Below are 53,759 nucleotides of genomic sequence, written 5' to 3'. Positions count from 1 at the left end.
CTGAAGTTAAAGCGGCGCCAAAAGCTGAAGTTAAAGCGGCGCCAAATTTTGAAGTTAAGGCTACACCAAAAACTGAAGTTGAGGCTACACCAAAAGCTGAAGTTGAGGCTACACCAAAAGCTGAAGTTACCGTTATATCTAAAAAATAACGAACATTTATATTAACGCTATAAATTCAAACTGATTTAAAGATATATCCTCATATGATAACCATTATTTTTCATCAGCTTAAGCTGTAATTTACACTTTATGCTGCACAGCAGCAAAAAAATCATTGACGACCCTGTTGTGAGCACTTATACTAGTTTTGAACCAAATTGCTGCACCGCAGTATAATATAAAACTAAATAGGAACTACCATTATGTTTACACAATTAACTGAACAATTTACTACTGCAATGAAATCATTAAATAATACAGACCAGTTCACTGCAGCAATGAAGCCATTTAATACCCTTGTAGAACTTAATACTAAAACGGTTGAGCAATTAATCAATCAGCAATCAGCATTAATGACTACGATCATGAACGACAGCGCAGCTCAAACTAAAGCATTGTCAGCTCAGAAAGATTTAGCCGCAGCGATTGAGTCACAAAAAGCTTTCACTGAAGCGCTTCAAGCAAAAGTTACTGCTTCAGCTAAAGAGACTTATGATGTTGTCACTAAAACATCTGAAGAAGTGGCCAACTTAGTTAAAGATTCTATGGCGAACGCGACTAGTGCGGCTAAAGATTCTATGGCAAAAGCGACCAGTACAGCTAAAGACACTGTGGCAAAAACGACTACCGCTGCTAAATAATTTATGACTAGGAAATAAGTTAATTTGTGCTTATTGATGAAAAACCAGTATCTTGATACTGGTTTTTTTTTGTCGATAAAAAGTAAAAGATAAATAGTACCCGCTTCATTAATTAGGTGAACTATTGTATATGGAGGAAAAAATAGCTATGAAAGCTTTATTTTAATCAATAATTTTTCTAATGATTACAATAAAATAGATAACCAAGTAGATAACCAAGTAGATAGTTACATTAACCAGTATAAAAATCATAAAGTTAGCAAGCTTAATATAAACCTTAAGCAGGTTATACCAACAAGTCCTAGCGTAATTAAACCCTCATCAAACAATCACGCGCTAACAATATTACTTCATCTCATATTACTCACACACAGAAAATACCATAAAGGTCACGATGATCACACTCAACTAACTCTAGCTTGTATTCACATATCTTTGCAGAGCTACACGGAAAATTGACAACAGCGGCAAGCTTACAAAAAAATGTACTCTACCTTTCATAAGACATCCCCTAATATGACCCAATGGGTCATGACACACGAATTAAGTTCGCTAGTACTGATTTACAGACAAAAAGTCTGTAGTTAGTCAGTATGGTGGCTAAAAATATAAACCAAAAAATTAGTCTTTCAGCCAATCAGCCTCTATTGGAGCCACATTTACAACTAACCTGGTAGCCGGTGATCCCCACTTATCCATTGCTTTGCCAGCAAGAATGTACTCTCCAGTTTGCCGTCACATGGATTATTCACGTTAAATTTATCATGTAATATTGAAGAAGGCGGTACATTGATGTCTCCACTAACGCCTTGCAATGTGGGTGGCGCATTTGTAATTTCAGCCCTTAGTCTTGATATGGCTGATGGCAATATAGAAATTTTTTTCTACATATCACTTGCTTTTGCTTGCTAGACTGCTCCCCCTAATTGGAATTCTCTATGCTTTTACTAGGTTATTCTCACCTAAAGCAACTGACAAAGAGAGATAAGACTGAAAATCCCTTGGTGAAACGATAGCCGAATTTAATTCTGATGATACACCAAAAATAGAAGACGAAGTTGCAGGTACTGAGAACGAGGATGGCAATGACGAGTCAGAACAGAGAAATTTTTAGCTATAGCTTAGTTATTTAAGTTTTGGATGAATTCGTGTAAATTGATACCATATTGAAATCTATGTCGAGGTAATTTATGAGTAATGGATAGTGAACGCCGACACAAATACAGGGCCAAATTTAGGCCTACCCAAGGACGTATCTATGTTAAAGGCACAAGCTTAAACACTTAGCCTCCAATCCAGTACCCCCCTAATTAAGCCTTTTTTGCTGCCTTCATCCCATTCGCTGAACCGACACAAAAAAAACTTGATTAGCGCTTAACTCACTCGCTTTGACAAACACCTCTTCAATTACTGATTTATCTATTTTAGCAACCTCATCCAATCCATCAATAATCAAGAATTACTGTTCGCTCGTTACAATTTTACGCCTAAATAGATTTGCTCTGTACCTTTGGGTGGAATACTTTTCTGCTATATTTGTTAGAAGTCTCGCTTTACCCGCACCTGGCTCAGCTAATACAATATACAGTTAAAATGACTAGATAACTCACTCTCGGGAAGTCTAGATTTACTTCTTCACTCATTCCTCTTTGCGTACAAAGTTAGTATTACTAATAATACAAACAGATAACTAAGTCCTTTCCCATCAAAACACGCTATACAGCGATTTTTAGATACTTCCCCAAAAATTGAGGATAAGTATGCATTATTTAGTTTAAGTGTATTAATTCGATGATTTAGTGGATATTTGAAAGTCGACTAATTGAGTGGCATATCAGGTTAAAAATATAAATTTTATCGAGGATGAAGACAAATATAAGATCAATGTCAGTGAAGTATCTGCCAAGATTGATAACTCACCAAAAATAGTTAGCAACCAATTAGCACCAAACGAAAAAAGACCGATTCATGACGAATCGGCCTTTAGATGTCTATTTGTATAATTTAGTGGTGCGGTTGGGGGGACTCGAACCCCCACGACCTAAGTCACCAGCCCCTCAAGCTGGCGCGTCTACCAATTCCGCCACAACCGCGCAATACTAAATCTATACTGTCTGTTTTACTAAGTTAACTTGCTAATAATGAGGTTAATTAACAAGTTAACTTTTTGAGGTTACAATCCCTCAAGGTGCGCGTTTACCAATTCCGCTATATTCGAAAATATTTTAAAACTAGTTTGGTACGTCGCTAGTTTTTTTTACAGCAGCGTCACTACCAGGTACGTCAGCGTTTTCAGCTTTAGGCTCAACGCTATCAGTAGGTATAGCATCTGTCCCTGGAGCTACTTGCCCAGCAGGAGTTTCAATATTATTCCACTCGTCAGTTTCATTAACGCGGTTAGCGGTTAAGTTACCTAAAACTAAGCTGATGGCAAAAAATGCTATCGCTAAGTAAGTTGTCGCTTTTGTTAAGAAGTTACCAGAACCGCTTGAACCAAAAATAGTGGCTGATGAACCAGCACCAAATGATGCGCCCATATCTGCGCCCTTACCTTGTTGCATCAGCACTAAGCCAATTAAACATAACGCAACGATCAAATACACTACAATTAACACTTGATACAACATTTTATTTTCCCTTTGCTGCCGAGCAAATTATTTTAAATTCCTCGGCTTTTAAACTAGCACCGCCAATTAATCCACCATCGATATCAGCTTGTGCAAATAATTCTTCACAGTTTGTCGCGTTGACACTGCCACCATACAACAATGGCATTTTAACTGCGACGTTTTCATCAATTTTCGCAATAAATTCGCGTATAAACTGATGGGTTGTTTGCGCCATTTCTGGCGATGCTGTTTTTCCAGTACCTATTGCCCAAACAGGCTCGTACGCAACAACAACATCTACAAATTTTTCAATACCAATTTTATCAATAACCGGCTGTAATTGCGCGGCTAAAACAAGTTCGGTTTGTTCAGATACACGTTGTTCTTCACTTTCACCTACACACAAAATAGGCTTAAGGCCTGCAGCCAATGCCGCCTGAACTTTTTCTGCAACCAATGAACTTGATTCTTTATAAATGCTACGACGTTCAGAATGTCCAACAATAACGTAGCTAACACCAACTTCTTGTAACATTGACGTTGATACTTCACCTGTAAAAGCACCTTTAGCATGTTCGCTTAGGTTTTGCGCACCTAAACTAAACGTGCTTGCTAAGTTCGCCTTCGAACTTGCGAAACTAAATGCCGCTAAATATGGAAAGCTAGGACAAACGACAACTTCAACATTTTCATTTAACGAAACCTTACTTAACTCTGAAGCCATTGAGTTGACTAATGCCAAACTGCCATTCATTTTCCAGTTTGCTGCAACTATTGCACGTCTATTCATTTTTCATTCCTAAATCAAAGCGGCGAGATATTAACTAACCTGCCGGCAAGATACAAGTAATTCAAGCAATATCATGTTTAATTGCTCATTATTCACTCGACCGTTAAAATCAACTAACATTCTTGACTAAAAAGCTTGTTTTACGGCATCGGCAATTTCATGTGCTAAGCCAGTAACTTCATGATGTTCAGGGCCTTCAACCATTACACGAATTAAAGGTTCAGTACCTGATTTTCTTAATAGAACACGACCACGACCCGTTAATATCTCATTAACTTTATTCACAGCAGCAACAACATCACGATCAATTAAAGGATCGCTGTTACCTGAAAACCTTACATTGACTAAAATTTGTGGTAATTTTTTCATGCCTTGGCGTAATTCAAATAATGTTTTACCTGTGTTACACACAGCAGTTAATACATTCAATGCAGCAATAATACCATCACCTGTTGAGGTATGATTTAAGTTAATGACATGTCCTGAGTTTTCTGCGCCTAATTTCCAGCCTTTTTGCTTTAGCATTTCCATGACATAGCGGTCACCTACTTTACTGCGGGCAAATGGCACATCCAAATCAGCAAGTGCAAGCTCTAAGCCCATATTACTCATCAAAGTACCAACAACACCACCGTCAATTTTGCCATTTTTTAAGTCGTTACAAGCGATAACATAAACACTTTCATCACCATCCATCACGTAACCTGTGTGATCAACCATCATTAAGCGATCACCATCACCATCGAGTGCAATGCCTAAGTCAGCTTGGTGCTCAATAACCGCTGTACTGATCGCTGCCATCGATGTTGCTCCACATTCATGATTAATATTGGTGCCATTAGGTGAAGTACCTATTTCAATCACTTCGGCGCCTAACTCCCGAAAAACACTAGGGGCTATGTGGTATGTTGCGCCATGCGCACAATCGACCACAATCTTCATACCTTTCAATGAGTAGTGACTTGGAAAGTTACTCTTACAAAATTCGATATAGCGACCTGCCGCATCAGCAATACGTGTAACTTTGCCTAAATGCGCTGATTCAACACAGCCCATGTCTTTATCTAATTCAGCTTCAATGGCTAATTCAACGTCATCAGGTAGCTTTTGTCCGTTTTGACAAAAAAACTTAATACCATTATCGTAATATGGATTATGCGAAGCACTAATCACAATACCGGCTTCAGCACGAAAAGTTTTGGTTAAATAAGCGATAGCTGGTGTGGGCATTGGCCCTAATAGGCCTACATCGATACCTGCGGCAGAAAGGCCCGCTTCTAATGCAGATTCGAGCATGTAGCCTGAAATACGAGTATCTTTGCCAATCAAGACCTTTTTAGTGCCTTGTGCAGCCAGAACACGACCTGCGGCATAACCTAATTTCATCACAAATTTTGGGGTAATTGGGTATTGACCGACTAAGCCACGAATTCCATCGGTACCAAAATATCTTCTTTCTGACATTACTTTTCCCTTGTACTAATCGCTTTAGCATTAGTCTTTTTAATATATCACTGTTTAACGTAACCGTTTATTGCTGATTAGTTACCGCTTTTAATACTTTTAATGCATCCACCGTTTCTTTAACATCGTGAACGCGAATAATATGGGCTCCTTGCTGTGCTGCAATAATTGCAGTAGCTAAACTGCCCGCAAGACGTTGTTCAACCTCTCGATTTAATAACTTTCCAATCATAGACTTACGCGACAAACCGGCAAGTAAAGGTAAACCTAATTGATTAAATTTTGACAAATTGGCTAGTAAATAAAAGTTTTGCTCTAGGGTTTTCCCAAAGCCAAAACCAGGATCTAATATGAGCCGCTCTCGGGCGATGCCTGCGCTTAGACAAGTGTCAATACGTTGTTGAAAAAACATTATAATATCATCAATAACATGATCATAGCTTGGGTTATTTTGCATGTTTTTAGGTATGCCTTGCATATGCATTAAACAAACAGGAATATTGCTGTTTGCAATAGCGGCTAGACAGCCATCGTTTTGTAATGCACGCACGTCATTGATCATATCAGCCCCAGCGTCTATCGCAGCACTCATCACTGAGGCTTTACTGGTATCAATAGAAACTACAATATCGAATCGTTGTTTAATTGCCTTTAATACCGGAATAACCCGTACTAATTCATCGTGTTCGCTAACCGCTTTAGCACCAGGGCGTGTTGACTCGCCGCCAATATCAATAATGGTAGCGCCATCAGTAATCATCTGTTCAGCTTGCTCAAGCGCATAATCGAATTGAGTATATTTACCACCATCTGAAAATGAATCTGGCGTAACATTAAGAATGCCCATGACCTGTGGTGTTGATAAATCTACTAATGAGTTTGAACAATTAAGACGATTTAACACCACATTCTCTCTTTTGATTTTTGTTAATTAATAGTAATGAAAATGAATAATCAAACTTCACATAATATAAAGCCCCAACAGTTAATAAATCGAATGATTTAAACCATTGGGGCTCTTAATACTGTGTTGCTAATTATTTAGCAGGAGCGTCTGAAGCATCATCGGCGTTATTAGGCTCAGCTGATGGTTTTTTATCTTCATCTTTTTTTTCTGATGTTTTGCTAGAATCGGCATTATCATCTGATTTACCATCAGAATCATTGGCACCAAAATCAGCTGGTGGGCGAACTTTAGTGCGATTCATTAAATCGTCAACTTGCAATGCATCAATGGTTTCATATTCCATTAAAGCATCTTTCATCGCATGTAAAATATCTTCATTTTCTTTTAAGATAGTTGACGCACGTTCATAGTTACGGTTAATGAAGTCTTTAATTTCGTCATCGATAGCACGGGCAGTTTCATCAGACATATTTAACGACTTAGACGATGATCTACCTAAAAATACTTCACCTTCTTCTTCAGCAAATAGCATAGGACCCATTTTTTGAGAAAAGCCCCACTGCGTGACCATTTTACGCGCAAGTTGTGTCGCACGTTCGATGTCATTTGAAGCACCGGTTGATACGTTGTCAAAACCGTAAATAAGTTCTTCTGCAATACGACCACCATACAAAGATGAAATATTACTTTCTAAATGCTGCTTACTGTGACTAAAACGGTCTTGTTCCGGTAAGTACATAGTAACACCTAGGGCACGACCACGCGGCATAATACTAACTTTATACACTGGGTCGTGATCTGGCACTAAACGACCCACAATGGCGTGTCCTGCTTCATGATATGCGGTCATTTCTTTCTCTGACTCACTCATCACCATAGAACGGCGCTCAGAGCCCATCATGATTTTATCTTTTGCTTTTTCAAACTCAGCCATACCAACAACACGGCGTGCTGAACGTGCAGCAAATAAAGCCGCTTCGTTAACTAAGTTAGCTAAATCAGCACCTGAAAAGCCAGGGGTACCACGAGCAATAACTGATGCTTTTACATCATCACCTAACGGGACTTTGCGCATATGTACTTTAAGGATTTGTTCACGACCACGAATATCAGGTAAACCAACAGTCACCTGACGGTCAAAACGACCAGGGCGTAATAATGCTGGATCTAGTACATCAGGACGGTTAGTAGCAGCAATAACAATAACGCCTTCATTACCTTCAAAACCATCCATTTCAACTAGCATTTGGTTTAGTGTTTGTTCACGCTCATCATTACCACCACCCATACCTGCGCCACGTTGGCGACCTACAGCATCAATTTCATCAATGAAAATAATGCAAGGGGCTGACTTTTTCGCTTGTTCAAACATATCACGAACACGAGAAGCACCAACACCGACAAACATTTCAACAAAGTCTGAACCAGAGATAGTAAAGAAAGGTACTTTCGCTTCACCCGCAATAGCCTTAGCTAGCAAGGTTTTACCCGTACCTGGCTGTCCAACCAGTAAAACACCTGATGGAATGCGACCACCTAATTTTTGAAAGCGTGAAGGCTCTTTTAGATAATCTACTAATTCAGCAACTTCTTCTTTTGCTTCGTCACAACCCGCAACATCGGCAAAAGTAGTTTTAACTTGATCTTCACCTAATAAACGCGCTTTCGATTTGCCGAAACTCATCGCGCCTTTACCACCACCACCTTGCATCTGACGCATGAAGAAAATCCATACACCAATAAGCAATATCATAGGGAACCAAGAAACAAAAATAGTGGTTAAGAAACTAGTTTCTTCCGGTAACTCACCTGATGCATTAACACCTTGCTTCACTAAATCGTTGATTAAATCACGATCATAGCCACCAGGAATCACAGTAACGAAATTTTCGCCGCTACGTTTAATACCATTAATGACGCCGTTTCTATCAACGTCGACCTCTCTAATTTGACCTTGACGTACGTCTTGGACAAATTCTGTGTAATCCACTTGTTGTTCTTTGCCGCTTCCGGGGGTAAAACTTTGGAAGACAGACATCAATACAACTGCAATAACTAACCATAAAATAAGATTTTTTGCCATATCGCTCAACTTAATGACCTCTTGCTAATGTTCAAAATGGTGCGATGAAATAATTCCACCCGATATACTATAATTTACTACAATTTAAAGCCGGTCGCCACAAGATAAACTTCACGTGAACGAGCACGTGATGATTCAGGCTTGCGAGTTCTAACGGTTTTAAATGCGACTCGAGCATCTTTCATAAATTGCTCAAAGCCCTCTCCTTGAAACACTTTCACTACAAAAGCGCCGTCTTTCTTTAAAACTTGATTACACATATCAAGTGCTAGTTCCACTAAATACATGCTACGGGCCGCGTCTGCAGTATCATTACCAGTAAAATTTGCTGCCATATCAGACATAACAACGTCGATATTCTTACCATTAATGCGAGTTAATAAAGCATTGAGTACTGCTTCTTCGCGAAAGTCACCTTGCAGGAAATCAACACCGGCAATAGGGGCCATCGCTAAAATATCACATGCAACAACTTGCCCGTTATCACCAACCACTTTCGTGGCGTATTCAGACCAACCACCAGGAGCCGCACCTAAATCAACCACCTTCATGCCAGGCTTGATCAATTTATCTTTATTATTTATCTCTTCAATTTTAAAAATAGCACGTGAGCGTAGGCCCAATCTTTGTGCTTTTTTTACATATTCATCATCAAAGTGCTCTTTTAGCCATCGGGCACTACTGACACTGACTTTATTCTTACTCATTCAATCCACTTATATATTTTTGTTGTTGAAAGCTTGTTTGCATTTCGAGATACCGATTTGTTTTATTTGCCACTAAAATAACGACATGACTATATTAACCAAAAAAAAACCATAAAAATACGGTAAAAAGCTGACACTTCGTAAACAAAATTAGTAATACAAACTAGATGGAGGTAAAATAGCAAAAATTCAAGCTAACTTGTAATGATAATTGTTAATGAACTTAAATAAAAAACAAATCCAATATTTAAAAGGTCTGGCACATAGCCTTAAACCCGTTGTATTACTAGGTAATAACGGCCTTACCGAAGCGGTAGTTGCAGAAATTGACTACGCGTTAAACCACCATGAATTAATTAAGATTAAAATCCCTACAGAAGATCGTGAAACCAAAGCACTTATTATTGAAGCTATTTGTCGTGAAACAAATTCAACTAAAGTACAAGTGATCGGTAAAACCTTAGTTATCTTTCGCCAAACAGAAGAAAAGAAAATTCGTATACCAAAAATATAATTAATTTAAATACTTTGGTAATGTAAAAAAGGGCTTCGGCTCTTTTTTTATATCTTGGATTTTATATTTTGTTAAAACCAAACTCATCAATAAATGACTCGTTTGCTGCTAGTTAAACGAACCACCAAACTAAACATTAGAAAAAAACAAACATTAGAAAAAACTAATATACAAAATTTTATGCTTCGCATAAACTATAGTCATCACATAAGTTTATGTAAGGTTTTAAAATGATTTTATCTGTACCTGAATTAGTTGCACAAGCTAAAAACTCTGTTGATTGTGTTACCGCCACACAAGCATTTACTCACAAAAATGCCACATTTATTGATGTCAGAGAGCCGGCTGAGACGGCTGCCTCGCCAGTAACAAATTCAATAACTATTCCACGTGGTGTATTAGAGATGAATATTACTCAATATTGTGCTGACGCAGATATGGAGATTTATCTCCATTGCGCTTCTGGTGGTCGTGCCGCACTGGCTGCTGAGCAATTGCAACGTATTGGCTATACTAATGTTAAAGCGATTAGTTGCGATCATAACAATGTTTGTCTAGCACAAAAAAACCAGTAACATATAATAAATTAATGTCACTGGTTTTAATCGCCTTAACCCCACTTATCAACTCTTAAGTGGCTTTGTTTTTCATTTAACCATTTAACAGACTTTTCATTTAATATAGATAACTCATGTCAAATAAGGTTAAATGACAATAGATACTAAAGGTGGTCTACCGAAATAATTTCATATTCAACCACGCCACCAGGGGTGGTAATTTCAATTTCACTATCAACTACTTTGCCAATTAAACCGCGAGCAATTGGCGAGTTTAATGAGATACGTCCGGTTTTAAAGTCTGCTTCATCATCACCCACTATTTTGTAAGTCACTTCAACGTCAGTATCAAGATTAAGCAGTTTCACTGTTGTGCCAAAAATAACTTTGCCGGTATTAGGGATTTTTGTTACGTCAATGACTTGTGCGTTACATAACCTGCCTTCAATATCTTGAATGCGACCTTCACAGAAACCTTGTTCTTCTTTCGCCGCGTGGTACTCTGCATTTTCTTTTAAGTCACCATGCTCACGAGCAGTAGCAATATCTTTGACTATACGTGGACGTCTTTCTGTTTTTAAAATTCTTAATTCTTCTTTTAACTGTTCAGCACCAAGAAGTGTCATTGGGTATTTTATCATTTCACTCTTCTTTTTCTAACAAGAAAGGCGGCTTACCCTAACTACTATGAGTAGGTTAACCACCTTTAGAAAATAATTCGCTTAAATAAAGTTTGAAATGAATTTGCTCTATTATTATGTTTTCACACAACGAGTAAATTCATTTTTTAGGCTTTTATTTGCAGCGTTTATGTAACTCTTGTATTGAAGTTACAGTATTGCGATCATCTGCAGCATGCGATTGGCAAACGGCAAATGCAGCGTTCAAGGTTGTAGTATATGCGACTTTGTAACGTAAAGCACCACCACGCAAGACTTTAGAATCTTCAATCGCTTTACGACCTTCTGTGGTGTTAATAATGTAGTTATATTCACCATTTTTGATTCTATCAAGAATATGCGGTCGACCTTCTTGTACTTTATTCACCAAGCGACATGGAATATTAGCTTCACCTAATATCACTGCAGTGCCATGAGTAGCATCTACGTCGTATCCTAAAGCAACCAATTGTTTTGCTAATTCGACCACACGAACTTTATCACTGTTACGAACAGAAATTAACGCGCGACCGGATTTAGGTACTGAAACACCAGCACCTAAACAAGCTTTTGCGTACGCTTCTTCAAAGGTATTGCCAACACCCATCACTTCGCCCGTAGAGCGCATTTCAGGTCCTACTAAAGGATCACTACCATGAAATTTGTTAAACGGAATAACAACTTCTTTTACAGAGAAGTATGGAGGAATAATTTCTTTAATGATCCCTTGCTCTTTCAATGTTCTGCCCGCCATAACACGCGCACCAACTTTCGCAAGAGGCACTGCTGTCGCTTTTGAAACGAATGGAATGGTACGAGCAGCACGAGGATTTACTTCGATGATGTAAACTTCGTTATCCTTTACAGCCATTTGCGTATTCATTAAACCAATAACACCAAGTTCAAAAGCTAAGTCAGTAACTTGCTGACGCATAACATCTTGTACTTCTTGACTTAAACTATATGCAGGTAATGAACATGCAGAATCACCTGAGTGAACACCTGCTTGCTCAATATGTTGCATAATGCCACCAATGACCACATCGGTACCATCACAAACTAGGTCAATATCAACTTCAATCGCATCATCAAGGAAGTGGTCAAGCAATACTGGCGAGTCATTTGAAACGCTAACAGCCTCAGTCATGTATCGACGTAAATCATCTAAATCATAAACAATTTCCATTGCACGACCACCTAATACATAAGATGGACGAACAACGAGCGGGAAACCTATCGCTTCCGCTTTAGCCATAGCTTCTTCTAGTGACGTTACCGTAGCATTGTCAGGTTGTAACAAACCTAAACGGTCTACCGCTTGTTGAAAACGCTCTCTATCTTCTGCTCTATCGATTGCATCAGGAGATGTACCGATAATAGGCACGCCAGCCGCTTCTAAAGCACGGGCTAATTTAAGGGGTGTCTGACCACCATATTGCACGATGACACCTTTAGGTTTCTCAATGCGTACAATTTCTAAAACATCTTCAAAAGTGATAGATTCAAAATATAAACGGTCTGATGTATCGTAATCCGTTGAAACAGTTTCAGGGTTACAATTCACCATAATAGTTTCATAACCATCTTCACGTAATGCTAATGCGGCATGAACACAACAGTAATCAAATTCAATACCTTGGCCAATACGGTTTGGACCGCCGCCTAAGATCATAATTGATTCTTTATCTGTCGGGTTTGCTTCACATTCTTCATCATAGGTTGAATACATATAAGCGGTGTCTGAACTAAACTCTGCCGCACAAGTATCAACACGTTTGTATACTGGAAAAATATTAGCTTTATGGCGCTTCTTGCGCACTTCAGCTTCTGCAATGCCAATTAAATCAGCAAGACGAGAATCAGCAAAACCTTTACGTTTTAATTTACGTAAATAATCGGCTGTTAATACTTTTAAACCGCCTTCAGCGACTTTTACTTCTTCTAAAACGATATCTTCAATTTGAATTAGGAACCAACGGTCAATCATAGTTAAGCGGTAAATGTCGTCAACCGTTAAGCCTAAACGAAACGCATCAGCAATATACCAAATACGATCAGCGCCGGCTTCTTGAAGCTCATGCATAATTTTAGTTTTAGCGCCGGGTTGAGTTACATCAACCATAGAGTCAAAACCATTCACGCCAACTTCTAGACCGCGCAACGCTTTTTGAAGTGATTCTTGCTGATTACGACCAATTGACATAACTTCGCCAACTGATTTCATTTGAGTGGTTAATCTGTCTTCACAACCCGCAAATTTTTCAAAGTTAAAACGTGGGATCTTAGTCACAACATAATCGATAGTCGGTTCAAATGACGCTGGTGTTGCGCCGCCAGTAATATCGTTAGTTAACTCGTCAAGCGTATAACCGACAGCTAATTTTGCAGCAATCTTGGCAATGGGAAAACCCGTTGCTTTTGAAGCAAGTGCTGATGAACGAGAAACACGAGGATTCATCTCAATAATGACCATGCGGCCAGTCTCAGGACAAATACCAAATTGTACATTTGAACCACCGGTTTCAACGCCAATTTCACGTAATACCGCAATCGATGCATTACGCATAATTTGGTATTCTTTATCGGTTAGCGTTTGCGCAGGAGCAACCGTAATAGAATCACCGGTGTGAATACCCATAGGGTCAAAGTTTTCAATCGAACAAATAATGATACAGTTATCATTTTTGTCGCGAACCACTTCCATTTCATATTCTTTCCAACCAATTAATGATTCATCAATCAGTAATTCTGATGTTGGAGAAAGGTCTAAGCCACGCGTACATATTTCAGTGAACTCTTCGATATTATAAGCAATACCACCACCCGTGCCACCCATTGTAAATGAAGGACGAATAATACAAGGGAAACCTAAAATTTTACTGGCGGCGTGTGCTTCTTCAATCGTGTGTACAATTTCAGCATTTGGCGTGTCTAAACCAATGGCTTTCATTGCTTTGTCAAAACGAGAGCGATCTTCTGCTTTATCAATCGCATCAGCTGTTGCGCCAATCATTTCAACGTTAAATTCTTTTAATACGCCTTTTGCTTCAAGCTCTAAAGCACAGTTCAAAGCGGTTTGACCACCCATGGTCGGTAACACCGCACAAGGACGTTCTTTTTCAATAATTTTGCGAACAACTTCCCAATGAATAGGTTCGATGTAAGTTGCATCGGCCATTTCTGGGTCAGTCATAATGGTTGCAGGATTTGAGTTAACTAAAATAACTCGGTAACCTTCTTCACGAAGTGCTTTACAGGCTTGTGCACCTGAATAATCAAATTCACATGCTTGACCAATTACAATTGGACCCGCGCCCAAGATCAAGATACTTTTTAGGTCAGTACGTTTTGGCATTTTATATTCTCTCTTCTCTTGTCTAGGGTCTACGCTTTTTTAGCAGCAACGATTAAATCGATAAAATGATCGAACAATGGTGCGGCATCTGCAGGGCCAGGGCTAGCTTCAGGATGACCTTGAAAACTAAATGCAGCTTTATCTGTACGATGAATACCTTGAATTGAACCATCAAATAATGAGGTATGGGTTACTTTCAAGTTTTCAGGCAAGCTATTTTCATCAACAGCAAAACCATGATTTTGCGCTGTGATCATAACAATATTTCGTGCAAAGTCTTTAACCGGGTGATTCCCACCATGATGACCAAACTTCATTTTAACTGTTTTAGCATCGCTGGCTAACGCCAGTAATTGATGGCCTAAACAAATACCAAACACTGGAATATCTGTTGTTAAGAATTTTTTGATTGCTGTAATAGCATAGTCACAGGGCTCTGGGTCACCAGGACCATTTGATAAGAAAATACCATCGGGCTTCATGGCTAATACTTCTTCAGCAGAAGTTTGCGCTGGTACTACTGTTAATTTACAGCCGCGGTCTACTAACATACGTAAAATATTACGTTTAGCACCGAAATCGTAAGCAACGACATGAAATGGCAATTTTTCAGGCTTATCTTGAAAAGAAGTGTGGCCCTTGCCTAGTTCCCAACTCCCTTCATGCCATTGGTAAGCTGTTGTAGTAGAAACAACTTTGGCTAAGTCCATACCTTTGAGGCCAGGAAAGCTTTGTGCTTGTGCTAGCGCCTTTGCTTCTTCTGCGCTGGCATCAACTAAGTCGCCCGCGATTATGCAACCGTTTTGTGCACCTTTCTGACGTAGAATACGCGTTAGTTTACGGGTATCTATATCGGCAATACCTAAAATATTTTTTGCTTTTAGGTAATCACCTAAACTTTGTTCACTGCGAAAATTACTCGCTAACAGAGGTAAGTCACGAATTACTAAACCTTTTGCCCAAATTGTGTCAGACTCTTCATCTTCGCTATTGGTACCTGTGTTACCTATATGTGGATAGGTAAGGGTAACAATTTGCTCTGCATACGAGGGATCTGTCAGAATTTCTTGGTAGCCTGTCATTGAAGTATTGAATACTACTTCACCTACAGCAGCCCCTTCTGCACCGATAGCGGTGCCCTTAAATACAGTGCCGTCTTCAAGCACTAAAATGGCAGATTTAGTCAATGTAACCTCCGTTAAGAAGAAAGAAAATTAATGGTAAAATAACTAAGAATTTAACCATTAACGATAAAAAGCGATACGCAAAAAAAATGTCAAAAATAGAAACCAGTTCGTCATGAACAGTAAATTTTTGACAAAATCCACTTATATTACGCTTGTAAGCGTCTTTCGTCTAGTAATAATTGTAAAAACTCTCTGTTTTTGACGTTATTGATGCAAAGACGCCAAAAACAACACTTTTCTATAAAGTTCACCCGCAAATAGCACACATAAACCCACTAATATTTGGCTAAATTACTTTAGGGTTTTAGTTATCTTTAAAACCCAAAACATCTTGCATATCATAAAATCCAGCATGGGCTTCGCTTAACCAAAACGCCGCCCGCATTGCGCCTAAAGCAAAGGTCATTCTCGAACTTGCTTTGTGAGTCAACTCAATGCGCTCACCAATATCAGCAAAATAAGCGGTATGTTCACCGACAATATCACCCGCCCTTACAGTAGCAAAGCCAATAGTTTCTCGGCTGCGCTCTGCAGTAATACCTTCTCGGCCATACACGGCTACTTTATTGAGGTCTCGGCCTAAGGTATCAGCAATAACTTGGCCCATTTTCACCGCAGTGCCTGATGGTGCATCTTTCTTAAATCTATGATGCGCTTCAAAAATTTCTATATCAGTATGGTTGCCAATCGCTTTGGCAGTGACTTCAAGCAACTTGAATAATAAATTTACACCAACACTTGTATTAGGGGCCAAAATCACAGCTATGTTATTACCTGCTATTTTGATCGTTTCTACTTGCTGATCAGAAAAACCTGTTGTGCCAATGACCAAGGCTTTGTTGTGTTGCTGACACCAGTCAAGATGCTCAAGCGTAGCTTCAATCGAGGTAAAATCAATTAACACATCAGCAGCCAACAATGCTTTATAGTCTGTTGTGGTTTTTTGACCAATCGCACCGATACCAGCGATTTCACCTAAATCAAAATTTTCAAATGATGAACCCACACGAACACTACCACCTACAAGTTCAACTGATTTGTGCTCAATTGCCGCTTGTATTAAATTTCGGCCCATGCGCCCACTACAGCCTAAAATGGCTACTTTCACTTTCATGACAACGTCTTCCTACTCGGTAATGTTATAAGGGATGTTCTATACTTTATTATAAAATAATATTAAAAACGTGTTTTAAATCAACCGACTGGCTAAGCTCTTGTGACACTACGTTAAAAATTCGCCATTGGCCTTCGCTCAAAGCTAGATGATAAAATGCTGAAAAATCGGTAAAAACTTCGTCTTTAGGGCCAATAAACTGCCAATCAACACACGCCAGTATTAGGGTTTCACTCAATTGACTAAAGCTAGCTTTTAAAGCGACAAAACGCTTTATCTCTGCGTGACTTAGTACGGTAAATATATCTAAAAATTCTTGTTCAAATACTTTATCACTAGCAATTAACACCACTTTATCGGGCGTATGCAAAGTACAAGGCAACTGATAGCATTGTTGCATATCTGACATGTTTTGCTGATGAAACGCCGTTAGATAGCGCTGGAAAAATTGTTCGATAGCTGATTTATGCATCAGTGATATATAACTCAAACTGGATTTACTTTATATAAATTATACTTATAAAAAAGCCCTCATTTGAGGGCTTTTAAAAAATAGTTTACTTAGCTAATAATCGCTAATAACTCAACGTCAAATACCAAGGTGGCATACGGAGGAATTGCACCTTGAGAGCCACGCTCACCGTAAGCTAAACCGTAAGGCACATATAAACGCCATTTTGAACCTTCAGCCATTAATTGTAATGCTTCAGTCCAACCAGCAATAACGCCGTTAACTGGAAATTCAGCAGGTTGGCCACGATCAACAGAGCTATCAAAGATATCACCATTGCTAAATGTACCGTGGTAATGCACACGAACTGTGCTTGCAGCTGTTGGCTTTTCGCCTTCACCTGTGGCTATTACTTCGTATTGCAAACCTGATTCAGTTGTTGTTACTTCTTCACGTTTGGCATTTTCTGCTAAGAAAGCTTCGCCTTCAGCTGACTTTTCTTTAGCTTCTGCTTGCTCTAGCTCTTGCATCTTTTGTGATACAACACCAAATGCTTCATTAAGTGCTTCGTCAGATACTTGGCTTGCAGTATTAGCAATTGCATCAGCTAAACCAGCTTGCACAGCAGATACGTCAAAATCTTTAAAAGGATTGTTACGTAGTTGGTCACCTAATTGACGACCTACACCATAACTTACGCGTTGTTCGATTGATTCAAGTTTATTTTCAGACATTATTTAATCTTCACTTAATTGATACGATAAAAATTCGCCGATACAATAGCATAAATTTAACCTTCTCTGTAGTGCTAGCACGGGTGAATTTGTTATTTATTATAATTTTTAACCTTAAGGCTGCTAGAGAACTCATCACTGGCAACCTCTCTTCACTATGGCGAACCTGACATTATTTTCTGATAACACTGAGTTAACACTGGGGCTGAAAGATTAAACTCGGTCACTAAGGCCATAGGATAAGCCATTAACACATCAAACTCTGAATGCTGTCCAGCGGCCAAATCTCGTTGCATTGATGTTTCGCTACTATCAGGTAAGCGTGATAAAAAACTTAAGGTTTCCTTTATATGCTTATCGCCAAGCTTTACCCCTGCTTTGCGCGCAATATCAGCGTATTCATTAACAATACGTTCTAATAAAAATGTAATATGGCTTTGGGCACGAATTTCGCCCAAGTTCAATGTTCTTGCCGAAGCCAATGCCCCCCAAGCAGCAACAAGTATAAACTTTCGCCATAATGCCAGCTTAATATCACTGGTTACCCCGACGCTAACACCTGCTAATTTAAAACATTTCGCTATCGCACTAAGCCGTTCTGTTGCTTCTGCCTTAACTTTAGCAGCTTTTACTTCATCAAATTGTTCAATTCTTGAGTCCACTAACACTTCATCACTAAAAGCGCCTAAGGTGATATGAGGCTTTGAACCGGTATGTTTTATCACACCATTAGGCGTTTTCTCTGCAATAATTTTTGCTAAACCACCAAAAATATTTTCTAAAGCAATGCCGTGATCTTGCATAACATCAACAGCATTAACACCGTTTAATAAGGGTATTACCCGCGTGTGAGGTAAAATTAGAGGTTTTATTTGGGCAATTGAAGCTGGTAACTGAAACGACTTTACACAGAGAAAAATAACATCGGCAGGCGTTGGCAAAGTTTCTGCCGTTAGGCTTTGTGCATTAACCACATTAACCTTATCAAGCTGCACATCGCCTTCAATACTTTTAATGGTTAAGCCCAAGGTTTGCATGCGTTGAAATTGCTGGCCACGGGCAACAAAAGTAACATTTTCGCCGTACTGTGCTAAACGGCCACCAAAATAACCACCCACAGCACCACAACCCACGATAACAAAATGCATTACTCTTCCTTCTATACGATAAATTATGCTCAAGTTTACCATGGCGAAATTAAAATGGTCAGACACTTAAGCTTGAAAATAGTAGCAAAAGTACACCTTATTTCAATATAACTCGCTAGCATTAATAATGCTTAATCCAACTAAATGATTAAACATAGGTTTTTCAATTAATTTTGTCACCTAAAGTTGAGCTTTGAATAGTATGCTCTCAAGTAAATATTGCCACGCTAGGCATAACACCAATTTCATGCTTAAGTTCTCTAGCCTTTTTACTTCAAGATAAAGCTTTGCCTGCATAAAAAATTCTTAAGCAGAGATAAGTCTAGGTCTTAAAATTTATCTCTTTAGCGGCGGCTATTAACCTGTCAAAAATAGGTTGCCAACCTCCGACTCATTAAGCCGTGCTCAGTAAATTAGATGAGTGCTTTTGCTTGTTAAGGCCAATAGCACTAACATTGAATAGCTAGTACTGTTATTGTTAGGCAAAAGTCATTTTTTACTCGCGACTCCATTTTTTGAAAAAAACTTAAATTTTATTAGAAAGGCTTATTACACATGTTAACTAATTCACTGGCATGGCAAAACTTACAAATTCATTATTTAGACAGCAAAATAATACACTTAAAATCTTTATTTCGTATTGACCCTGAACGCTTTGATAAATTCACCATAACCGCAGCAGGATTAACCTTAGATTACTCCAAGAATCATTTAGTACCAGAAACAAAAAACTTGCTTGTTGATTTGGCGAAACAGTGCGGTGTTGATGAAAAAATAGAAAAAATGTTTTCCGGCGCGCCAATAAATACCACTGAAAATCGCCCAGTGTTACATACCGCCTTGCGTAATTTTTCTAATGAGCCGGTTTATGTTGATGGCGAGAATATTATGCCCTTAGTCAATGACACCTTAGAAAAAATCAAAGGTTTTGTGAATGATGTTTCATCCGGCGTTACCAAAGGTTATAGCGGCAAGGCTTTTAAAGATATTGTTGCTATTGGCATTGGCGGCTCATTTTTAGGGCCTAAAATTATGTCTGAAGCCTTAAAGCCATATCGTCAAAAACACTTGAATGTACATTATGTCGCCAATGTTGATGGTTGTCATATTCATGATGTGCTGTCGGGTTTAGATCCAGCAACAACCTTAGTGATCACCTCATCAAAAACATTAACCACCCAAGAAACCCTAAGAAATACTGAGACGGCGAAAGAATGGTTTTTAAAACAAGCTAAATTCAGTGATATTCAACATAACTTTGCTTGTGTATCCGCTAATATTGAAGCGGCTAAAAGTTTTGGTATCAGTGAAAAAAATATCTTCCCCATGTGGGATTGGGTCGGTGGACGATACTCTATTTGGTCAGCTATTGGTTTACCGCTTGCTATGGGTATTGGCTTTGATAACTACTTAGCGTTTTTACATGGCGCCTTTGAAATGGATGAACATTTTAGACAAGCACCATTTGAAGAAAATATGCCGGTAATTATGGCACTATTAGGTATTTGGTATAGAAATTTCCATGGTGCGCAATCACAAGTATTATTGCCCTACTACCACTATTTACGTGGTTTACCGGCATACATACAACAACTGGATATGGAAAGTAACGGTAAATCGGTCAACTTAGATAATAAAGAAACCAACTACGATACCGGCCCTATTATTTGGGGTAGTGAAGGAACCAATGGACAGCATTCTTTTCATCAGTTAATTCATCAGAGTAAAACGCCCATACCGGTCGACTTTATTCTCCCACTTAACCCTGATGTTGATATTTCAGATCATCATGACATGTTAATTGCCAACTGTTTGGGACAAAGCCAAGCCTTAATGGAAGGTCAAACTGAAGAACAAGTTATTGCCGCGATGACCAAAGCAAAATGCAGCACTGATGAGATAAGTTACTTATCATCTCATAAAGTCATGAAAGGCAATAAACCCAGTAACACCATCTTAATGCCAAAATTAACCCCGAAAGCTTTAGGTAGCTTAATTGCCCTATACGAGCATAAAGTATTTGTTCAAGGCGTTATCTGGCAGATAAACTCATTTGATCAATGGGGTGTAGAATTAGGCAAAGCACTCGGTAATGACATATTTAGTAAGTTGTCAAATATTGATATACCTTTAGATATGGATGGCTCAACTAAAGGGCTGATCAACATTTGTCGAAAAAGACGTAGCATAACTTAACACCATAATACCTTAAATAAATGCTAGAAAGCCTTTAAAAAAATGGCGTGACTTAACAGATTATAAAGGCATAGATACAACGGGTTGATTTGCCCAGATGGCGTGCTGGAGCTTGGTTAAAAACAATTCCACCTCCTGCTCTTTGTACCCTGTCATCAATCTTTGCCTGTTTTACTCAATGAGCGTTGTTAGGTCCATCGGTGCTTTGCTGATCTAAGCTTTCATGACTTTTGAAAGCTCTAATAAATTAGTCAACAAGTCACCCCCTATAAGTCAAATTTTCAAGTCTTCTTTGAAAACGATATTGCTGTATTTTTTGTAGTGAGGTCAAGTATGATAGTTTATGGTCGATAACACACAAGGTTGCTAATCGCAGGCTACTACTCATATTGATCATGTGACTGATAAAAGCGTAATAAATTTTTACCGTTTTTCTTTGCTAGGTACATCGCGACATCAGCATACTTTACCAATCTATGACTCCTATCAGCATCATTAGGATACAAAGCGGCCCCAATACTTGCCGTGCAATTGATGCGTTAACCATCAATATAAACAGGTGTTAGTGGCTATATTACTAAACCACTGAAATTCTATAGTTTCTCAAAAAAATGAAATAATTAAACTACTATTAGGTAATAACATCTGAGTTACCACAATAAAATATTAGCTGTTGTTAGCCTAGTTTTAACAAGCGAGAAAATAATATCAAGACTTGATCTATATTGGATAAGCTCTGCTGGCAATAACCATTAGGGATTGTTTACTTATGAAACTACCAAGAAATTCATCTGATGTTCATCGATTGCTCTCATTATTTTCATCTGCTTTTTATTTTTAACTAAGCTTTTCCTGACATTTAACTAAGCAAGCAGAACTTAACTTAAGCATCAGTTAAGTAATATGATCTCAACAAGTAGTATCCTTGTGCTATAAACGGCTATTTAAAAATAAAAACGAACTTCTAGACGTCTAGATTGACAAATAACATTAACACCATATAATGCTATTCAATATAGACATTCCACAAAATACAGTTATTGTTTAGTTTGAATAAAATAATAACTAAAAAGATCCTATTCATGAGCCATAATATTTCACCTAGACCTACGCCAGCATCATTGCGCAAAAGTAACCCAAAACACAGTTTAAAAAGCCTCTTACCTTTTGGAGTTTTTCTTGCAATATTTCTGGGTACGGGTATCGTTTTAACACTGCAAGGCGTTGACTTTGCCTTCTACCAATTACCCGCCAGCATTGCCATTATTCCAGCCATATTATTAGCCATTTATATGGGTAGAGAGACAGTGAATGAGCAAATTAGCCAATTTATCGCTGGGGCTGGTCATCAAAATATCATTACTATGTGTATTATTTATCTTTTGGCTGGCGCTTTCGCGACTGTGGCTAAAGCAACCGGTAGTGTTGATGCTAGTGTGCAGCTAGGGCTATCTTTTTTTCCTGATTACTTTTTACTCCCTGGGCTTTTCTTAGTCGCGGCCTTTCTTGCCACCGCCATGGGAACATCAATGGGCACCATTGCTGCTATTGCGCCGATTGCTTTGGGTTTTATTGAGTCTGCTGATATCGATGCTAGCCTTATTGCTGGCTGCATTATATCTGGGGCTATTTTTGGTGATAATTTATCAATAATTTCTGATACCACGATAGCCTCGACCCGCAGTCAAGGCGCGCACATGAAAGATAAGTTTCGGGTCAACTTTAAGTTTGCTGTGCCTGCCGCATTAATTTGTTTAGCTATTTTAGCAGCCAATGGTGTTGCCTTAAACCACGAGGTCAGCCAAGACCTTGATGTTATCGGTTTCTTACCTTATATCGTTATTTTAGTATTAGCGCTGTCAGGTGTGAATGTCTTTATGGTGCTAATTATCGGAATTATCTTAGCCGCGGCGATTGGTATGCTCAACAACGGTTATCAATTGGCGAGTTGGGTAAGTGATATCAATAAAGGCTTTGCCAGTATGCAAGATATCTTTATTTTGTCGTTATTTATTGGTGGTCTAAGTGAATTAATTAAACGCCAAGGGGGCTTAAGTGCTCTAACAGCCCGTATTGAAGGCTTAACGCATAAGATTAGCCCACACAATAAAAAGCGCGCTGCTGGTATTGGTATTGGCGCTTTAGCCTTTTGTTGTAATTTTTTCACTGCAAACAATACTGTTTCTATTATTGTGACCGGTGAAACGGCAAAAGACTTGGCCACTGATGGTGAACTCAGCCCAGCTCATTCAGCCAGTTTATTAGATATTTACGCTTGTATAAATCAAGGTTTATTACCTTACGGTGCTCAAGCTTTATTGCTCGGCGCTACCTTAAAAATATCCCCTTTAGAAGTGGTCGCAAATGCCTACTACCCAATGATTTTATTTGTTGTGGCTAGTTTCGCTTTTTGGCGTATTACGAAAAAATAAGCGATTTGCTTAAGCTAAAAAAACCGCTGCGCTAATATGGTCACTTAACATGAATAAACATTAGCGTAGCGGCCCTAGTTTCAGTTTCAAACTTAAGTTGGAAACTAAACTTACCTAGTTAAGTTAAACTTAAATTGCCGGTTGTAGACATTTAGGCGCTGTTGCTTGTTTGAAAATCGGCGTTGATATAGGCAAGTGTGCGGTTAACTGTTTAATACGTGTAGCATTTGACGGATGGGTCGACATAAATTCAGGTGGCGCAGCTTTTGATAATTTCGCCATGTTTTGCCACAGCTTGATACTCGCTTTTGGGTCAAAACCTGATTTTGCCATTAAGTCTTGGCCGACAATATCCGCTTCACTTTCATGGCTGCGACCATACGGCATTAACACCCCGTACTGCACACCTAAACCTAAACCTGCCATCACGGTATTTCGACTTTCAACATTTTGGCTTTCAAGTACTCCACTGACGATTGACAGGCCTATTTGGCTAACCTGATTTGAAGATAAGCGCTCGTTAGCATGATGTTCGATGACATGCCCGACTTCGTGACCAATAATAGCGCCTAATTGGTCTTGGTTTTCTGTTACTTTTAATATTCCGGTATAAACGCCTATTTTACCACCTGGCAGTGCAAAAGCATTTACTTGTTCCGAATCAAACACCACCACTTCCCAGGCGCCGTTATGAGCAGATTTTGGCACATTCTTGGTGATCGCATTAGCAACACACTGCACATAACGATTGATTTTGGGCGACTGACTAATTTTTTCTTTGCTTTTCATTTCTTTAAATGATGCGCTCCCCATTTTATTAAGGTCACTTTCTGACATCATCATTAACTGTGAACGACCCGTTGAAGACGTTGTACAACCGGTTACAGTAATTATTGCTAGGCATAATACCAAGGTTAGTTTCATCTGATCTCCTAAAAATACAGCCTAAAAATGGCTTGAAAAAATTTATTTTAACATACATTTTTTAATCGTTTATTCTAAGCAATAAAATTTATTTGTTGATCAAGGTCTCTTGACCTTTACTGACTCCATAAATATCAGCAGGGAAAAAGCCTAAGGTGACATGAAAGTCTTTATTTTTTAACAGTAAGTTCTGACGAATAAATTGTCCATCAGCAGAGGATGCAACCACAAAGTAACTGTTTTTTTCATCATTTTCAACACGACCTAAACCATGCAAAATAACACGAAATTGCTCTGGTAATTTTAATTTTGCTTTATTAATAGTTCGGTATTCATACGGATTGACCAAGGTAATATGAAAAGTTTGCTGATCACGCACCGCTTGGTACTGGCGATAAATAGCATATTGCTCTTCACCTAATACCGTTTTTAGCTGCTCTAAGTAACGGCTAAGGTCAGCGAGAGAAACTTTCCCCCCTAAATAAACTAAACCACTATTATCTCTAAGTTCACTAATTTCTAAACTTAATATTTTATCTTCGTTAAAGGTGTCTGCTGATAATTTATTTGCTGACTGCGCTAGCACCCTAGCTAAAGGCGTCGCTTTTTGTGGTTTGGCTGCTAGTTTAGGCTTTTCTTCTGCATGATTACTGATATCAGTAATGGCGACTCGCTCAAGGCTTTGAACGAGTAATTTTTTTTCTTGTATAAGCACGACTTGCTTCGTTGAGGGTGTTGCCGTAACAGAATTAGCTAGAGTGCAGATCATGATAATCACAGCCCAATATATTTTTTTATTCATGCGATTAATTTCCTTCATGGCCCACTCACCTTAATGTTATGTCATTTATTGACCTAAGTTAGCACTATGTTCATTAGACGTTTCAACACACTTTTTTCAGCATTTTGCTCGGCGCTTAAGCAGCACTTAAGCAGACAGCTAATATGCTGTATAAAATTTACCTTCACTAACGCAGACAAGTTAAATTTTTTATCTTACTGGCATAGTACCACTGACATTTGATCACGTTAATCGATATACTGAACCTGCGTTAGTATTTTTCCTAATAGTAAGGCAACAGCGACAATAAAAATTAATCACTTTGGGTTTTCTCAAGTCTTTATCTACATTAACTTAATAATAACGAGCAGGAGTTACTTTTCACTTAATGCCATTTTCAATTACCCCAGAACTTTTTAATTATATTGCTATTACCTTTGCCCGTTTTAAATGGCAACTTTTAGCCTGGAGCCTATTCTTTTTTGTGCTTTATATTGCTTTGCAGTCACAAATTCAACTCAAAACCCCTAGTGTATTGGTTTGGTTAGCGATACTTATTTTATTTGTTGCGATTGAAAGCTTAGTGGTTTCAGCATTTATGTTTTTCTTTCAGGTGCTGCCCTCAACACGAGAAGAAAATGGTGCTTGGTTTACGTTCTATAGAAGCATTGAATGGTGTGAAACAATACTATTTGCCATATTACTGCCCTTGCCCATAGTATTGTTTATTTATGCCTTTCTGCGCTTAGCTATTTAGTTGCTTAGCTATTTAATTATTTAGCTATTGAGCAGCGCGATCATCTCATCTTCTGTTAAGACGCTAACACCTAACGTTTGTGCTTTGACTAATTTAGAGCCTGATTTTTCGCCAGCAACTAAATAATGGGTTTTGGCTGAAATACTGCCCGACACTTTTGCACCTAAAGCTTGCAATGCCGCTTTAGCTTCATTGCGGCCCATTTTACTTAAGGTGCCGGTGAGTACAAAGGTTTGATCTTTTAGCGGTAGTTCATCGTCACTCTTAGGTTCAATATCTGGCCATGATATAATATTTTCAAGCTCTTCAACGACTTCAACATTATGCGCTTGGGCAAAAAAGTTAATAATATTTTTTGCCACTATCACACCAACATCAGCTACTTGCTGTAATTGTGCTTGGGTAGCCGATTTAATCGCGCTAAAATTAAGAAAATATTGTGCTAGGTTTGCTGCGGTAGTTTCACCTACTTCTCGAATACCCAAAGCATAAACAAATTTTGCTAAGGTGGTGTTTTTTGCAATCTTAAGGCCTTTAATTAAATTATCAGCTGACTTTTGTCCCATGCGCTGCATGGTACTGACATCAAGTGTGGTTAATTTAAATAAATCGGCAGGCGTTTTTATCAAGCCTTCATCCACTAACTGCTCAACTAATTTATCGCCTAAACCGTCAACATCAAGCGCCTTGCGCGAAGCAAAGTGTTTAATGGCTTCTTTGCGTTGTGCCTGACAATATAAACCGCCAGTACAACGTAACACCGCCTCTCCTTCTGCCTTTAAAACCGCAGACTGACAAACAGGACACAGGGTTGGAAAACTAATAACTTGGGCATTTTCAGGGCGACGTTCAAGCACCACACTGACGATTTGGGGAATAACATCACCTGCGCGACGAATGATAACAGTATCGTTTATCTGTATACCTAAACGGTCGATTTCGTCTTGATTATGCAAGGTAGCATTGCTAACGGTAACGCCACCAACAGATATGGGTTTAAGGCGGGCAACCGGTGTTATTGCCCCGGTTCGGCCCACTTGAAAGTCGACTGATTCCAGTATGGTTAGCTCTTCTTGAGCTGGAAATTTGTAGGCGGTAGCCCAACGCGGTGCGCGAGCAACAAAGCCAAGTTGCTGCTGCAGAGCAATGTCATCCACTTTAAACACGGTACCGTCAATTTCATAACTTAAGGCAGCACGTTGTTGCAAAATATCTTGATAGAAGGCTTCTACTTGCGTGGCATTTTCTAGTAGTTTTACTTCAGGGCACATAGGTAACCCTAAAGCTTTTATTTGGCATAAACGCTGATAATGAGAATTTGCCAACCAGCTTTCGTCAATACTTTTTCTGCCATCGTCACGCTCTACTAGGTTTTCTAACGCGCCAACAAAGCCGATACCATAAGCATAAAATCCCAAGTTACGTTTTGCGGTAATTTTAGAGTCTAACTGTCGTAAGCTGCCTGCGGCGGCATTGCGTGGATTAGCAAAACCTTTTTCACCTTTTTTTATCGCCTGTTTATTTAAAGCATCAAAGCTCGCTTTTGGCATAAACACTTCGCCACGAACTTCTAAAATATCAGGAAAGCTTGTTCCTTGTAAACGTAATGGAATAGATTTTATGGTGCGCACGTTTTCGGTAATATTTTCACCCACTGTGCCGTCACCACGAGTAGCCGCTTGAATAAAAACACCGTTTTCATAACGTAAACTTACCGCTAAACCGTCCAACTTAGGCTCGGCGCAAATGGCAAAATCAAGCCTTGATTTTATACCGCCTCGATTTAACCTATCGAGTAGTCGTTTAACAAAGGCTTGCCATTCATCTGCTGAAAAAACATTGTCTAACGACAACATAGGTAATTGATGTGTTACTTGACTAAAAGATTTAAGCGCCACCCCACCCACTTTTTGGCTAGGTGAATCAAGGGTTTTCAGTTCTGGGTGTGCAGTTTCTAAGGCCATTAATTCCCGCATTAGCCGGTCGTATTCAATGTCAGGTACACTGGGCTCATCAAGCACGTAATATTGATGATTGTAGTGATTGAGCAACTGACATATTTCAGTAATGCGTGTAGTAACCGTTTGTTCAGACATAAGTTTTATTTACTTTGAAAGTGAATTTTTTACGTTCAATAATGTGCGGCAAGTTTACTAGTGCACATTATTGACCATGAAATTTATCGAGCAGAAAAGTTTTTACTGTGAGCCAATGCGACTCTTGCGTTCAAACTCGCGAATAAGGCTAATATAATGCTGTTCAGTTTGTTTGGTCATCACACTACGCTTGTGATCAAGTAATTGCCCATGAAACTCTACCGCCAGTTGTTTAGCCGCATTTAACATTTGCTCAAACACTGAAAAAGCATCACCTGAATTAGGTAAGGTCATAAAAAGGGTAATGCCTTGGGTGCTAAAATTTTCCATATCATCAAGATTAAAAGTACCTGGATTCATCATATTGGCTAGGCTAAAGGTCACTTTACCATTACCGGCGTTGTCTTGATGGCGATGAAATATATTCATTTCGCCATATTTCATCCCTAAAGTCAGTAATGTGGGTAATAGCGCAGCGCCTGACATCACTTGTCCTTTTGGCATAACAACCGAGAGCACAATAACTTGCGGCTCAATATTGATAGCGGTAGGTTTTTCACTTGCCGCTGTTCCCGACGGACTAGGCTCATCTTTGTTAAGCGCAGCGGCTTTATTCACTAATATGTCTGGCTTTGCCTGTGTCACTGGTTGTTGATAAACCGGTTTGGTTTGCAGGGCTTTTTTTCTATTAGCTTCATGGGTGGCCGTTTTATTAGCAGCTGTCTCTTCAAAGCAATCTTTTTCATAATCAGCTGTGTCTGACAAGGTTTGTTGCTTTAAATGCTCTGGTACGGCTTCAGTATCATTGTGCAGAGCACCAAAGTTTAGTCCTTGCTCTTGGCCTTTTTCGTCAAAGTCAGCCAGAGGAACATCATTTGGCATGGGTGCTTCGCTATAAAAATCTGCACTACCTTCAACACGATGAGACTTAACAGCAAGCTCATCATCTTGGACGCTAGCGCCAACCACTTTTGGTTTACTAACCCCATCTTGATCAAAACCTGAGCCATCAAAACCCCGTGGCTTTGATCTCACAGGATCTACTTTAGTTTTTAATTTATAGGGATTTTTTTGTTTTCTAATCGTCCAATAACCATGAATAAAAATAGCGACTATCACGATAGCACTAATAATGATTAATGTGTTTCTGAAATTATTTTCCATTACCTTGCCTATGCTTATACTTCTGCCATGGCGATTGCTTCGTCAATATCAACCGCTACCATACGTGAAACACCTGGTTCAAACATAGTAACTCCGGTTAAATGTGACGCCATCTCCATGGCTATTTTATTATGGCTTATATATATAAATTGCACTGTTTGCGACATTTCTCGCACTAGATTACAAAAACGACTCACGTTTGCATCATCTAAAGGTGCATCCACTTCATCAAGTAAACAAAATGGTGCCGGGTTCAATCTAAAAATCGCGAAGACTAATGATAATGCGGTCAGCGCTTTTTCTCCACCAGATAATAGATGAATTGTGCTATTTTTTTTACCTGGCGGTCTGGCCATAATGGTAACCCCTGTTTCCAGTAGGTCTTCACCAGTCAAAGTTAAGTACGCTTGACCACCACCAAAGACCTTAGGAAATAACACCTGTAGGTCTTTATTAACCTGATCAAAGGTCAGTTTAAACTTATGACGACTTTCTTTATCTATTTTTGCAATTGCCGCTTCTAGGGTGCTTATGGCATCATTAAGATCTTGATTTTGTTGGTCAAGGTAACTTTTACGCTTGAATTGGCTTTCATACTCTTCAATGGCAGCTAGATTAATAGCCCCTAATAATTGTATATCTTTAGCCAATTTAATTAACTGCGCTTGCCAGAACGATTCTTTCGCATTGGCGGGCATGGCCTCAATAACACTATCAATATTTTGTTGTAACTCAGCGAGAATTTCCAAGCTACTTTCAGCTCTTAATTTAAAACCTTCGCTATCTAATTGTAAACGCGCTAACTGCTGATTAAGCGCACTGATTTTATTTTGACTGCTTTTTTGCTGTAATTCTAATGTCGCTAAACGTGTTTGGCTATCATTCAAAGTTTGCTGATTAAATTGCAACTTGTCATTAATGGCGACTAGGTTATCGAGCCATTCGGGTAATTGTTGCTCAAATTCTTGTATTGGCTGACTGTTATCGGTAAAAACTTGGCTATTACTGCTCAACCTTTGGGTCAATAAATTAACATTTTCTTGATTAGAACGAATACTTTGATCACTTTGCATACGCTGACTTTTAAGTTGTTCAACCACTAAGCTCGATTGATGTCGTTGTTGATACAATGCTTGGCTGCGCTTTTGAATTTGCTCAATTGACGCTTGTAATCGTGTTTGTTGTTCAGAAAAATCATCCACACTATGGCTGCTGTCATCAGATACTTGTGCTAATTGCGCTTGAAAATCAGCTAACTTTTGTTTAGCGATATGCTCATTGTTTAGCAAGTCATCTATTTGCTCAGTTAACTTTTGCTGCTGAATTTGTTGTTGTTCACTTGCCTGAGCTTTTAATGAAATTAAGTTGTTAAGCTCATTAAGTTTAGTGTAATTTAAGGTAATATTTTGACTGATAGCACTTTTTTCACTTGCTAATCGCACTTGTTGTTCGCTGGTTTGACTGTGCTGCTGCTCGGTATTTTGTTGTGTGCTCGATAAGTCCTGAATCGCAGATTGCTCGGTGGCAAGCTGGCGTTGCAAGCTAATATAGTCGTAACCTTGCTCAAGCTTGCCTTTGGTTAGCATGTGATGATGCAGCCAAGTGCCGTCTGGACAAATAATACTTTGGTGACTCGCTAAACTCGATAATTGCTGTTGCGCTTCACGATAATTTTTAGCCAAGAAAATATTATTAAAATAGCTAGTTAGCGCGCTAACACCACTAACTTTATGGGCTAAAGTATTCGCTTTAATTGCGCTTAACTCGATGCTATGTTTATGCATACTTTTATCTCGACTTTGAGCCGAACTTTCCGCGCTGTTTCGATAAACAAAACACAAGTTATCCGCCGTTAAGTTGCCATCCGTATCAGCGTTAGGTAAGGTTTCAATAACATGGCCTGCTAACCAATGGGATAATACCACTTCAACCGCCTGCTCCCAGCCATCAGCCACGTCAAGTTGACTTTGCAACGACACAACTTCAGTAATACTTTGCTGACTAAACCATATGGCTTGTTTTTCACTCCAAGGCGATGTATCAGCAAGTTTTATCTGTAATGCTTCAATCATTTGACTTTTAACCGTGTGCTGGCCAGCAGTTACCGCCAACGCTTGACTTAATTCTCGAGACACTTCCAGCAGGTATTCTGCTTTATCAGTTATCTGATCCTGTTGTTTTTGTAACTGTTCAATAGCCTCTGTTACCAGCGTTTTTTGTTGTACTAATGCCTGCTCAGCAGCAGGGTCTTGTCGTGGTAATAAAGCTATTTGCTGACGCAATTTAATGCTTTGCTGGCTAACCTGTTCAATAATGGTTTGTTGTTGAGTGATATAAGCATGTATGGTCAATTTTTTCTGCTGGTTTTTGTTACGCTTTTGCTGTTGTTGCTGCCATTGGCTTTGCAATTCTTTCTGTTCTACTTGCTGTTGCGCCAACGCTGTTTGACAAGTTTTTAACGTCGCCTCTGTCGCTTGTAGTTGCGGTTGTTGTTCATTTAATTGTGTATTCAACAATTGCAACTGCGCTTGCTCGGTTAAAATTAACTGTTGTGCATTGAGTAATTGCTGTTGGGTGAGTTCGTTGTCGGTTTGACTTTTTTCTGACTGTTCTTTTAAGTACTTTACTTGCTGTTCAGCGCGAGCAATATTTTGCGTTACATTAAGCTTTTGCTGATGCAGTGTTTGATTATTATCATTGCATGCCTGCATGCTGGCTTTTAATTCAATCATCACTAAATCATTTTGACTTAGCTCAGCATTTTGACTTTCAACTTTACTGTCAAGCGCTAGAATTCGCGTTTGATGTTGTTGACGTTGCTGATCAAATTTTTGCCAGCGTAACACCGCCAGCTCGGCTTTATATTTGCGTTCTTGTTGTTTCAAGGTACGAAAGCGTTTGGCTGCTTCTGCTTGTTGATGCAACTTATCAATTTGTACATCAAGTTCAAGACGAATATCACTGAGCCGTGCTAAGTTCTCTCTGGTGTGACGTATTCTAGTTTCGGTTTCTTTACGGCGTTCTTTATATTTTGATATGCCCGCCGCTTCTTCAAGAAACACCCGTAATTCTTGTGGTTTTGATTCAATTAAACGAGAAATAGTGCCTTGTTCGATGATGGCATAACTGCGAGGCCCTAAACCGGTACCAAGAAAAATATCGGTAATATCACGACGCCGGCACTTTGTGCCATTTAAAAAGTAAGTATTGATACTCTCGCGATTAACGACACGACGCACCGAAACTTGACTTCTGTCGGCCATATCACCTTGAATGCGGCCCTGAGTATTATCAAAAACTAGCTCAACACTCGCCTGGCCAATAGGTTTTCGACTGGCTGCACCATTAAAAATGACATCAGTCATGGCTTCACCACGCAGATTTTTCGCAGAACTTTCGCCCAAGACCCAACGCACAGCGTCAATAATATTAGACTTTCCACAGCCATTTGGTCCAACAATGGCGGTCATTTGTTGTTCAAAGTGAACTTTGGTGGGATCGACGAAGGATTTAAAACCTGCCAACTTTATATGCTTGAGTCGCATTAAATCGAAAAACCTAATCGCAATATTTTATTGGCTAAAATTAAAGCAAGAAACTCGCTAAATATCTATCAGTCAATAAAATTAAAATAAAACATCAGTAACTAACGTAACTGTATCAGAGATTGATGTACTTTGTAACATCACAATACTGTTCATATTAGCCTAAGGAACCTATAATCGGGCTATGAATATCAATTAGTTAGGTTAATAAAACAACAATGAACAATAATAATAAACCCCCTTTGGCTGACGGTGGTGCTGGATATTTTATCAAAGGCTTTGAGTTGATCCGCACGCCTGGCATTCGACGTTTTGTATTTGTACCCTTAGCGGTTAATTTGATCCTTTTTAGTTATGCGTTTTATTATATGTTTTTGCAGCTCGAAAGTTATATGCTGACTTTAGACGACTGGCTGGGCGAATCTTTTTCTTGGCTCAGTAATTTTATTTGGCCATTAGCGGTATTGTTTGTCTTAATTGTTTTTTCATTTGTTTTCAGCTCTGTTGCTAATTGGTTAGCCGCCCCCTTTAATGGTTTGTTATCAGAGAAAGTTGAGGCGTTATTGACAAATCAACCATTAAATAATGCGGGGGCTTTCGACGTTGTTAAAGACATTCCAAGAACGCTAAGTCGCGAGTTAACTAAACTGGGTTACTATTTACCACGCGCACTAGCTTTCTTTTTACTTTATTGGCTACTACCAGTTATCGGCCAGGTACTTTGGTTTTTATTTCTTGCTTGGATGATGGCAGTTCAATATAAAGATTATCCGTTTGATAACCACAAGATTAGTTTTAATCGCATGTGCCAAGCCTTGAAGCAACGCCAAGGGTTAAGTTATAGTTTTGGTATAACAACGGCCGTATTTTCGATGATCCCAATAGTAAACTTAGTTGTGATGCCGGTGGCTATTTGCGGTGCTACAGCACTCTGGGTTGACCATTATCGTGATGAATTTGTTGACCGTTCATAACAAATCAAATAACAGTCAATAAGTTGCTATATTTCAAACGATAAGCCCAAACATCATGCATGTTATGATGTTTTTTTAAACATGCATTTACATGTCGGTTAATGAACTCAACGAACATTTCACTATAATTTGACAGCAAAAAAAATCAACGGGTACACTAAATACTGACCTGGGTCATTAATTAAATGAGCTAGATTACGGCCTTTATTTAATGATTTATCGTTCTAATGATTAAATAAACAAGCCTGTCATGGCTAATTTTAATTAATATAAGTGATCATAGCATTGGTGATATGGGTTAAGGTTTATCATTAATATTACATTGAAATTTAAAAGGAACTGGCAATGAAATCACTGGGCTATATACCCAAAACCTCATTTTTATCCCGTACTCTATTACTGCTGATGTTAAGTTTTAATATCGATGCCGCAAGTTTTGAGTCAGAAACAGTTGATATTCCGGTTATTGAAGGCGCGCGCGTATTTGCCAAACTTGATGATAAAATACCTGTGGTGATCAATTACTTCACCTCAGTAACTGAAAATGGCGTAATAGCGTTTTATAATAAAAATTATGGTGAGTCGATTCAGCAAGAGCGCAAACGTGGCCGTTTAACTTTACACTACCAAAAGGATTTACAGCAAATACGTGTAGTTATTTCACAGCAAAACAAGCTGCGCCAAGTTGATATTATTGTTGATAAACGCGCAGTAGAGCCATAATTATTTATCTAAAAAGTTCAAAAGCTTATGGTTAGACATAAGCTTTTGAATATTAAATAGCTAACTCGATCATTAATTCAATAATTGATCACTACAACTAGACTTAAGTTGAACTTAATTTAACAAAATAGCGTCAACAGTACCCTGTGCTAGGGGGTGGTAGCCTGGACGTGCCTTTTTATATACCGCTTGTGCCCAACGCTTACCCTTTGCAGATGTTGCCAACTCTTTATATAAAGGCACAATTAGCTTACGTCTACCTATTGATTCTAAGTAGTTTGCCATCGCCGGATACACCTCGTCATAACCAGAGCGTAATGCTAACAAATACCAAGCATGAGCGACCTCGGCATTGCTACTCTTAGTGAGGTTAAAGGCGTCATCTAAACTGGCCATACGCTGATTTGAAATACTCAAAGGCAGATTATTAATAAAGTGTAACCACTCATGTAAGGTCCAATTTTGTGTCGGTATTTGCGCCAACTCGAGCTGATCACTGGTCCATTTTGAAATAGTATCATCAATTTTAATAAAAGCATTTGAGCGTGGCTTAGGGGCGTAACTGGGTAAACCTTGCTCATAAATCCATTCATTGAGTTCGACATCACTCACGATATTAGGGTATTTATCAGTTAAATTAGCTTTTAAATAAGTAACAAAGTTTTTGGTACCTAAACTTTGAAAGGCGTGATCATCAAAATATTGCATAATGAAGGTATCAAATTTTTCTCGGCCAAACTTTTCTTCTAAGTAAACTAAGAATAACTGCCCTTTGGTATAAGGTACGCCAGAAAAAGCATCATCAGGGTCACGACCTTTAAGGTCGATATACAACTGAGTATCACCTGGTGGTAGTTCAGCCATTTCATAACTTAAATTTTGCGCATCTAATGCGCGTTCCATTAAGGCTCTATCAGCGCCAAATACCGCTTCCATAATACGATTTTCAACATAACTGGTAAAACCTTCGTTTAGCCATAAATCGCGCCAGCTTTCATTGGTCACTAAGTTACCCGACCAAGAGTGTGCTAGTTCATGAGCAATTAAATTGACTAAACTTTTATCACCCGCAATTACTGTTGGCGTAATAAATGACAATCTTGGGTTTTCCATGCCACCAAAAGGGAAACTTGGTGGTAATATTAATAAGTCATATCGACCCCAACGATAGGCGCCAAAAAGCTTTTCAGTTTCATCGATCATCAATTGTGTATCATCAAACTCAGCAACGGCCCGATCTAAAATGTATTGTTCGGCATAAATACCGGTTTGCTTACTCATAGCTTTAAACTGTAAATCACCAACGGCAATAGCAATTAAATAAGCTGGAATAGCTTGCGGCATAGCAAACGAATAATCGCCATCACGCAAAGCATCAGGTTCATTGTTCGCACTCATCACCGCTAACAAGTCATCTCTGTTGGTAATGCGAGCGTTGTAAGTCATACGGACACTAGGCGTATCTTGTATGGGTATCCAAGAGCGGGCATGAATAGCTTGGCTTTGGCTAAACATAAAGGGTTTGTCTTTACCCGCGGTTTGCTCAGGGGATAACCACTGTAAGCCAGAGGCTTGCGGCAGTGAGTTGTAATAAACTCTAATCATTGGCGCTTGAAAAGGTGTGTTAATAGTTAGCTTTGAACCCATCACATCATCACGCTTAGCCAACTGGTAATTTAATTTTACCCACTGATTACTGACATTTTTTGCCATAACACGATGAATGTCTAAATCGCGGGTATCTAAATAAATATCAGTAACATCGTCGTCCAGCCAGTTAAGGCTTAATTCAGCAAAGCCCTTTAATGACTTTTGCTCAAAATCAACATTCAAGTCTAGATAAAGGTGGCTAATTTTTACTTGGTCATAGTTTGCATAAGTTAATGCATCGGCTGCTTGCGCCGAGGCTAATTGAACCCAGGCAAGCTGTACAACGCAAAACGTAGTGGCAACAAGGCGAACTAAAAATTTCATAAATCACATCCAAAGCTAAAAAGGCCTGTAGATTACAGTGAATCTACAGGCCTCTTCAAGTGCTATTTATTTTTAAGCGCTTAAGATAAGACTATGGCTGTTCCATACGGATAACAACTCGACGGTTTTTGCCACGGCCAATAATGGTTTCATTAGAAGCTACATGGCGCTTTTCGCCATAACCATTCGCTTCAATGCGACTCGCATCGATACCGCTGCTAACAATAAGTTCTCTGACATTATTTGCCCGGCGTTGTGACATTTTCAAGTTAGTATTTCGGCCACCATAACTATCTGAATAGCCATCAATCAGTACTAAGTCTAGCTTGGAATCAAGTGCTAAGTACTCAACAATCATATTCATCCGCTTTTGTGATGCTTTGGTTAATTTATCAGAGCCAAATTGATAGTTAAGTACGGTGTAAGAAATATCATCAAAGTTAAAGTCTAGCAAATTGCTCACGCAACTGACAAAGGCTTGATACGCTTGCTGAAAACGTGCGGTAGATAAGCCAACGGTAATTTTATCGTCATCACTATACCAGTCGTTATAGTAAAATGTTGGGCTCATCCCCTGATCAAGCTCATTAAGCATATTCCAGGCAATTTTTTTCGGTAGACCGGGTGAGAATTGTTTATGTAGTGTCATATTCGCCAACGTTCTACCGGCAATACCAGGTCGCCAATTAGGCGCTTCAGAACGTACTTCAGCTAAAGAATAGCTGTCAGGCAGACGCATCATTTCCAGTTCAAATTCCATATTCATTTTTCGGTTGGCCGAACTATAAAATTTGGCCTTACCATAACGTGGAATTTGATGTGATAAGGTGCATTGCAAGCGAGAATTATCGGTTAACTGCCAGCTAGAGTTTGAAATATCTGCGCGATATTGCCTAATCCCCGCATTTGTTTGGGCAATCAGTAATGATAATGTAACTAGCGTAATAGTTTTTTTCATAAAAATAATTTCATGTCAATTAAGGTAAATTTTATAGCGACATCCTTGCTATCGACAAAATCGTCAATAACTTTAACAGTTAATTAAAATATAGCCAAAAATAAATCCACCACTTTTAGTTTTGGGTGATGTCTTAACTGTTTATTTCTGCGATAATCTCAAATAATATTTTTGCTAACCAGTACCCTTTGCCTTTATGTCTGATAATAAAACAGCGACTAACACCACTACTGAAAAATCACTCTTTGCTCAACGATTTCGAGGTTATTTCCCCGTCGTTATTGATGTTGAAACCGCCGGTTTTAATTCACAAACTGATGCCTTACTGGAAATTGCCGCAACCACACTGATCTTAGATGAAACTACTGGCCAATTAAGTTTAGATGAGACCATACATTTTAATGTTGACCCTTTTGAAGGCGCTAACCTAGAACCAGCAGCATTAGAATTTACCGGTATCGATCCCACTAATCCGTTACGTGGCGCAGTAGATGAGAAAAAAGCGATAACTGAAATATTCAAACTCGTGCGAAAAAAAATGAAAGCGGTTGGTTGCCAGCGCGCGATTATAGTGGCACACAACGCAGCCTTTGATTTAGGTTTCGTTAATGCGGTCACTCAACGTTGTTCAATTAAGCGCTCACCTTTTCATCCTTTTGTTAGTTTCGACACCACAACCTTGTCAGGCTTAGCATTAGGGCAAACGGTATTAGCAAAAGCCTGCGCAACCGCGCAAATTGATTTTAATAATAGTGAAGCGCATTCGGCATTATATGACACAGAAAAAACCGCTGAGTTATTTTGTTATATCGTTAATAGATGGCAACAATTAGGTGGTTGGCCATTAATTCAACCCGAAGAAACTGCACAGGAAAGTTCTGCTGAAGAATAATTTTAGCGCTATCCCTGTGTTACACATCTATAACAGTTAACTGGCTAAAGTTAAAATAACGACTTTGCTTTTCGGCGATTGTTGACTCTGAAAAGAAAATTTCTTAATGCCAGCATCATTAAAAAAAAAGCTAGAAACTGTAAGCTGGGTAAACTGGTTTTTAATAACATAACCGTAGCAAAAGCAAAGTAACTATAAGGTAGGTATTCGTAAAGCCATTCAGGTAAAGTGTTTTTATTATTTGGCTGCTTTTCATTAGCTTTATAACGGTCAAGGCGACGATAGCCTGAGCGAGTAACCAAAGTTGCACAACCTGCCAGATAGAATAAACCGACAGAGGCAAATACAGGCCAGGTATCGTAAAAAGCAATTAAATAGCCACAAACTAAAAAATAAGCGTAGGGCCGATTTTCATAAATGCATTTTGGATAAAACATCAACATTCCTTTGTGAGTTTATTTTTTAGCTGGTCTTTGTCGCATTAGCTGGTCTTTGCAGTAAATAGTGATTTGTTTCACACCAAAAAAATTAATTATTAGCGAGCTTGATATTAGTTTAGTTATAAAATGCTATTTTTCAATGGCTTTTATATACCTTTTAAAATTTTCAGTAAATTTCAGCCACAAAAAAAGCCGCTAAAAGCGGCTTTTTAACTGATAAATTAACTTAAGCGTTAAAGTTTATCGGCGTTATCTTTAAGGTAAGCAGCAACACCTTCTGTCGTCGCTGTCATACCTTTATCACCTTTGTTCCAACCTGCAGGACATACTTCACCGTGTTCTTGGTGGAATTGTAAAGCATCAACCATACGGATCATTTCATCAACGTTACGACCAAGCGGTAAATCGTTAACCACTTGGTGACGAACATTGCCTTCTTCATCTATTAAGAATGAAGCACGAAAAGCTACACCAGCTTCTGGATGCTCAACATCATATGCTTTACAAATCTCATGTTTAACATCAGCAACTAAAGTATATTGAACTGGACCAATACCACCATCGTTTATCGCGGTGTTGCGCCATGCGTTATGAGAGAATTGAGAATCGATAGAAACACCGATAACTTCAACACCACGGTTTTTGAATTCTTCAATACGGTGGTCGAAAGCTAATAACTCTGAAGGACATACAAAAGTAAAATCAAGTGGGTAGAAAAATACTACCGCTTTTTTACCTTTAATGGCTTGTGCAAGATTAAAGCTATCTACAATTTCACCTGATCCTAAAACTGCTGCGGCTGTAAAGTCTGGTGCTGCGCGACCTACTAATACACTCATTATATTCTCCAATTTTTAAAATAAATTTAAATTACTTAATGTTAACCCCACCTGATATGGTGGTGTTAGGTGATAATTCAATAGTTATTCTGAACTTTCTGCTGCGCTATGCTTAGCAGCAGATTCAGTGATCAAGGTTTGTAATTCACCTTGCTGATACATTTCCATGATGATGTCACAACCGCCAACAAGTTCACCGTCAACCCATAGTTGTGGAAACGTCGGCCAATCAGCATATTTTGGTAATTCAGCACGGATATCAGGATTGAGTAAGATATCAACATAAGCGAATTTTTCACCACATCCCATCAACGCTTGAGAAGCCTGTGAAGAAAACCCACAATTAGGTAATTTTGGTGAGCCCTTCATGTAAAGAAGGATGCTGTTTTCACTGATTTGTTCTTTAATGCGTTCGATCGTATCCATAATAACCTCAAAAATTAATACTTATTGTGCTCAGTACTTAAAGTAAAACTGATGAAAATAAACAGAACAATAAATACTAAAGCAAAAAACTTATATATTAAAACATAATAGCCTTGATAAAACCTATGGTAATACCTATATACTTGAGTAAACTATGTAAGCTTTAATACTTGAGTAGTTTACTAGGTTTTAGAAAAACAAACTACCTCTTTAAATTAGCATAAGAATAATTTTTTATAATCACTATCTGGAGAATATAATGACTATCGAGTTACCCGCACTACCATATGCTATGGATGCACTAGCACCACATATTTCAAAAGAAACGCTAGAGTTTCATTATGGTAAGCACCACAATACTTATGTTGTAAAGTTAAACGGTCTTATTGAAGGTACTGATTTTGAAGGAAAATCTTTAGAAGATATCGTTAAATCATCAACAGCTGGTGTTTTCAATAATGCGGCACAAATCTGGAACCATACGTTCTACTGGAACAGTTTAAGCCCTAACGGCGGCAGCGAACCAACAGGTGCATTAGCAACAGCTATTGATGCAAACTTTGGCTCATTTGCAGAATTTAAAGAAAAATTCACTGCTAGCGCCATTAATAACTTTGGTTCAAGTTGGACATGGTTAGTTAAAAATGCTGACGGCAGCCTTGCTATCGTTAATACATCAAACGCTGCGACGCCGCTTACTGATGAAGGTGTTACACCCCTTATCACAGTAGATTTATGGGAACATGCTTACTACATTGATTACCGTAATCTTCGCCCTAGCTACATGGAAGCTTTCTGGGCCTTAGCGAACTGGGATTTTGCCTCAGCAAACTTCGCTTAATCGCTAAAGCAGATTAATTTCAATTTAAAAGGTCGGCATTCATTGCTGGCCTTTTTATTTGCCTTAAATTTAACTAATATACCTTAAAGTTAATTATCTATTCAATAACATAGCTTCCGCACTACCACCTTGTGGTTACAATTATTTTCGCTATTATTTAACCGTTTTCGTAATTAACATCTAAACTTATATTAATTAAAATAATAATGATAAAAAACGGTCTAATTAATATCTCGGGTTTGATAAGTAACATATCTCAAATGGTCGAATTATCAGCCTAGTCTGAAAGATTTATCTTCTGGAGGCAGTTATGAGTATTTTTCAACATTTCCAATCACGCTACGACGAAGCACAAGAAGAGTGCTATTCAATTCAAGACTTTCTCAGTCTATGTCGTCATGATCCTATGGCCTATGCTAGTGCAGCACAGCGGTTGTTAAAAGCCATTGGAAAGCCAGACATGATAGATACCTCGAATGAGCCTTGTTTAAGCCGCATTTTCTCCAACCGGGTTATTGCCCGTTATCCCGCTTTTAAAGATTTTTATGGTATGGAGGAAGCCATAGAGCAAATTGTGGCCTATTTAACTCACGCTTCACAAGGCTTGGAAGAACAGAAACAGATTCTCTATTTACTTGGCCCCGTTGGTGGCGGTAAGTCGTCATTGGCTGAAAAGTTAAAAGCGTTAATACAGCAAGAGCCAATTTATGTCCTGAGTGCAAACGGTAAACGCAGCCCAGTCAATGATCATCCTTTTTGTTTATTTGATGCCAATGCAGACGGAAAAATATTGCAACAAGAATACAATATACCCGCACGTTACCTCAGCACCATCATGTCACCTTGGATTGCAAAACGTTTACATGAGTTCAAAGGTGATATAGCAAAGTTTGAAGTGATAAAAATTTATCCTTCCATTCTTGACCAAATTGCCGTGGCTAAAACAGAGCCAGGGGATGACAACAATCAAGATATTTCTGCTCTGGTCGGTAAAGTAGATATTCGCCAATTAGAGCACTTTGCCCAGAATGATCCTGATGCCTATAGTTACTCAGGTGCTTTATGTCGTGCCAATCAAGGATTAATGGAATTTGTTGAAATGTTTAAGGCACCCATTAAAGTATTACATCCACTTTTAACGGCAACACAAGAAGGTAACTACAATCCGACCGAAGGCCTTTCCGCCCTGCCATTTAATGGTATTTTACTGGCACACTCCAATGAGTCTGAGTGGACAACCTTTAGAAACAATAAAAACAATGAAGCTTTTTTAGACCGAGTTTATATTGTCAAAGTACCTTACTGTATGCGCGTTTCTGAAGAAGTAAAAATTTATCGAAAACTATTAGAAAATAGTGAATTAAATCATGCCCAATGCGCACCAGACACCTTAGAAACCTTAGCCCAATTCTCAGTGCTTTCACGCTTAAAAGAACCAGAAAATTCAAGCATATATTCTAAGATGCGCGTGTACGACGGCGAAAGCTTAAAAGATACCGACCCAAAAGCAAAATCATATCAAGAGTATCGAGATTATGCCGGTATCGACGAAGGTATGTCAGGGCTTTCAACACGTTTTGCCTTTAAAATATTATCTCGTGTTTTCAACTTTGATCATTTAGAAGTGGCGGCAAATCCGGTGCATTTGTTTTACGTACTTGAGCAGCAAATAGAACGAGAGCAACTACCCAAAGAGATCAGTGAGCGTTATCTAACCTTTATCAAAGGTTACTTATCACCGCAATATATTGAGTTTATCGGTAAAGAAATTCAGACCGCTTATTTGGAGTCTTATTCTGAATATGGCCAAAATATTTTTGATCGTTATGTGACTTACGCTGATTTTTGGATCCAAGACCAAGAATACCGTGATGCTGAAACCGGGCAACTATTTGACCGTGAAGCATTGAACAATGAGCTAGAAAAAATAGAAAAACCTGCGGGGATCAGTAATCCAAAAGATTTTAGAAATGAAATTGTTAACTTTGTCCTGCGTGCAAAAGCCAATAATAATGGTAAAAATCCTTTATGGACCAGCTACGAAAAATTGCGCACCGTTATTGAGAAAAAAATGTTTTCAAATACCGAAGACTTATTACCTGTAATTTCATTTAACAATAAAACCTCCAACGATGATCAACAAAAACATGATGATTTCGTTGAACGCATGATGACTAAGGGCTACACAAAAAAACAAGTCAGATTGCTTTCTGAATGGTATTTACGCGTAAGAAAATCGTCTTAGGTTGTACTTAGTACCTCTAAGTTAGGAGCATAGATGACAAACTTTATCGATAGGCGATTAAATAGTAAAAACAAAAGTACAGTTAACCGACAGCGCTTTATCCGGCGTTATAAAAGCCAAATTAAACAGGCTGTTTCTGAGGCGGTTAATAAACGTGGCGTCACTGATATTACCAGTGGTGAAAATATTACCATTACTAAAAAAGATTTAAATGAACCCGTTTTTCATCAAGGTAGTGATGGCATTAAAGACCGCGTTTATCCAGGTAACGACCAGTTTACTAGCGGCGATCGCATTGCTCGACCGCCCCAACAGCAAGGACAAGGCGGCCAAGGTGATGCAAGTGATTCTGGCGAAGGCGATGATGACTTTGTCTTTACTATCTCCAAAGATGAATATCTCCATTTACTTTTTGAAGACTTAGAGTTGCCTAACTTAGAAAAAAATCAGTTGGATAAAGTCACTAATTATAAAACTGTGCGTTCGGGTTATTGCGCTGAAGGCGCAGCTTCCAATATTGATATTGTAAAATCATTACAAGGCTCAATAGCGCGCAGAATTGCCATGACCGCTGATAAACGCCGTAAACTTAAAGTACTCGAAGCTGAGTTAACCTTACTAAAGCAAGATAGACAGGATAACACTCTAGCTAAAAATAAACTTATTACCGCCATTAGTAACCTTAAAGATAAAATCAGTAAAGTCCCTTTTATTGACTCCTTTGATTTACGTTATCGTAATTACGCTAAACAAGCGGTGCCAACATCAAAAGCGGTGATGTTTTGTATAATGGATGTTTCAGGTTCGATGGATCAAGCCACTAAAGATATTGCTAAACGTTTTTATATTCTTTTATACCTATTTTTAACCCGTACTTATAAAACCATCGACGTGATTTATATTCGTCACCATACCCAAGCAAAAGAAGTTAACGAACATGAGTTTTTTTATTCGCAAGAAACTGGCGGTACCATCGCATCAAGTGCTTTAGAGCTAATGATTGAGATAATGACGCAGCGCTATAATGAAAAAGAATGGAATATTTATGGCGCTCAAGCGTCTGACGGAGATAATTGGGCTGATGACTCTCCGCACTGCCAGCAATTAATGCGCGAAAGTATACTGCCAAAAACCCGCTACTTTAGTTATATAGAAATATCTCAGCGTGCTCATCAAAGCCTATGGCAACAATATGCGCAACTTGCTGATACCGATGATGCTTTTTCAATTGAGCACATTAAAACAGTGGCAGATATTTATCCGGTATTTAGAGCCTTATTTAAAAGAAAAAAAGTACAAGCCGCTTAGGCATTCAATACATTGGAGCTTTTATGACTAAACGTAAACCACTTGACGATAGCAGTGACTGGACATTTACTAAGCTTGAACAATACCAAAGTGAAATTGAGCGTGTTGCGCAACATTATCGTTTAGATACCTACACCAACCAAATTGAAGTGATCACCGCCGAGCAAATGATGGACGCCTACGCGGGGGTCGGTATGCCTATTGGTTATAATCATTGGACCTTTGGTAAAAGGTTTATTCAAACCGAGCAAACCTATAAACGCGGACAAATGGGCTTAGCTTATGAAATTGTTATTAACTCAGACCCCTGCATTGCGTATTTAATGGAAGAAAATACCATGGCGATGCAAGCCCTTGTTATGGCACATGCTTGTTATGGGCATAACTCATTTTTCAAAGGTAACTATTTATTTAAGTCATGGACAGACGCAAATTCGATTATTGACTACTTACTATTTGCTAAAAAATATATTGCTGACTGCGAAAATAAACATGGTATTGATGAGGTTGAAGCTTGCCTTGATGCTTGCCATGCCCTCATGAATCATGGTGTTGACCGTTATAAACGACCACAAAAAATATCGATGGAAGCAGAATTAAAACGTCAAAAAGAACGTGAGACTTATCTGCAGTCACAAGTAAACATGCTGTGGCGAATTGGTGCAGATAATGAGACAGAAGGTAAAAAAATCAAGACAACTTTTCCAACCGAGCCCCAGGAAAATATTCTTTATTTTATCGAGAAAAATGCCCCGCTATTAAAACCTTGGCAACGAGAATTAGTGCGTATTGTCCGAAAAATCTCTCAGTACTTTTACCCTCAAAAGCAAACGCAAGTAATGAATGAAGGCTGGGCTTGTTTTTGGCACTACACTATCCTAAATCATCTCTACGATGAAGGCTTAGTAACAGATACCTTTATGTTGGAATTTTTACATAACCATACTAATGTCGTCGCACAACTGGACTATAGCAGCCCCTATTATTCAGGTATAAATCCCTACGCACTAGGCTTTAATATGTTTATGGATATTAGACGGATATGTGAAAATCCAAGCGAAGAAGACAAGCTTTGGTTTCCAGAAATAGCTGGCAGTAATTGGCTTGATACTGTGCATTTTGCTATGGAAAACTTTAAAGATGAAAGCTTTATAAGCCAATTTTTATCACCAAAATTAATGCGAGATTTTAAACTATTTCATTTACACGATGACAGTGATAAAAACTATATTGAAGTGGCTGCTATTCATAATAAAAGTGGCTATCAACAAATTCGAACTATGTTATCTGACCAATACAATTTAAGTAACCTAGAAGCAAATATCCAAATTATTAATGCCGATGTTAGTGGCGATCGTTCATTAACTTTACGCTATATTCCGCATCAAAAAGTATCACTTGCTGACTCTAAAGATGAAGTATTGAAGCACTTATATTACCTGTGGAAATTTGATGTAAAACTATTACAAGAGAATAAACGTGGGGTTGACGAAATGATTGCACAATGCCCAGAGCTAGATAAGTTGGCAAAAAAAAAGGCAACCATTTAGTTGCCTGATTTACTTTGCATTATTTACTTTACATAATAACGTTAACTTCAAGTTATTATGTAAAGCTATGACTTATTGATTATTATTTCTTAGTTATTCAGCAAGTTCTTTTAATACTTCGTCTTTTAGCTCAATCCAAAGTTTACCTGATTCAATGCCATATTTTCTGACCGCAAATACAGCTTCGTCGCATTGGCCCGCTTTAGCTAGTTCAATCAGTTTTTTATAATAGGTTCGTGATATTTCACGGCCTCGAGGATGAGAATAATACAAACTACCTAAACGCGAATACAAACCTCTGAAGCCATTTAGAATCAATAAATAAATAGAGTTTCCTGAGGCTACGACCAAGTCTTGATTAAGCTTGTAATCAAATTCTGCAAACGCTTCGCCAGTATCTTCAACATTTTCAATGGCTGACAATAATTCAATGGTTTTTTCTGGATTATTTTTAATCGCACCACGGACATATATCGCACTAATATTGGTACGCGCCGACATTAAATTATCTACTAAATCTGGAATCCCTTCTTGATCAAGCTGCGCTAACGTTTCAAGAATGTTAAGGCTAGACGTTTCCCAAAAATTATTAACTTTTGTAGGCTTACCATGTTTAATAGTTAACCAACCATCGCGTGCTAAACGTTGTAGCACTTCTCTTAATGTCGTTCTTGTGACGCCGATAAGTTCTGATAATTCACGTTCAGCGGGCAAAATAGTACCCGGTGGAAATCCACCATTCCAAATAGATTCTACAATATATTGCTCGGCAAATCCTGCTGGGCTGTTCGCTTTTATAACCATGTGGCTCCACATCACTTAAAGTTGACTGTAATTGAAACAGATTGTACCAGAACATCCAATGGACACAAGCGCAATAGAATTGATAATAAATTTGACTAGCGCCACTTAAGTTGAGAATTCGAGGCAGGTTGAGAATTCTATGGCAGATTGAGAATTTTTCTCATTAAAATTTAGCAGCCGATTACAGCTAATGATATGTTACTGACCGCTTAAGAAACAGCAGCTAAAATGTATGCAAAATTACTGTATTTGATTATTTAACCATTACCGGTAGATTTACAAGATATTGAAATACAATTATATAAGCACACAAATTTAGATTTTGAACCTGTAAAAAATGGCTTAGAGATGAAGTTATTCAAGTAACACCGGGGCTTTAACACCCGGTAAAGATACAGAGTGCCGTCAACAAAAGAGCGCTTTACCTTTACAATTGAGATTCAATTAACTCTAGCGCTTCGTCTAAAATAATTGTCACTGCGTTGCGAGCTTTTTCGGGGTTTCTAGATTTTATGGTATCAATAATTTCAGCATGCTTTTTAACATCAGCCCCTGGTACGCCTTTAATCTTGTTTGTATAACGTATACTCACTCTGAGTGCAGTACTTATAAATTCGGTAAGTTGCCCAAAGAATCGATTACCACTAGCAACCAATATACTGGTATGAAATGCAATATCTGCCTCTAAAGGGTCATCTAATCCTAGTTCTGCTTCTTTCATACGAATAAGCGCTTTATCAATATCTTCTAGTTGTTCGAAGGAAGCATTCATCGACGCTAATGCAGCAGCTTGAGGTTCTATCGCAAGCCTTACTTGAGTAAATTCTTTTAACAAAGACAGAGAAGGTTTGTTGCTTAATATCCAAGTTAGTACATCAGTATCAAACATATTCCAGCTACTTTCAGGCAAAACTCTTATGCCCTGTTTAGGGCGTGATGAAATAAGTCCTTTCGCCGACAACATTTTTACGGCTTCACGAGTCGAACTGCGACTAACATTATGTTGCAAACAAAGATCAGCTTCTGATGGAAGCCCTTGGCCAATTGGATAAGTACCTTTGACTATTGCCATCCCTAGATCATGAGTAAGTTGATGGGTTAGGTTTTGTCTAGGAGAATGCTTCATTTAGTGCTGTTCCAAACTTGTTAATTAATATGTTATATCATATTTAATTTTGTAAAAATATGATATAAGTTTATCTCACTAATAAATAGTAGTACCGTAATCCCCCCTAAAAATAATCGAAGTCAAAAGTAGAATCTTCTCTTATGCTATAAGCGGGAAAATATTCATGAAAAAAATTAAAGAGCTAGAAAAAAGTAGACCCTTGAAATAAGTGTCTGCTGGAGAGCGTTTAAAAGCATAAATTATTCAGGAAGCACTGGCAAAAAGATTGCTGAAAGCTTCTGAGTGTAAAGTCATGGTTCAAGAAGCGATACATCATCATAATGTTAGCATCAGTTTAATCTGTAGAGTATTCTCCATTAGCGAAACCTGCTATCGGTATTAGACAAAGCTGAGCAGTGATAATGAAAAATAGCAATTCTCCTCTGGCTTTAACGTTCAAGCAACGATACAGATATATCCTTGCCAGCAGAACGTGTTATTCGAGCTCTTGATAGAGTTATTTAATGGTGTAGTAAACCTAAACGTATTCGCCCTAATAATGCGCTTGAATATATTAGTCATAAACTCGCAACTTGAGTAAAACAGAACGACATTGAATTATGCTTTATTCAGTTAGGTAACCCAAAGCAAAACGCATATATTGAGCGTTTAAATTGGACCGTAAGATATCACTAAGCTCAGTCATTACATTTATCATGATATTGAGAGTTACAAAACAGAGCAACATAATGGTTATAGACTTATAACCATTAGCGACCTAACATGGTGATTGGCGGTATTACTCCAATTCAAAAAATTAAACTAATACAGAGTAAAATGTCTACTACCGACCGCCTTTAAAGTGGAGGGATTACCATACAAGGCATAATAATATTTTCTCTGCTATTAAGAAAAATATATAACCTTTTTAACTAGTTGGAGTATTGGAATGGGTTTATCAACTCAATATAAAAATTTAAAAGATAAAGTCGTTTTTATTACTGGTGGCGCCAGCGGTATTGGTGCGTCTATGGTTAAAGCGTTTGTGCAGCAAGAAGCAAAAGTAGCCTTTATAGATTTAAATCAAAATCTAGCTGAAGAATTAATAAATAGCTTGCCTTCAACCACACTCGGTAATGTGTGGTTTAGAGCGATTGACGTGACAAAATCTGAATCATTAAAACAAGCCATTACCGATGCCTCAGAGAATTTTGGCAGTTTAGATGTACTCGTCAATAATGTTGGTAATGATAACCGTCAAGATATTGAAAAAATTTCGGCACATGATTGGCATAAATGTATGCAAGTCAATCTAGACCCTGCCTTTTTTTCTGCTCAAGCTGCATATAGCATTATGAAAAAAAATGCCTCAGGTAGCATCATCAACTTCAGCTCTATTAATGCATTAATGGGGCAACAACATATGACAGGCTATGTTACCGCTAAGGCCGGATTAATGGGCATGACCAAAGCCCTTTCAAAAGAATTTGGTGATCAAAATATTAGGGTTAATGCAATAGTTCCAGGCTGGGTAGCAACTGAACGTCAATTAGCAAGCTGGTTGACGAATAAAGAAGAAGACAAATGGACTGAATCTATGGCGCTTAAAACAAGGATTTTGCCTGAAGATGTTGCAAATTTAGCCTTATTTTTAGCCTCGGATGATAGTGCGTTAATCACAGGACAAAACATAATAATTGATGGCGGGAGAACATAATTGTTAATTCATGAATATATTGTTGCTGTTGATTGGGGAACAAGCCATTTACGTGCTTTTTTATGTAAAGTAAATAAAGATACCCCCCTGACGTTGGTTGATAAAGCGAATAGCTTAGGGGTAAATAAAGTTATTCATAGCTTTGAACAAACCCTATTTGACTGTATTTCCCCTTGGCTTTCACAATATGGCAAAGTTCCTATTTTTATGATCGGACAAATTGGCTCAAGTCTTGGTTGGAAAGAAACTGACTACCTCCCTTGCCCAACGAAACTTGGAGGCATAGCAGTAAAAGGTGTTAACTTTACTTGTGCTGGCCATGACATCACTATTATTCCAGGGTTGAGCTGTCGTTTAAGTAATGATAATTATGATGTGATGCGAGGTGAAGAGCTGCAAACGCTTGGGTGGCTACAACAAGATACTCAAAGATTTAAAGGGACACATCTAGTTTGTTTACCAGGCACACATACTAAATGGGTGTTGATTAAAGAAGGTAAAGTTGAACTCTTTAAAACAGCGATGACAGGTGAACTTTTTGACTTATTAACCAACCACAGTATTTTAATTAAAAAATGTGATTCAACATTCGATCAACCTGCATTTAAAAAAGGCGCTGACTTTACGTTAAAAAGTGAATTAGGTAGTTTTACTCACGGTTTATTTAGTGTCAGGAGTAAGCAACTTTTTGGAGAGTTAACTAATTCGCAAGCATCCTCATATTTATCAGGTTTGTTAATTGGTAGTGATGTGCGTGCAGCAATGAATGCTGAAGAATGGAACTTACCTGAATTAGGTGAGGTCTCTATAATAGGCGCTAAGCACTTAAGTCAGCAATTTTCACAAGTACTGGAAATACATGGCATCAAAACAAATATGTGCAAAGTTACTGATATGACTTTATTAGGTTTTAATGCAGTATACCAGCAGATTCTAGCATTACCGAGCCAACAAAATTAAAGAGTTAATAGTTTATTAACTAAGGATTATCGTTGGAAAAATATATTAAAAAGCACCCTGTCATTGCTATTTTACGTGGTATAACACCTGAAGATGTCGTCGAAATAGCACTATGTTTATACGCTCATGGGATCCGTGTCATTGAAGTGCCTTTAAATTCGCCTCAAGCAATTAAGTCGATTGAGAAACTTGTTAATGCTCTTCCTGATGACTGCTTAATTGGTGCTGGTAGCGTGTTCAACATAGAACAAGTTATACAAATAGAAAATGTTGGCGGTAAACTCATTGTTTCACCACATTGTGACCCAGATTTAATTCACTATTGCCAATCAAAAAACTTACATGTTATAGCTGGAATAGCAACACCAACCGAAGCCATTTTAGCTTATCAAGCTGGAGCAAGGTGGTTGAAACTATTTCCCGCTCAAACTTACGGTTTTAGTCATGTTAAGGCACTAAAATCTGTTTTACCTAATGACGTACATATCATTCCTGTTGGGGGTGTTTCACAAAGTAATGTTTTACAATGGTTATCATCTGGGGCTAGTGCCTTAGGCTTTGGGAGTAGTTTATATCAAAGTAATGACTCTCTTGATGAAACTATGGCTAAAGTAATTAAATTAAATAAAGTACTCAATATAACCCCCACTACTACTATAAATAAACAATGGCAAACATAATGAGTACTACAACGGCTACGTTATTGAAAATTATTCCTTGTCAATGTCAGTTAGGTGAAGGCGTTTTATGGCATGACGAGCAACAAGCTATTTATTGGCTCGATATTGAAGCCTGTGATTTGTACCGATATTATATTTCCAGTGAGGTATTAGAAAAATTTACCTTACCTCAACGTATGGCCAGCTTTGCATTTACTCCGGTTAATAATCAAATCATTGCAGCCTTTGAACAGGGTTTTGCTCGATATAACTTTATAACATCTCAGATAGATTGGATAAATCAACCAGAGCTTCACATAAAGGGTAACCGTCTTAATGATGGTCGAGTAGATAAGCAAGGCAGATTTTGGGCCGGGTCAATGGTTGAATCAGCATCTACAACCAAACAAAAATCTGCATTATATTGTGTTGATCATCAACTTAACTGCCATAAAAAGATGGATGATTTACTTATTTCTAATAGTTTATGTTGGAACAAAGCAGGAGATATTCTCTATCATGCAGATTCTCCAAGCCATCAAATATTTCAATATGATTTTTGTAAAGAAAAAGCAGCTATTAGTAATAAAAAACTATTTGCAACCACAAACACTGCAACGTTCCCTGACGGTTCAATAGTAGACGCCCAAGATTACTTATGGAATGCGCAATGGGGTAGCAGTAAAGTCATAAGATATAATTGTAATGGTGAAATTGACTTATCAATAGTGCTCCCCGTATCACAACCTTCATGTGTTACTATCGGAGGCGCAAACTTAGATTGGTTAATAGTCACTAGCGCTAAACAAGGCTTATCTAGTTCCGCTCTCACCAAAGAACCCTTATCAGGTAACCTCTTTATTTATCAGTTAACTGGTGCTTCTGGTTTAGTAGACCCTCAGTGCACAATTTGCTTTAACTCGTCTTCATAAAATACCCTTAATTATCCTAAATTTATCACTAGACAAGACTACATCTTAGTGTTTTAATTTAACTTAATTATCATATAAATAATACTTAACTAAATTATGGCCTCAATATTTTTAAAGAGTGATATTGCTAAAGTAGAGATTTTACCTGAATTAGGTGGAGCTATTTTGGCTTATGATGCCAAATTACATAATAGCGTTGTACCTATATTAAGAAACAGCAATAACGCAAAATCTGTGCTAGCTAGTAGCTGTTTCCCGCTTGTACCCTATTCTAACCGTATTAAATATGGTCTTTTAAATTGGCAAGAAAAAAGTAGTCAACTTCCACTGAATCATTTACCTGAAAAGCACAGTATTCATGGGCATGGTTGGCAATTACCTTGGAAGGTTATACATCAAACCGATACTAACTTAACGCTCGAATATCATTATCAACAAGCCGAATGGCCTTTCTCTTATAGCGCTCAACAAGTTTTTACACTGAAAGGCAGTGCGTTGAGTATTGAACTTTCATTAATGAATAACTCAACGAGTAAAATGCCGGCAGGATTAGGATTACACCCTTACTTTAGCTTAACGAAAAAAACATCTTTAAAATGTTCTGTCGAACAGATGTGGGCTGTAGATGACGAAAGTATGCCAACAACACTTATCGGTGCGCCTAAATCTTTGGCTAAGCCGGAAGGGTTATTAATAACAAATAGTAATTTAGATAATGTATTTACTGGTTTTTCTGCTGCAGCGACAATCGTTTGGCCTGAATGGAAGGCTAAAGCCGATATAACCACGTCTTCAAACTGTAAGTTTATCGTGGTATACAGTCCAAAAAATCAAAACTACTTTTGTTTTGAACCTGTTACTCACAGTACCGATGCTATAAATATGTCAAACAACGGAATCGATAATACGGGTATTATGACGTTAAATCCTCAAGAAAGAATGACAATATCAATGTCTATTACTCCTAAAGAAACTTAGCTTATACTCGAAACACTATTGACTACAAAGGTGTTGCTCACTTAATAATAAAGTGCAGGCTTAAGCTTTCAACGAGAAGGTTAAAACGTATTCAGCCATGTTTTGTAAGAGAATCAATCAAAACATGGCTTATGCCCTTTCAGTATTGAACATTTTGTATTAAAAATTTTCTGAAATTTTTAAATTTCAACGACTAAATCCCTTTTATGTCGACGTTAAAAAATCCAAATATATTTAAAACAGTTATTGCGTATCGTTCAATTCAAAAATTAATGACGTCTGAGGAAATAATACTGGCAACTGCATGCCCAACTGCATAAGTGCTTCACCCGAAAAGTTTTTGCCCTGAATTTTACTTAAAACAGAAGGTGAATATTCCTTAAGTTTAGTAGGCCAAACCAGTGTTAATTTATAGACTTTATCTGCAGATAACCCGACAAATTTATACTTAGGTGGC

45 protein-coding genes, 1 tRNA gene and 1 pseudogene (1 of these 47 only partly in view) are annotated in these 53,759 nt (G+C 38.3%); 19 read left to right on the top strand and 28 right to left on the bottom strand.

All coding sequences use genetic code 11. The annotated features are described in order from the left end of the window. The first annotated feature begins 362 nt into the window (after window positions 1-362). Together phaP and H4J46_RS17200 are read left to right on the top strand one after the other, a co-directional pair. A complete protein-coding gene (gene phaP, locus H4J46_RS08125) occupies window positions 363-800 on the top strand; it encodes a TIGR01841 family phasin (RefSeq protein ID WP_182233022.1) in 438 nt (145 codons plus the stop codon). A gap of 631 nt (window positions 801-1,431) precedes the next feature. After that, a pseudogene (locus H4J46_RS17200) lies at window positions 1,432-1,914 on the top strand (Na+/H+ antiporter NhaC family protein); the annotation flags it as partial. A gap of 894 nt (window positions 1,915-2,808) precedes the next feature. Here H4J46_RS17200 and H4J46_RS08120 read toward each other — a convergent pair. From H4J46_RS08120 to rlmE, 7 genes are all read right to left on the bottom strand, one after another. Further along, window positions 2,809-2,893, bottom strand: a tRNA-Leu gene (locus tag H4J46_RS08120). A 138-nt stretch (window positions 2,894-3,031) separates the two neighbouring features. Then, window positions 3,032-3,424, bottom strand: a complete 393-nt coding sequence (secG, locus tag H4J46_RS08115; RefSeq protein WP_182233027.1) for a preprotein translocase subunit SecG — start codon at window positions 3,422-3,424, stop codon at window positions 3,032-3,034. 4 nt (window positions 3,425-3,428) lie between these two features. Next, window positions 3,429-4,199: a triose-phosphate isomerase gene (gene tpiA, locus H4J46_RS08110; protein ID WP_182233021.1), complete on the bottom strand. Its 771-nt coding sequence runs from the start codon at window positions 4,197-4,199 to the stop codon at window positions 3,429-3,431. 126 nt (window positions 4,200-4,325) lie between these two features. Continuing rightward, window positions 4,326-5,663, bottom strand: coding sequence for a phosphoglucosamine mutase (gene glmM / locus H4J46_RS08105; RefSeq protein ID WP_182233020.1), 1,338 nt, complete (start codon window positions 5,661-5,663; stop codon window positions 4,326-4,328). Between the two features lie 67 nt (window positions 5,664-5,730). Further along, on the bottom strand, window positions 5,731-6,510 hold the full coding sequence (gene folP / locus H4J46_RS08100; RefSeq protein ID WP_182233026.1) for a dihydropteroate synthase: 780 nt from the start codon (window positions 6,508-6,510) through the stop codon (window positions 5,731-5,733). A 190-nt stretch (window positions 6,511-6,700) separates the two neighbouring features. Further along, a complete protein-coding gene (ftsH, locus tag H4J46_RS08095; protein WP_404851776.1) occupies window positions 6,701-8,653 on the bottom strand; it encodes an ATP-dependent zinc metalloprotease FtsH in 1,953 nt (650 codons plus the stop codon). Between the two features lie 77 nt (window positions 8,654-8,730). Continuing rightward, window positions 8,731-9,360, bottom strand: coding sequence for a 23S rRNA (uridine(2552)-2'-O)-methyltransferase RlmE (gene rlmE, locus H4J46_RS08090; protein WP_182135277.1), 630 nt, complete (start codon window positions 9,358-9,360; stop codon window positions 8,731-8,733). 217 nt (window positions 9,361-9,577) lie between these two features. Here rlmE and yhbY point away from each other — a divergent pair, with 217 nt between their 5' ends. Both yhbY and H4J46_RS08080 read left to right on the top strand, forming a co-directional pair. Next, window positions 9,578-9,874: a ribosome assembly RNA-binding protein YhbY gene (gene yhbY, locus H4J46_RS08085; RefSeq protein WP_182233018.1), complete on the top strand. Its 297-nt coding sequence runs from the start codon at window positions 9,578-9,580 to the stop codon at window positions 9,872-9,874. Window positions 9,875-10,104: 230 nt separating this feature from the next. Then, on the top strand, window positions 10,105-10,449 hold the full coding sequence (locus tag H4J46_RS08080) for a rhodanese-like domain-containing protein (RefSeq protein WP_182233017.1): 345 nt from the start codon (window positions 10,105-10,107) through the stop codon (window positions 10,447-10,449). A gap of 146 nt (window positions 10,450-10,595) precedes the next feature. On the opposite strand, the gene greA is transcribed toward H4J46_RS08080, so the two are convergent. The 7 genes from greA to H4J46_RS08045 form a co-directional block, all read right to left on the bottom strand. Then, the gene (greA, locus tag H4J46_RS08075; RefSeq protein WP_182233016.1) at window positions 10,596-11,072 is read right to left on the bottom strand and encodes a transcription elongation factor GreA; all 477 of its coding nucleotides are present in this window, start codon (window positions 11,070-11,072) and stop codon (window positions 10,596-10,598) included. 154 nt (window positions 11,073-11,226) lie between these two features. Next, window positions 11,227-14,445 (bottom strand): carbamoyl-phosphate synthase large subunit, encoded by a 3,219-nt coding sequence (gene carB / locus H4J46_RS08070; RefSeq protein ID WP_182233015.1) that lies wholly within the window; start codon window positions 14,443-14,445, stop codon window positions 11,227-11,229. Between the two features lie 29 nt (window positions 14,446-14,474). Further along, complete coding sequence (gene carA, locus H4J46_RS08065) at window positions 14,475-15,632, bottom strand: glutamine-hydrolyzing carbamoyl-phosphate synthase small subunit (RefSeq protein ID WP_182233014.1); 1,158 nt, start codon at window positions 15,630-15,632, stop codon at window positions 14,475-14,477. A gap of 304 nt (window positions 15,633-15,936) precedes the next feature. Beyond that, window positions 15,937-16,746 (bottom strand): 4-hydroxy-tetrahydrodipicolinate reductase, encoded by an 810-nt coding sequence (gene dapB / locus H4J46_RS08060; protein WP_182233013.1) that lies wholly within the window; start codon window positions 16,744-16,746, stop codon window positions 15,937-15,939. A gap of 49 nt (window positions 16,747-16,795) precedes the next feature. Then, complete coding sequence (locus H4J46_RS08055) at window positions 16,796-17,236, bottom strand: hypothetical protein (RefSeq protein WP_182233012.1); 441 nt, start codon at window positions 17,234-17,236, stop codon at window positions 16,796-16,798. 71 nt (window positions 17,237-17,307) lie between these two features. After that, window positions 17,308-17,931, bottom strand: a complete 624-nt coding sequence (locus tag H4J46_RS08050) for an FKBP-type peptidyl-prolyl cis-trans isomerase (RefSeq protein WP_182233011.1) — start codon at window positions 17,929-17,931, stop codon at window positions 17,308-17,310. Between the two features lie 155 nt (window positions 17,932-18,086). Then, window positions 18,087-19,079, bottom strand: coding sequence for a ketopantoate reductase family protein (locus H4J46_RS08045; protein ID WP_182233010.1), 993 nt, complete (start codon window positions 19,077-19,079; stop codon window positions 18,087-18,089). A 555-nt stretch (window positions 19,080-19,634) separates the two neighbouring features. Here H4J46_RS08045 and pgi point away from each other — a divergent pair. After that, window positions 19,635-21,275: a glucose-6-phosphate isomerase gene (pgi, locus tag H4J46_RS08040; RefSeq protein ID WP_182233009.1), complete on the top strand. Its 1,641-nt coding sequence runs from the start codon at window positions 19,635-19,637 to the stop codon at window positions 21,273-21,275. Between the two features lie 380 nt (window positions 21,276-21,655). On the opposite strand, the gene H4J46_RS17675 is transcribed toward pgi, so the two are convergent. Continuing rightward, window positions 21,656-21,811 carry a diguanylate cyclase domain-containing protein gene (locus tag H4J46_RS17675; protein WP_404851778.1) on the bottom strand — a complete coding sequence of 52 codons (156 nt, stop codon included), beginning with the start codon at window positions 21,809-21,811 and terminating at the stop codon, window positions 21,656-21,658. Between the two features lie 546 nt (window positions 21,812-22,357). Here H4J46_RS17675 and H4J46_RS08030 point away from each other — a divergent pair. Beyond that, window positions 22,358-23,707, top strand: a complete 1,350-nt coding sequence (locus tag H4J46_RS08030) for a Na+/H+ antiporter NhaC family protein (RefSeq protein ID WP_182233007.1) — start codon at window positions 22,358-22,360, stop codon at window positions 23,705-23,707. Between the two features lie 129 nt (window positions 23,708-23,836). Here H4J46_RS08030 and H4J46_RS08025 read toward each other — a convergent pair whose 3' ends face one another. Both H4J46_RS08025 and H4J46_RS08020 read right to left on the bottom strand, forming a co-directional pair. After that, complete coding sequence (locus tag H4J46_RS08025; RefSeq protein ID WP_182233006.1) at window positions 23,837-24,631, bottom strand: M48 family metallopeptidase; 795 nt, start codon at window positions 24,629-24,631, stop codon at window positions 23,837-23,839. An 88-nt stretch (window positions 24,632-24,719) separates the two neighbouring features. Beyond that, complete coding sequence (locus tag H4J46_RS08020) at window positions 24,720-25,433, bottom strand: hypothetical protein (RefSeq protein ID WP_182233005.1); 714 nt, start codon at window positions 25,431-25,433, stop codon at window positions 24,720-24,722. A 367-nt stretch (window positions 25,434-25,800) separates the two neighbouring features. Here H4J46_RS08020 and H4J46_RS08015 point away from each other — a divergent pair, with 367 nt between their 5' ends. Then, window positions 25,801-26,169: a hypothetical protein gene (locus H4J46_RS08015; protein WP_182233004.1), complete on the top strand. Its 369-nt coding sequence runs from the start codon at window positions 25,801-25,803 to the stop codon at window positions 26,167-26,169. A 20-nt stretch (window positions 26,170-26,189) separates the two neighbouring features. Here H4J46_RS08015 and ligA read toward each other — a convergent pair whose 3' ends face one another. The 3 genes from ligA to smc all read right to left on the bottom strand — a co-directional run bounded on the left by ligA (window position 26,190) and on the right by smc (window position 32,974). Continuing rightward, entirely contained in the window at window positions 26,190-28,265 is a 2,076-nt protein-coding gene (ligA, locus tag H4J46_RS08010; RefSeq protein ID WP_182233003.1) for an NAD-dependent DNA ligase LigA, read from the bottom strand. A gap of 102 nt (window positions 28,266-28,367) precedes the next feature. Further along, window positions 28,368-29,429 carry a cell division protein ZipA gene (zipA, locus tag H4J46_RS08005; protein ID WP_182233002.1) on the bottom strand — a complete coding sequence of 354 codons (1,062 nt, stop codon included), beginning with the start codon at window positions 29,427-29,429 and terminating at the stop codon, window positions 28,368-28,370. Between the two features lie 14 nt (window positions 29,430-29,443). Further along, window positions 29,444-32,974 (bottom strand): chromosome segregation protein SMC, encoded by a 3,531-nt coding sequence (gene smc, locus H4J46_RS08000; protein WP_259365737.1) that lies wholly within the window; start codon window positions 32,972-32,974, stop codon window positions 29,444-29,446. A gap of 218 nt (window positions 32,975-33,192) precedes the next feature. On the opposite strand from smc, the gene cysZ reads away from it, so the two are divergent. Together cysZ and H4J46_RS07990 are read left to right on the top strand one after the other, a co-directional pair. Beyond that, window positions 33,193-33,948: a sulfate transporter CysZ gene (gene cysZ, locus H4J46_RS07995; RefSeq protein ID WP_182233000.1), complete on the top strand. Its 756-nt coding sequence runs from the start codon at window positions 33,193-33,195 to the stop codon at window positions 33,946-33,948. 345 nt (window positions 33,949-34,293) lie between these two features. After that, window positions 34,294-34,671 (top strand): hypothetical protein, encoded by a 378-nt coding sequence (locus H4J46_RS07990; protein WP_182232999.1) that lies wholly within the window; start codon window positions 34,294-34,296, stop codon window positions 34,669-34,671. 114 nt (window positions 34,672-34,785) lie between these two features. Here H4J46_RS07990 and H4J46_RS07985 read toward each other — a convergent pair whose 3' ends face one another. Then, entirely contained in the window at window positions 34,786-36,645 is a 1,860-nt protein-coding gene (locus tag H4J46_RS07985; protein ID WP_182232998.1) for a M1 family metallopeptidase, read from the bottom strand. 91 nt (window positions 36,646-36,736) lie between these two features. Continuing rightward, complete coding sequence (locus H4J46_RS07980) at window positions 36,737-37,603, bottom strand: OmpA family protein (RefSeq protein WP_182232997.1); 867 nt, start codon at window positions 37,601-37,603, stop codon at window positions 36,737-36,739. 196 nt (window positions 37,604-37,799) lie between these two features. Here H4J46_RS07980 and rnt point away from each other — a divergent pair, with 196 nt between their 5' ends. Beyond that, a complete protein-coding gene (gene rnt / locus H4J46_RS07975; RefSeq protein WP_182232996.1) occupies window positions 37,800-38,495 on the top strand; it encodes a ribonuclease T in 696 nt (231 codons plus the stop codon). A 50-nt stretch (window positions 38,496-38,545) separates the two neighbouring features. Here rnt and H4J46_RS07970 read toward each other — a convergent pair whose 3' ends face one another. From H4J46_RS07970 to H4J46_RS07960, 3 genes are all read right to left on the bottom strand, one after another. Then, window positions 38,546-38,932 (bottom strand): hypothetical protein, encoded by a 387-nt coding sequence (locus H4J46_RS07970; RefSeq protein ID WP_182232995.1) that lies wholly within the window; start codon window positions 38,930-38,932, stop codon window positions 38,546-38,548. A 236-nt stretch (window positions 38,933-39,168) separates the two neighbouring features. Next, window positions 39,169-39,774 (bottom strand): peroxiredoxin, encoded by a 606-nt coding sequence (locus H4J46_RS07965; protein ID WP_182135205.1) that lies wholly within the window; start codon window positions 39,772-39,774, stop codon window positions 39,169-39,171. Window positions 39,775-39,858: 84 nt separating this feature from the next. Beyond that, on the bottom strand, window positions 39,859-40,200 hold the full coding sequence (locus H4J46_RS07960) for a Grx4 family monothiol glutaredoxin (RefSeq protein WP_220461162.1): 342 nt from the start codon (window positions 40,198-40,200) through the stop codon (window positions 39,859-39,861). 259 nt (window positions 40,201-40,459) lie between these two features. Between H4J46_RS07960 and H4J46_RS07955 the strand changes: the two genes are divergently transcribed. The 4 genes from H4J46_RS07955 (at window position 40,460) to H4J46_RS07940 (ending at window position 46,144) form a co-directional block, all read left to right on the top strand. Further along, window positions 40,460-41,041, top strand: coding sequence for a Fe-Mn family superoxide dismutase (locus tag H4J46_RS07955; protein WP_182232994.1), 582 nt, complete (start codon window positions 40,460-40,462; stop codon window positions 41,039-41,041). 310 nt (window positions 41,042-41,351) lie between these two features. Then, on the top strand, window positions 41,352-43,286 hold the full coding sequence (locus H4J46_RS07950; protein ID WP_182232993.1) for a PrkA family serine protein kinase: 1,935 nt from the start codon (window positions 41,352-41,354) through the stop codon (window positions 43,284-43,286). A gap of 33 nt (window positions 43,287-43,319) precedes the next feature. Next, window positions 43,320-44,594, top strand: coding sequence for a YeaH/YhbH family protein (locus tag H4J46_RS07945; RefSeq protein WP_182232992.1), 1,275 nt, complete (start codon window positions 43,320-43,322; stop codon window positions 44,592-44,594). 23 nt (window positions 44,595-44,617) lie between these two features. Further along, window positions 44,618-46,144, top strand: coding sequence for a SpoVR family protein (locus H4J46_RS07940; RefSeq protein WP_182232991.1), 1,527 nt, complete (start codon window positions 44,618-44,620; stop codon window positions 46,142-46,144). Window positions 46,145-46,237: 93 nt separating this feature from the next. Here the strand turns inward: H4J46_RS07940 and fadR are convergent, their stop codons facing one another. Beyond that, window positions 46,238-46,948: a fatty acid metabolism transcriptional regulator FadR gene (gene fadR / locus H4J46_RS07935; protein ID WP_182232990.1), complete on the bottom strand. Its 711-nt coding sequence runs from the start codon at window positions 46,946-46,948 to the stop codon at window positions 46,238-46,240. 427 nt (window positions 46,949-47,375) lie between these two features. Continuing rightward, entirely contained in the window at window positions 47,376-48,074 is a 699-nt protein-coding gene (locus H4J46_RS07930; RefSeq protein ID WP_182194229.1) for a FadR/GntR family transcriptional regulator, read from the bottom strand. Window positions 48,075-49,005: 931 nt separating this feature from the next. Here H4J46_RS07930 and H4J46_RS07925 point away from each other — a divergent pair. From H4J46_RS07925 to H4J46_RS07905, 5 genes are all read left to right on the top strand, one after another. After that, window positions 49,006-49,773 carry an SDR family NAD(P)-dependent oxidoreductase gene (locus H4J46_RS07925; protein ID WP_182232989.1) on the top strand — a complete coding sequence of 256 codons (768 nt, stop codon included), beginning with the start codon at window positions 49,006-49,008 and terminating at the stop codon, window positions 49,771-49,773. Continuing rightward, window positions 49,774-50,733, top strand: coding sequence for a 2-dehydro-3-deoxygalactonokinase (locus H4J46_RS07920; RefSeq protein ID WP_182232988.1), 960 nt, complete (start codon window positions 49,774-49,776; stop codon window positions 50,731-50,733). 32 nt (window positions 50,734-50,765) lie between these two features. After that, entirely contained in the window at window positions 50,766-51,413 is a 648-nt protein-coding gene (locus H4J46_RS07915) for a 2-dehydro-3-deoxy-6-phosphogalactonate aldolase (RefSeq protein WP_182232987.1), read from the top strand. Next, a complete protein-coding gene (locus H4J46_RS07910) occupies window positions 51,413-52,324 on the top strand; it encodes an SMP-30/gluconolactonase/LRE family protein (protein WP_182232986.1) in 912 nt (303 codons plus the stop codon). The genes H4J46_RS07915 and H4J46_RS07910 overlap by 1 nt, the downstream gene beginning before the upstream one ends. Before the next feature lie 96 nt (window positions 52,325-52,420). Further along, on the top strand, window positions 52,421-53,302 hold the full coding sequence (locus H4J46_RS07905; RefSeq protein WP_182232985.1) for an aldose 1-epimerase: 882 nt from the start codon (window positions 52,421-52,423) through the stop codon (window positions 53,300-53,302). Window positions 53,303-53,545: 243 nt separating this feature from the next. On the opposite strand, the gene H4J46_RS07900 is transcribed toward H4J46_RS07905, so the two are convergent. Beyond that, a protein-coding gene (locus H4J46_RS07900) for an alpha-galactosidase (protein ID WP_182232984.1) crosses the window boundary here: on the bottom strand, window positions 53,546-53,759 show its 3' end. It continues 1,922 nt past the right edge of the window; only the last 214 of its 2,136 coding nucleotides appear in the window; its start codon lies off the right edge, out of view — the gene reads right to left on this strand; the stop codon is at window positions 53,546-53,548.

The organism is Colwellia sp. MB02u-6, from assembly GCF_014077095.1.
Classification (GTDB): Bacteria; Pseudomonadota; Gammaproteobacteria; order Enterobacterales; family Alteromonadaceae; genus Cognaticolwellia.
The sequence above is the reverse complement of the archived record's forward strand: the minus strand, read 5'-3'. Positions and strand labels throughout refer to the sequence as shown.

Coding starts and splice junctions, on each gene's coding strand:
- glmM (WP_182233020.1), bottom strand. CDS start 5,663: ATGTCAGAAAGAAGATATTTTGGTACCGATGGAATTCGTGGCTTAGTC.
- H4J46_RS07985 (WP_182232998.1), bottom strand. CDS start 36,645: ATGAAATTTTTAGTTCGCCTTGTTGCCACTACGTTTTGCGTTGTACAG.
- H4J46_RS07955 (WP_182232994.1), top strand. CDS start 40,460: ATGACTATCGAGTTACCCGCACTACCATATGCTATGGATGCACTAGCA.
- H4J46_RS07990 (WP_182232999.1), top strand. CDS start 34,294: ATGAAATCACTGGGCTATATACCCAAAACCTCATTTTTATCCCGTACT.
- H4J46_RS07905 (WP_182232985.1), top strand. CDS start 52,421: ATGGCCTCAATATTTTTAAAGAGTGATATTGCTAAAGTAGAGATTTTA.
- H4J46_RS07950 (WP_182232993.1), top strand. CDS start 41,352: ATGAGTATTTTTCAACATTTCCAATCACGCTACGACGAAGCACAAGAA.
- cysZ (WP_182233000.1), top strand. CDS start 33,193: ATGAACAATAATAATAAACCCCCTTTGGCTGACGGTGGTGCTGGATAT.
- H4J46_RS07940 (WP_182232991.1), top strand. CDS start 44,618: ATGACTAAACGTAAACCACTTGACGATAGCAGTGACTGGACATTTACT.
- H4J46_RS07960 (WP_220461162.1), bottom strand. CDS start 40,200: ATGGATACGATCGAACGCATTAAAGAACAAATCAGTGAAAACAGCATC.
- carB (WP_182233015.1), bottom strand. CDS start 14,445: ATGCCAAAACGTACTGACCTAAAAAGTATCTTGATCTTGGGCGCGGGT.
- H4J46_RS08050 (WP_182233011.1), bottom strand. CDS start 17,931: ATGTCTGAAAATAAACTTGAATCAATCGAACAACGCGTAAGTTATGGT.
- tpiA (WP_182233021.1), bottom strand. CDS start 4,199: ATGAATAGACGTGCAATAGTTGCAGCAAACTGGAAAATGAATGGCAGT.
- H4J46_RS08045 (WP_182233010.1), bottom strand. CDS start 19,079: ATGCATTTTGTTATCGTGGGTTGTGGTGCTGTGGGTGGTTATTTTGGT.
- H4J46_RS07930 (WP_182194229.1), bottom strand. CDS start 48,074: ATGAAGCATTCTCCTAGACAAAACCTAACCCATCAACTTACTCATGAT.
- folP (WP_182233026.1), bottom strand. CDS start 6,510: ATGGGCATTCTTAATGTTACGCCAGATTCATTTTCAGATGGTGGTAAA.
- H4J46_RS07980 (WP_182232997.1), bottom strand. CDS start 37,603: ATGAAAAAAACTATTACGCTAGTTACATTATCATTACTGATTGCCCAA.
- H4J46_RS08025 (WP_182233006.1), bottom strand. CDS start 24,631: ATGAAACTAACCTTGGTATTATGCCTAGCAATAATTACTGTAACCGGT.
- H4J46_RS08020 (WP_182233005.1), bottom strand. CDS start 25,433: ATGAATAAAAAAATATATTGGGCTGTGATTATCATGATCTGCACTCTA.
- H4J46_RS08015 (WP_182233004.1), top strand. CDS start 25,801: ATGCCATTTTCAATTACCCCAGAACTTTTTAATTATATTGCTATTACC.
- fadR (WP_182232990.1), bottom strand. CDS start 46,948: ATGGTTATAAAAGCGAACAGCCCAGCAGGATTTGCCGAGCAATATATT.
- smc (WP_259365737.1), bottom strand. CDS start 32,974: ATGCGACTCAAGCATATAAAGTTGGCAGGTTTTAAATCCTTCGTCGAT.
- H4J46_RS07910 (WP_182232986.1), top strand. CDS start 51,413: ATGAGTACTACAACGGCTACGTTATTGAAAATTATTCCTTGTCAATGT.
- H4J46_RS07925 (WP_182232989.1), top strand. CDS start 49,006: ATGGGTTTATCAACTCAATATAAAAATTTAAAAGATAAAGTCGTTTTT.
- greA (WP_182233016.1), bottom strand. CDS start 11,072: ATGATAAAATACCCAATGACACTTCTTGGTGCTGAACAGTTAAAAGAA.
- dapB (WP_182233013.1), bottom strand. CDS start 16,746: ATGAAAGTGAAAGTAGCCATTTTAGGCTGTAGTGGGCGCATGGGCCGA.
- rlmE (WP_182135277.1), bottom strand. CDS start 9,360: ATGAGTAAGAATAAAGTCAGTGTCAGTAGTGCCCGATGGCTAAAAGAG.
- H4J46_RS07945 (WP_182232992.1), top strand. CDS start 43,320: ATGACAAACTTTATCGATAGGCGATTAAATAGTAAAAACAAAAGTACA.
- yhbY (WP_182233018.1), top strand. CDS start 9,578: ATGAACTTAAATAAAAAACAAATCCAATATTTAAAAGGTCTGGCACAT.
- H4J46_RS07970 (WP_182232995.1), bottom strand. CDS start 38,932: ATGTTTTATCCAAAATGCATTTATGAAAATCGGCCCTACGCTTATTTT.
- rnt (WP_182232996.1), top strand. CDS start 37,800: ATGTCTGATAATAAAACAGCGACTAACACCACTACTGAAAAATCACTC.
- H4J46_RS08080 (WP_182233017.1), top strand. CDS start 10,105: ATGATTTTATCTGTACCTGAATTAGTTGCACAAGCTAAAAACTCTGTT.
- H4J46_RS08030 (WP_182233007.1), top strand. CDS start 22,358: ATGAGCCATAATATTTCACCTAGACCTACGCCAGCATCATTGCGCAAA.
- pgi (WP_182233009.1), top strand. CDS start 19,635: ATGTTAACTAATTCACTGGCATGGCAAAACTTACAAATTCATTATTTA.
- phaP (WP_182233022.1), top strand. CDS start 363: ATGTTTACACAATTAACTGAACAATTTACTACTGCAATGAAATCATTA.
- zipA (WP_182233002.1), bottom strand. CDS start 29,429: ATGGAAAATAATTTCAGAAACACATTAATCATTATTAGTGCTATCGTG.
- ftsH (WP_404851776.1), bottom strand. CDS start 8,653: ATGGCAAAAAATCTTATTTTATGGTTAGTTATTGCAGTTGTATTGATG.
- ligA (WP_182233003.1), bottom strand. CDS start 28,265: ATGTCTGAACAAACGGTTACTACACGCATTACTGAAATATGTCAGTTG.
- H4J46_RS07965 (WP_182135205.1), bottom strand. CDS start 39,774: ATGAGTGTATTAGTAGGTCGCGCAGCACCAGACTTTACAGCCGCAGCA.